Here is a 55,175-nt window from a genome sequence, read left to right on the forward strand (position 1 = left end):
GTCCCGGCGATTTACCCTGGGGCGGGCGGGGGGGGGTTGGGGGGGGGGTGAGGGGCAGGGCGGTCCCTTCCTCGATATCGGCGGCCAGTCCCTGCCCCTGCCGCAGCCGCTGGCCACCGCGCTGAAGGGCCATGCGGGCCGCGAAGTCATTGCCGGCATACGCGCCGAGGCTGTGGGCCTGATGTCCGAAGGCGTGCCGGCCGCCTCCGGCCAGGGCCTGGCCGAGGCCCGCGTCGAACTGCTGGAGCCCACCGGATCGGACACGCTGGCCCTGCTGAAGCTCGGTGGCCATGCGTTCACCGCGCGGCTGCCGCCCGATGCGCCGTTGCGCGCCGGGGACAGGGCACGCCTGCTGATCGACCTGTCTCGGCTGGTCTGCTTCGATGCCGCCACCCAGGCGCTGATCGCATGACCGCCATGGCGCACAACGGGCTGGACTGCGATGTGCTCATCATCGGCTCGGGCGTGGGCGGCTCGGCCGTGGCCCTGCAACTGGCGGACAGCGGTGCGAGCGTATGGGTGCTGGAGCGCGGCCCGGTGCTGCCGCGCGAGGCGCAGAACTGGGACATCGAGGCCGTCTTCGCCGAAAGGCGCTACCAGACCGACGAGGTCTGGTACGCCAGCGAGCGGGCGTTTCGGCCCGGCATGTTCTATTTCGTGGGCGGGCACACCAAGTTCTACGGCACGGCCATGCTGCGCTTTCGGCAGCGCGATTTCGAGGCGGTGGAGCATGAGGAGGGTATCTCGCCCGCCTGGCCGCTGCGCTATGCCGATCTCGAACCCTGGTATGCCCTGGCCGAGCAGCTGTTCGGCGTGCGCGGCCAGGGCGGCGCCGACCCCACGGAGCCGCCGCGCAGCACGGCCTATGCCCATCCCCCGGTGCCGCACGAGCCGCTGCTTTCGCGCATCGAGCAGCGCTTGCGTGCCCAGGGCCTGCGGCCGTTTCCCATGCCCTGCGCCATCGACCTGGGACCGGGCGGGCACTGCCGGCGCTGCGCCAATTGCGACGCCGTGCCCTGCATGGTGGGGGCCAAGGGCGATGCCGAAACCTGCCTGCTGCGGCCTGCGCTGGCGTACCGCAATGTGCGGCTGCACACCGGCGTGCACGTTCAGCGCCTGCTCACCGATGCGGGCGGGCGGCGCGTCGTCGCGGCGGAGGTGGTGGACCGCGGCGTGGCGCGCCGCATCACTGCGGGGCTGTTCGTGCTCAGTGCCGGCGCCATCAACTCGGCGGCCCTGCTGCTGCGCTCGGCCAATGCGCGGCATCCGCGTGGCCTGGCCAATGGCAGCGACGTGGTGGGCCGCCACTACATGACGCACAACACCACGGCCCTGATGGCATGGCACCCGTTCAGGCGCAACCGCACGCGCTTTCCCAAGACGCTGGCGCTGCACGACTTCTATTTTGGCGACGGCGCGGGCGGCCCGCCGCTGGGCAGCCTGCAACTGCTGGGAAAGATCCGCGAGCCCATGCTGCGTGCCGCCCTGCCGGGCACCCCGAGGTGGCTACGCAGCGCGCTGGCCGAGCGCAGTGTGGACTGGTACGCGCAAAGCGAGGACCTGCCCCACCCCAGCAGCCGCGTCACGCTGCGCGCGGACGGAGCCATCGACCTGCACTGGCACCGCACCAACCTGCGCGCCCACCAGCGTTGGGTGGCGCGCTGCGCCCAGATACTGCGCGGCACCGGCTACCCGCTGGTGCTGTCGCGCGGCTTCGGCACCGAGGTGGTGTCGCACCAGTGCGGAACGGTGCGCCTTGGGAGTGATCCGGCCACCTCGGCGCTGGACCCGCAGTGCAAGGCCTGGGAGCTGGACAACCTGTATGTGGTCGATGCGGGATTCTTCCCGTCCTCGGCCGCAGTCAACCCCGCGCTGACCGTGGCGGCCCAGGCCCTGCGCGTGGGCAGTCACCTGCGTCACCACCTTCAGGAGCTGCTGCCATGAATCCGCAATCGACGGCACGGCGCCCCGTGGCCCTGGTCACCGGCGGCAGCCAGGGCATAGGCGCCGCCATGGCGCTGCAACTGGCGCACGACGGCTTTGACGTGGCCATCACCACGCTGCAGGACGACGGCGCCAGTGACGGCGCCAGCGTCGCGCAGATCCAGGCCTGCGGCGCGCGTGCGCTGCGTGTGCGCGGCGACCTGGCCGACGTGCACGACCACGCTCGTGTGCTCGATGCGGTCTGCGCCTGGGGCGGTGTGCCGTCCTGCCTGGTCAACAACGCAGGCATGGGCTCGCCGCGCCGCGGCGATCTGCTGGACATCCGCGCCGAGGACTTCGACCGGGTGATGGCCACCAACCTGCGCGGCAGCTTCTTTTTCACGCAGGCCGTGGCGCAGCGCATGTTGGCTGCACCTTCGGGCGCTGCGCGGTCCATCGTCACCGTGTCCTCGGTCAGCGGCGAGATGGCGTCGGTGGAGCGCGGCGAGTATTGCCTGTCCAAGGCCGGCCTGGGCATGCTGACGCGCCTGTTCGCGCTGCGCCTGGCGGCGCACGGCATTGGCGTGTTCGAGCTGCGCCCCGGCATCGTCCGCACGGCCATGACGGCGGGTGCTGCCGATCGGTACGACGGCCTGATCGCTGCGGGCCTTGTGCCCATGGGCCGCTGGGGCCGGCCCGAGGACGTGGCGCAGGCCGCCAGCGCGCTGGCAAGCGGCAGGCTGGCGTTTGCGACGGGGTCGGTGCTGCATGTGGATGGCGCGCTCTCCATCGCGCGGCTGTGAGGAGGATGACCATGGACAGCTATGACTACATCATCACGGGCGCGGGCTCGGCGGGCTGCGTGCTGGCCAACCGGCTGAGCGCCGACCCCTCGGTGCGCGTGCTGCTGCTGGAGGCCGGGGGCTGGGACTCGCATCTTCTGTACCACTGGCCTGCGGGCTTTGCGCGCATGACCCGGGGCCGGGGCTCCTGGGGATGGCAGACCGTGCCGCAGCGGCATCTGAACCAGCGCGTGCTGCGCTACACGCAGGCCAAGGTCATCGGTGGCGGCTCGACCATCAACGCCCAGCTGTACACGCGCGGCGTGCCGGCAGACTATGACGACTGGGAGCGCCTGGGCGGCGCCACGGGCTGGTCCTGGCGCGACGTGCTGCCGTACTTCAAGCGGTCGGAGAACAACCAGCGCTTCGCCAACGAGTACCACGGCTACGGCGGCCCGCTGGGCGTGTCCTGCCCCGTCAGCCCGCTGCCCATCTGCGAGGCCTTCTTCCAGGCCGGCCAGGAAATGGGCATGCCCTTCAACCCCGACTTCAACGGCGCCGCGCAGCAGGGCCTGGGCTACTACCAGCTCACGCAGTGGAATGCGCGCCGTGCGTCGGCGGCCACCGGCTTCATCGATCCGGTGCGCATGCGCCGCCCCAATCTGACCATCCAGCTGCAGACCCAGGCGCTGCGCGTGCTGGTGCAGGGCCGGCGCGCGGTTGGCGTGGAGGCGGTCTCGGGCACCAGCCGCACGCCTTTCAGCGTGCACGCCAGCCGCGAAGTCATCGTCTGCTCGGGCGCCATAGGCTCGCCCAGGCTGCTGATGCACTCCGGCATAGGCCCTGCCGACCATCTGCGCAGCGTGGGGCTGGCGCCTGTGCATGACCTCCCTGGTGTCGGCTCCAACCTGCAGGACCACCTGGACCTGTTCGTGATCGCCGAATGCACGGGCGACCACACCTACGACAAATACCAGCGCCCCTGGCACGCGGCCTGGGCGGGCCTGCAGTACCTGCTGCTCAAGAAAGGGCCGGCCGCCTCCAGCCTCTTCGAGACCGGGGGCTTCTGGTATGCCGACCCCGATGCGCTCGCGCGCTCGCCCGACATCCAGTTCCATCTGGGGCTGGGCTCGGGCATAGAAGCCGGAATGACCGGGCTGGAGAACGCGGGCGTGACGCTGAACACGGCCTACCTGCGCCCCCGCTCGCGTGGCACGGTCCGGCTCGCGGATGCAGACCCGGCGTCGGCGCCCTTGATCGATCCCAACTACTGGGCAGACCCGCATGACCGGGCCATGTCCATCAAGGGCCTGCGCCTCGCGCGCAAGCTGCTGGGCCAGCCAGCGCTGCAGCGCTACGTGCACGGCGAGGTATTGCCGGGCGGACATCGGGGCAGCGATGCCGAGCTGTCTGACTACGCCTGCGCCCATGCCAAGACCGACCACCATCCCGTGGGCACCTGCCGCATGGGCCCCGAGCACGACCCGTACAGCGTGGTGACGCCGCAACTGCAGCTCATCGGCATGGAGGGGCTGCGGGTGGCCGATGCGTCCGTGATGCCCTTCATCCCCTCGTGCAACACCAACGCTCCCACCATCATGGTGGCCGAGAAGGCTGCCGACCACATCCTCGGCCGACTGGCTTGAGGCAGGAGACCCCATGCAGATCCTCCTTCCCCGAAGCGACGGCCGTCTCGTGCCACTGGCCATGAAGGCCAATCCCATCGCTCCCGCGGGCCCGGCCCCTGCCTTCAACCGCAGCGTCTACGCAGCGGCCCATGTGGTGATCGACCCGTTGGCCGCCACGCATCCCTGGGATGGCCCGCCTGCCATCGATTGGGAGGCGACGCTGGCCTTCCGCGAGCATCTGTACCGCCTGGGCTTCAAGGTCGCCGAAGCCATGGACACGGCCCAGCGCGGCATGGGCCTGGACTGGCCATCGGCACGCGAACTCATCCAGCGCAGCGCGCGCCATGCGCGGGCAGTGGGCGGCCAGCTGGCCTGCGGCGCGGGCACCGACCAGCTGGCGGCGCAACCCGGGGTCACGCTGGCACAGGTCGAGGGGGCCTACCGCGAGCAGATGGACGTGGTGCAGGCCGAAGGCTGCCCCGTGGTCCTCATGGCCAGCCGCGCCCTGGTCCAGGCCGCGCGCGGCCCGCAGGACTATCTGCAACTCTATGACCGGCTGCTGGACGCTGCCGACCAGCCCGTGGTGCTGCACTGGCTGGGCGAGATGTTCGACCCTGCGCTGCGCGGCTACTGGGGCAGTACGGACCTGGCGCAGGCCCTTGATACCGTCGCCGCGCTGATCGCAGCGAAGGCGCCCAAGGTCGAAGGCATCAAGGTATCGCTGCTCGATGCGCAATGGGAGAGGGCGCTGCGCCGCAGGCTGCCTGCGGGCGTGAAGATGTACACGGGTGACGATTTCCACTACGCCGAACTCATGGCCGGCGATGGGACGGCAGCCGGTGAGGGCGGCCACTCCCACGGCCTGCTGGGCATCTTCGACCCCATCGCCCCGGTGGCGGCCGTGGCGCTGGCCGAACTGGCCCAGGGCCGCAGCGGACGCTTCCGGGAACTGCTGGATCCCACGGTGGCGCTGTCGCGCGAGATTTTTTGCACGCCCACGCGGCATTACAAGGCAGGCATCGTGTTCCTGGCCTGGCTCAATGGCCACCAGAAGCACTTCTCCATGGCCGGCGGAATGCAGTCTGCACGCGGGGCCGTGCACTTTGCCAAGGTGTTCGAGCTGGCCGATGCCTGCGGTGCGCTGGCCGACCCGGAGCGGGCCAGCGCGCGCATGAAAAGCTATCTGTCGGTGGCCTGTGGCGTCGAGGCTTGAAGCAGGATTGCCCGGATCTTGCCCGTCGTCCCCAGGCCGGCAGCTCACACCGCACTCACTCCACGCTCACACCAGGCTCACACCACGCTCAGGGATTCATCGCATCCTGGCTGCAGCATCGGCTGCAGCCCGAGCATCAGATCAAGGTTCTGCACCGCCGCGCCGGCGGCGCCCTTGCCCAGGTTGTCGAACACGGCGGTCAGCAGCACCTGCTGCTCCTGCGGCTGTCCGAACACCGCGAGCCGCATCCGGTTGCTGCCATTGAGCGCGCGCGGGTCGAGCCGCTGCGCATCGGCGTCCTCCTCCAGGGGGTGCAGCTCGATGCAGGGCTGGCCCTGGTACCGCGCCTGCAGCGCAGCGTGCAGGCTGCGGGCGGTCACACCGGCGGGCAGCAGCCGCAGATGCAGGGCGATGGTCAGCACGATGCCTTGCCGGTAGTGGCCATAGGCCGGCACGAACACCGGCGCATGGGCCAGGCCGGCATGCTGCTGGATCTCGGGCACGTGCTTGTGGTGCAGCCCCAGGCCGTAGACCTGCAGGGGCACGGCAGTGGCGGCGGCAGCGCCCTCATGGTCCAGCAGTCCTGCGCGGCCCCGTCCCGAGTAGCCCGATACCGCGTGAATGGCCAGCGGGTAGTCGGGGGGCAGCAGGCCCGCGTCGATCAAGGGCCTGAGCAGTGCCAGCGCACCTGTCGGATAGCAGCCGGGATTGCTGACGCGCCGGGCATGGGCGATGCGTTCAGTCTGGCCTGCCTCCAGTTCCGGCAGGCCATAGACCCAGCCCGGCGCGGTGCGATGCGCAGAACTCGCATCGATCACGCGCACGCCGGGCCGGCGCACCAGCGCCACGGCCTCGCGCGCAGCCTCGTCCGGCAGGCACAGCAAGGCGATGTCGCAGTCATTGAGCGCCTCGGCACGGTGCGCCGTGCTTTTGCGCTGGTCGGCTGGCAGCTGCAGCAGGCGCAGGTCGGTCCGATCCGCCAGCCATTCGCGCACCTGCAGGCCGGTGGTGCCTTGGTCGCCATCGATGAAAACAAGAGAGGTCATGGGTTGCTCCGATTGGGTGTGGAGCGCATGGTGCAGCGCCTGCCGCATGCAGGCCAGTTGAATCTGACAAACTACGGATTCATGATTCCTGAATTGCTGGCAACCTGGGACACCGCACCATGCGCGAAATCAATCTGGACCGTCTGCGCACCCTGCTGACGGTGGCCGACCTGGGCTCGTTCGCTGCCGCCGCGAACGTGCTGCACCTGGCGCCGCCCACGGTGACGCTGCATGTGGCGCAGCTCGAAGAGCGTCTGGGCACACGTCTATTGCACCGCGCACCGGCCGGCGTCACCGCCACATCGGCGGGCAGCCTGCTGATAGACAAGGCGCGCCAGCTCCTGGCCGAGGCCGACGATCTCCTGCAGACCGTACAGCGCCAGATCGCCACGCGCGGGGGCCGCGTGCGCCTGGGCGCCTCCACCGGCGCACTCGCGCACCTCTTGCCCCAGGCGCTGGAAACCCTGGCCGCCCGGCATCCCGAGATCGATGTGCAAGTGGCGGTGATGACCAGCGAGGAAGCCCTGGCGCGCCTGGCTGCCGGCAGCCTGGACATCGGCATCGTCGCTCTGCCGCAGCCCGTGCTGCGCGGGCTGCAGGTGCAGGCCTGGCGCCAGGACCCCGTGCTGGCCTTCATCCCGGCCGCCTGGAAGCCTCCGCGACACATCACGCCCGCCTGGCTTGCGGCCCGCCCCCTGATCGCCAACGACCGTGGCACCCGGCTGTCGCGCCAGACCGCCGAATGGTTTGCCGCAGGCGGCGCCCGGCCGCAGGCACGCATCGAGTTGAACTACAACGACGCAATGAAGAGCCTGGTGGCAGCGGGCTACGGCGCCGCGCTGCTGCCCCATGAGGCCGGCGCACCGCAGCCTGACCCCCGCATCACCACGCGACCCCTGCGGCCAGCACTGTCAAGGGCGTTGGGCATCGCGCATCGCAAACGGCCGGATGACGACGCGACGACGGTGACGATTGAGGTTTTGATGGGGATGCGGGGGCGTTGAAGGGGGAGGGGCGCCGTGCGTTCGGGGCCATGGCTGATGTTGCTTGCGCCGCATCAAGCGCGGCCTGGTCGCCCGACTTTGCCCAGGAGCTCGCTCGGGTTGAGTACGTACTCCGGGCTGTCCACCAGACGTTGAACGGCCAAATCGATGAATGCACGGGCTCGTACTGGCTGGGACGACCTGCTTCCGAAGTAGACGAAGTAGCTGGCGTAGTCCGGCATGTGGTCCACGAGGATCGGGATCAGCTTGCCGGAGCGGATAAACGGTGCCGCGGTGACGCCCGCGAGCTGGGCCAGCACCTTGCCGGCCAGGACGGCTTGCAGCTCAAACAGCTCGTCGTTGCTGCAGATCGTCGGGGCGACTGGCTGGTCGGCGGCCTGGCCGTCGATCTTCACCCGCCACGGCAGCACTTTCCCCGTGCTCGGATGCCGATAGGCGCTGCAGCGGTGTGTGGCCAGGTCAGCCAACGACTCGGGCACACCGTGCTTCGCGAAGTAAGAAGGTGCGCCGCAGATGGGCAACTGAACCGGGAACAGTCGCCGTGCAATCACGCCCTCATGGGGCGACGGGCCGAGGCGAAAGCCCACGTCCACGCGATCCTCCACCCAGTTGCCGATACGGTCGTCCAGCAGGACGTCGGGCTGGATCCCTGGATGCAAATCGCAAAACTCGTCGACCAGGCGCCAGAGAATCGGCTGGAACGTGGTGCGAGGTCCCGTGATGCGCAGCGGGCCCGCAAATTCATCCCGTGCCGACTTGGCGGACTGCAGCGCTCTGTGCATTCCCGTCACGGCCGGCCGCACGTCTTCGAACAGCCGCTGTCCTGCATCGGTCAGCGACATCACACGCGTTGTCCGATGGAACAGGCGCACGTCCAGATGGGCTTCCAGCTGGGCCAATGCCTTGCTTGCCGCCTGGGGGCTGATGCCAAGGTCTGCTGCAGCTTTGCGCAGGCTGCCAAGTTCCGCTGCCTTGATAAAGGTCGTGATGGATCGAAGCTCGTTGATCGCCATGAATGGCCTCCTCGCGGCTTTCATTGTCATTGAATTGATGCTAATTCAACAACTCAAATGGATCTATTCAGATGCCAGTCCCTTGCCTAAAGTTCGTGCCATCGAACTTCTACAAGGCAAAGCTCATGCAACACGTCGTTCTGAACAACGGTCTTCACATGCCCATGGTCGGGTATGGCGTCTTCCAGATCGCCGATGCCAATGAGTGCCAGCGCAGCGTCGTCGATGCCATCGAAACCGGCTACCGGCTGATCGACACCGCAGCCTCCTACATGAACGAAGAAGCGGTCGGCAAGGGATTGCGCTCCAGTGGCGTGCCGCGTGACCAGCTCTTCGTCACCAGCAAGCTCTGGGTGCAGGAGGCCGGCTACGAGCGTACGCAGCAAGCCATCGACAAGTCCCTGCGTCGGCTGCAGCTCAGCTACCTCGACCTGTACCTGATTCACCAGCCCTTCGGCGACGTCCACGGTTCGTGGCGCGCGATGGAGGACGCCTACCGCGCGGGCAAGCTGCGCGCCATCGGCGTCAGCAACTTCCAACCGGACCGCCTGATGGACATCAAGGCGTTCAACGAGATCGCACCGGCGGTCAACCAAGTCGAAGTGAATCCCTTCCAGCAGCAGTTGGAAGCCGTGCCGTTCATGAGAGAGATGGGTGTGCAGGCCGAGGCCTGGGCTCCGTTTGCCGAAGGCCGCAACGGCCTCTTCCAGAACGAAGTGCTGCTCGGCATCGCCCGGCACTACGGCAAGTCGGTCGGCCAGGTGGTGCTGCGCTGGCTGGTACAGCGCGGGATCGTCGCGCTCGCCAAGTCCGTCCGCAAGGAGCGCATGGCAGAGAACATCGCCATCTTCGACTTCGCACTCAGCGACGCCCACATGGCAAGCATCGCCACGCTCGACACCAACACGAGCAGCTTCTTCTCTCACCGCGACCCGGCCATCGTCAAGTGGATGTCCGAGCGCAGGCTGGACATCTGAGTGACCGCGATGAACGCCGCGCAATCCTGCCCCATCCGCAACGAGAACAAGGTCCTGGCCATCATCGTTGCCAGCTACCTGATGATCGTCGTGGACATCTCCATCGTCATCACGGGTCTGCCCCGCATCCAGGCAAGCCTGGGCTTCACTTCGGCGCAACTGTCCTGGGTGACCAATGCCTACACGCTGGCTTTCGGTGGCTTGCTGCTCCTGGGTGCCCGCGCTGGCGACATCCTGGGCCGCCGGCGGATGTTCATCCTGGGGCTGGCGCTGTTCACACTCGCCTCCGTCTCCATCGGCCTGGCGCCTTGCGCAAGCTGGTTGCTGGTCTCCCGCGCAATTCAAGGTGTAGGCGCCGCCGTCCTTGCGCCGTCCACGCTCGCACTGCTGTCCACGCATTTCGCGGAGGGGCCAGGCCGCACCCGGGCGCTCTCGCTGGACGCGGCCGCTGCCGGTGTCGGCGCAACCCTGGGCCTGGTCCTGGGCGGCCTGTTCGCTGATTTGGTGTCCTGGCGCGCAGGCTTTTTCATCAACCTGCCGATAGGGTTGCTGTTGATCGTCGCTGCGCGTGGCCACATTGCCGAGACCCAGAAGCAGGAAGGCCAGTTCGACGTGGGCGGCGCCATCAGCTCGACCATAGGGATGACGGCGCTGGTCTACGGCCTGGTTCGAGCAGCCGAAGCTGGCTGGCACGATGGCCTCGCACAGGGGGCCCTGGTCGGCGGCATGCTGATGATCCTGCTCTTCATCGGCATTGAGCGCCGGGTCCGGCAACCCATCCTGCCGATGCGCCTGTTCACCAGCCCGCAGCGAGCTGGTGCGTACATCACTCGCATGCTCTTCCTGGGCGGCGCCGTCGGCTTCTGGTTCTTCTGTACGCAGTTCCTGCAGGGCGTGCTGCATCTGCGGCCCATGCAAGCCGGCATTGCCTTCCTGCCCGTGACGCTGCCCAACTTTGCCTCGGCCATGGCCGTGCCCGGGCTGGCTCGCCGCTTCGGCAACGAGACGCTGCTTCTCGCCGGCCTGCTGCTCGGGGTGGTGGGCCTCGCCTGGTTGGGTCAAGCGCATGCGCTATCGAGCTATTGGACCGGCATCGCCCCGCCCATGGTCCTGATCGGACTGGGCCAGGGCTTGTTGCTGGCACCGCTGACCGCGGCCGGTGTGGCGGGAGTGGCGCGTGAGGACGCCGGTGCTGCCTCCGGCCTGGTCAACGTGGCTCACCAGTTGGGGGGAGCACTGGGGCTTGGGCTGCTGGTTCTTGTCTTCGCCAGCGCTGGTTCGTCCATCGAGCAACAAGACAGTGCTGCCCTCGCGCATCGCATTGCTGCCGTCATGGACGTGGCCGCTGTGTTGCTCGGCCTGGCGCTGATCGTCTCGTGGTTCTTTATCGTCAAGCCGCACCGCCGCCAGCAGGCGAAACAACAGGAGGCGCTCTCGTGAAATCGCTGCTTTCAATGGCCCTGAGCGGTGCGGTGACCGCCGCTGCGGCGCAGTCTGCCGGTCCTGGCGCAATGCCGCCCGTCGTCGAAGTTCGCCCCGCGTCTGCGCAGCAGGTCACCGTTGGATCGGCCCAGACGTTCACCGGCGACGTCCGCATCAGCTCACCCTTTCAGGCGCTGCTCCCCGCAACGGCCGGTGGAGCGACCGTCACGTTCACGGCCCGTGCGCGGACGGCCTGGCATACCCATCCGCTCGGTCAGACGCTGATCGTCACCGAGGGACAGGGCCTTGTGCAACAACAAGGCCAGCCGGCGCTCATTATTCGCCCAGGCGACGTCGTGACCATCCCGCCCAACGTGCGCCACTGGCATGGCGCCGGGCCTTCAGGCTCCATGACCCACATCGCCATTGCCGAGAAAGAAAACGGCAGCTCCGTGGCCTGGCAGGACAAACTCTGCGAGCAGGACTACCAGGCCGCCGTGGTGAGCGCAGGCCTTTCCGCGATGGCCGGCCAGAGGGCACAGCAGCCGCAGAAGCCACAGAAGCCACAGCAGGTCGTGCAGCCTGCGTCCGATTCGCTGAGCCCCAGGCAACGCGCCATTGCGCTCATGGCCGCCTTCACGGCAATCAGTGACATGCCCCGGCTGGGCATGGCACTGAACCAGGGGCTGGACGCGGGCATGACAGTCAGCGAGGCCAAGGAGGTCCTGGTGCAGCTCTATGCCTACGCGGGCTTCCCCAGAAGTCTCAATGCGCTCGGCGAACTGCTCAAGGTCGTCGAGCTGCGCAAGCAGCGCGGCCTGCAGGACGCTCCGGGTCACGACCCCAGCCGAGCCGTGTCCACCGGCCGTGAGTTGGTGCTGGCCGGCCAGGCCAATCAGGCCAAGATTTCAGGTGGACCGGTCCAGGGCCCGGTGTTCGAGTTCGCGCCGATCATCAATCAGTTTCTGCAGGCGCACCTGTTTGGCGACATTTTCGAGCGCGACAACCTCGATTGGCGCAGCCGCGAGCTGGCCACGGTCGGAGCGCTGGCTGCGACACCGGGCGCAGAGAACCAGCTGCGGTCCCACATGCAAGCCAGCCTGCGCGTGGGTCTGACCGCATCGCAACTGCGGCAGCTGAGCCAAGCGCTGGCGCAAGAGGTCGGCCCCGAGGTGGCAGCCCGCGCCAATGACGCACTCGTGCAGGCCCTCGACGCTGCATCCAAAGGCTGATGATGAGCATCACCCGCATCTTCCGCGCAGGAGCACTTGTCTTGGCTGTATCGCTGGCAGGCTGCGCCTCTCGTTCGGACAGTTCGCCGAGGCCCCTGGTCATTCAGCGCCAGGGCAGCTTCGCGGTCGGTGGCGTTGTGAAGACGGTGCCCGGCGTCTACGACAACGACAAGCCGACAAGCGCAGGGCAAAGCTTCCACGGCGATCACCTCTACGCCTTCTATCAGGTCCCGCAGAATCCGAGGCCTTTGCCCATCGTGATGCTGCACGGCGCCTTCCAGTCGGCTCGGAGCTGGGAAACGACGTCGGATGGCCGCGAGGGCTTCCAGAACCTGTTCCTGCGCCGCGGCTTCCCGGTCTACCTTGTCGATCAGCCGCGCCGAGGCAGGGCCGGCAACAGCACCGTCGCCACGACGACCGAGCCGACGCCCTACGACCAACTGTTCTTCGACCAGTTCCGTTTTGGCAAGTGGCCGAGCTATTTCGACAACGTGCAGTTCGACCGCCAGCCGGAGACACTGAACCAGTTCCTGCGCTCGGTGACGCCGAACACCGGCGCCTATGACGCCAACGTGATCGCCGAGGCGATGGCTGCGCTCTTCACCAAGACAGGCCCGGCCATCCTCTTCACGCACTCGCAGGGCGGCGGACCTGGCTGGCTGACAGCCATCAAGAGCGCCAACGTCAAGGGCGTCGTGGCGTTCGAGCCGGGCAGCGGCTTCATCTTCCCGCCGGGGGAGCTGCCGGCCGCCATGCCCAGCGCTGCGGGAACCCTGGCGCCGGAGGCTGTATCGGCACAAGACTTCCAAAAGCTCACCCGCATCCCCATCGTCATTTACTACGGCGACAACTTCCCCACTGAGCCCACCACCGAGCGCGGCCAGGACAACTGGCGCGTCCGGCTCGCCATGGCTCGCCTTTGGGTGGACGCCGTCAACAGGCACGGCGGAGATGCGCAGCTCGTGCATCTGCCTGAGGTGGGCATACGCGGGAACACCCACTTCATCATGTCCGACCTGAACAACGTCCAGATCGCGGACCTGGTGTCTTCCTTCCTCACCAGGAAAAGGCTCGATGGACCCTTTCGCCTGGTTCGCAAGAACCGCACAGATGTCTCAGTAGATCGGACGACCCATGACCCACGTATCCATTGACACGAAGCGCCGCGAGTTCCTGGGCACTTCGGCCATCGCAATTTCTGCAGCAGCCCTCGGAGTTACAGCCATGGCCCTTCCCTCGCCGTCAACAGCGGCCGATTACAAGAAGAACCCCTTCACGCTCGTCTATGGCGACGCCATCACGCAGAACCTGCCTGGCAAGGTGAACATCCACCCGGTGAAGTACAAACTCGGCGGCTTGGACATCGTGGCCAATGTCTATACGCCGGCGAACTTCGACCCGGCAAGGAAGTACCCCGCTGTCGTCGTTGCACACCCCAACGGTGGTGTGAAAGAGCAGACCGCCGGTCTGTATGCCCAACGCTTGGCCGAGCACGGCTACGTGGCGATCACGGCCGATGCAGCCTATCAAGGCGGCAGCGGTGGCCTGCCCCGTTCAGTGGACACGCCGATGAACCGCATCGAGGACATTCATGGCATGGCGGACTTCATCACCACCTACGCGGGCGTCGACGCGGATCGTCTCGGCCTCCTCGGCATCTGCGGTGGCGGCGGCTATTCGCTGGCAGCGGCGAAGACGGACAAGCGCTTCAAGTCCGTCGCAACGCTGAGCATGTTCAACTCCGGCAGGGTCCGCCGCAACGGTTTCGCAGACTCGCAACTATCCACGATCCAGCAGCGCCTGAAGCAGGCCTCGGATGCCCGTGCTCAGCAGGTGGCCGGTGGCAAGATCCTCTACTCGGGCGACGCGGACATGACGGACGAGCAGATCGCAGCGCTGCCGTTCGAGATGTACCGACAGGGCTATGAGTACTACTGGCGCACGCATGCCCATCCCGGCTCGACCTTCAAGTACACGACGAGCAGCCTGCTGGACCTGATGCGCTGGGACGCCACTGACCAGATCGAACTGATCGAGCAACCCTTGTTGATGATTGCCGGCAGCAAGGCGGACAGCCTCTACATGACCGAGGAGGCGTTCGCCAAGGCCAGCGGTGCCAAGGACAAGGAGCTGTTCAAGATCCAGGGCGCAACCCACATTGAAACCTATTGGGTCCCTGAATACGTTGAGGCCGTGGTGGCCAAGCTGGTCCCGTTCTACGGGAAGAACATTTGACAGGGCGGGGTGAAACACTCCGAGGCAACACGGGCGTGTGAAGGCGGCTGAGTCCAATGACAGTGAACGCCAATGCAGCCTGGCGACTGCTGGAGGTCCGCTATCGCGGCTCATGCACAGGCGCCCGAACCGGACCTTCACCAGGTGCACCAAAGCAGGTCGCAGTGTCCAGGCCCCAGGCTCCCCGGCAGGATGGAGATGCCTGGGTTTTGCAGACAGCCAGCGAGCCGGCGGGTTTGTCTTTGACCTGGTATCAGGGATCTGTAGTTTGCCGCTTGACCTTCAACTCAAGTTGAAGCTTAAGCTCCATATCCTCTCATCACACAAGATGCTGCAAGGATCGATATGCAAACCATTTTGGGCGCCAATGGCCAGATCGCTGTGGAGCTGGCGCGCGAGCTCCAGCGCAACTACACGCAGAACCTGCGCCTGGTCAGCCGCAAGCCGCGCAAGGTGAACGATACGGACGAGCTGGTGTCTGCCGACCTGATGAATTCCGCGCAAACCCTGGAGGCCGTGCGTGGCAGCGAGGTCGTGTACTTCACCGCTGGCCTGCCACCAGACACCGAGTTATGGGAGCGGCAATTTCCTGCCATGCTGCGCAACGCACTTGATGCCACGCGGGCAGCGGGGGCCAAATTTGTCTACTTCGACAACACCTACATGTACCCGCAAAGCGCGCAGCGGCAGACCGAGGAAACCGCCTTTGCCCCGGTGGGCCGCAAGGGGCGCGTGCGCGCCTTGATGGCCGAGATGGTGCTGGCCGAGATGCAGCGTGGCGGTATCCCCGTCGCCATTGCCCGCGCGCCAGAGTTCTACGGCCCCGGCAAAACCCAAAGCATCACCAACACCCTGGTGATCGGCCCGCTCAAGGCGGGCCAGAAGGCCAAAGTGCCGGTCCGTGACGACAAGCTGCGCACCCTGATCTGGACGCCCGATGCAAGCCGCGCCATGGCAGCCATTGGCAATGCGCAAGATGCGTATGGCCAGACCTGGCATCTGCCCTGCTGGGATGAGCGGCTGACCTATCAGGCCTTTGTGAACCTGGCGGCTGCAACCTTTGGGGTTGAGCCGCGCTACAAGGTACTGAGCCACCTGGCCATGGTGGTTGCTGGCTGGGTCTCCAAGCCCGTGCGCGAACTGCGTGAACTGCTGCCACGCTACGCACACGACAATGTGTTTGATTCGTCCAAGTTCAAGCGCCGTTTTCCCGACTTTGCTGTCACCAGCTACGCACAGGGCCTCAAGCAAATCGCGCAGGAGTCTTCATGAGTACGCCACGTGTCTTGCATGTCGTCACCAATGTCGCCCATTACGACGACCCTGCGCACGCCACAGGGCTGTGGCTGTCGGAGCTGACCCATGCATGGGATGTGTTTGCTGCGCAAGGGTACCCGCAGCAACTGGTGAGCCCGCTGGGTGGCGCCGTACCGCTGGAGCCGCGCGCACTCCAATGGCCGCTCTTCGATGCTTCGGCCAAAGCCTGGCTCGATGATCCCGCGCGCATGGCCGTGCTGGCGAACACTGCGGCACCTGCCGATATCGATGCGAACGATTTCGATGCCATCTACTTCACGGGAGGGCATGCGGTGATGTGGGATTTTCCCGATAGTGCGGGGCTGCAGCGCATCACACGCAGCATCTGGGAGCGAAGTGGCATCGTTGCATCGGTTTGCCACGGCTACTGCGGCCTGCTCAATACGCAGCTCAGCGACGGCTCTTTGCTGGTCGCAGGCAAACGGGTCACGGGTTTTTCATGGACGGAAGAAATCCTGGCCGGAGTGGCCCGGTCCATGCCCTACAACGCGGAGCAGGAAATGAAGATGCGCGGTGCGCGCTATCAAAAAGCCTTGCTGCCTTTTATCTCGTATGTGGTGGCCGATGGCCGCCTCATCACCGGGCAAAACCCGGGGTCGGCCAAAGCGACTGCAAAACAGGTGGTGCAGGCTCTGGCAAGGCGCTAGGGCCGCGTGCCAAACTGGCGCAGGCCTATGCCGCGCTTGCCCGCTTCTTGTGTCCTGTGCGCATGAGCTTGCCCATTTTTTCTTCGGCCGCTGCTTCAGAGGCCAGGGATTCGGATTGCTGGGCCAGTACATGTGAGAGCACGCGGCGTGCGTTGTCGTGGCAATCCATGTTGTCTGGCCGCGCTTCAATATCGGTCAACAAAGCCTGCAACTGCTTTTTGCTGGTTTGCAGCTTTTTCTCCATGGCCTTGATATCGGCAATTTTTTGGCGCAGCGCGCCCACGACGGCCTCATGGTCCCAGCCTTGCAGGCCGGGCGGCAAGAGTGCACGAATTTCATCCAGGCTGAAGCCCACGCCCTGCGCCATCGCAATCAGCTCCAGCATCTGCACCATCTCAGGCGGATAGCTGCGGTAGCCATTCAAGCCACGCTCAGCCGCTTGCAGCAGGCCGCTTTGCTCATAAAAACGAATGCGTGATGTGGACAGGCCTGTGCGTTTGCTCAGTTCACCAATGTTCATGCGCAACCTTCGGCAAGGGGTCCTTGACCTTCAACAAGACTTGAAGCTTATCGTACTCGCAAGCCCTTCGCTCCAGCGGCAATTTGCGGCGAGCGCGACGTGCCCTTGTCGAAGAATGCGTGCTGGCGGCCATTCAAGGGCCAAGACACCTACCTCGCATCGCCTGGCTTCCTTGTTCCACTGCGTCGCATGCAGACGTACGGCAGCACGAAGAGGTACAGACCGCTCAACAGCAAGAGAAAGAGCGGGGGCAGCGGTGAGTAGCTGACCCAGGAGGGAGGTTCCCCCTGCGCCCGGACAATGAAGTTGGCGAGGACGGTGACCGTGAAGGCGACGGACAGCCAGCGGTGGATCTGCCGGATCCGGTGGTTCCAGTTCAAGGCGGCCTCCCTTAGCGGCGCGCCTGGATCATCTTCCACCCGTTCCCCGACGGATCGCGGAAGCCTGCGTCCACGGTGCCGTACCGTGCCACGGGTTCCTGCGTGAATTCCACCCCGCTTGCGAGCATTCGGTCGTAGGCCGCGCGGCAGTCATCCACGGTCAGTACGAGGGGCGGCATGGCGCCTTTGGCCACAATCGCGCGCACTGCCTGCGCCGTTGCTGCGTCGAGCACGGGCGGGCCGGGTGTGAACAGGCCGAGCTGGAACGACGGCTGTTCCGGGTGCTGCACCGTGAGCCAGCGATAGTCGCCGTTTGCCACGTCCGTGTGGACGCGGAACCCGAGTTTGTCGACATAGAACGCGAGTCCTTCGTCTTGATCGCGCACATACAAACCAACCACTTCAACGCCTTGAATCATGGGATCTCCTGTTGTTCGGGTTCGTTTGTATCGCTTGTTGCCCGGCGTCGCTTCTCCGAAACTGCGGTCGTGAGGTCGGGGCGGTGCGCGGCGCTGACGATGCAGGCGGGCACGCGGCCCAGCTCGCGCATCGTCGCCCGGGCGCGCACCCGGACTGCGCTGGGACTGTCGCCTGTGATATCGCGGAAGGTGCGCCCGAAGGTGCCCAGGCTTGCCCAGCCTGTATCAAAGGCGATGTCGGTAATGGCCAGATCGGTTTCGCGCAGCAGCGTCATTGCCCGCTCGATGCGCCGCGTGAGCAAGTACCGGTGCGGCGGACTGCCGAAGGCCTGCTTGAACGACCGGGCGAAGTGCGCTTCGGACACGCCACTGACCTGCGCCAGTCGCCAGACAGGCCAGGCCTCGTGCGATGCGGCGTCAATGCTGTCCTTCGCGCGCAGCAGCCGGCGCAACAGTTCAGGATCCTGGTGTGCAAGGTCGTTGTTCATGCCGTCTCCGGTGCCATCGGGAAGCATTTTCGTCTCTTGGGAGTCCACGGTTTGGGAATAGACCCCTGCGCGCGAACTGTATGGATGGACAGTAGAATTTCGGGCTCGATAGTTTCCACAAGGGAAGGGTCTGGACATGTCCGCAGAACTCGAACAAGAAGTCGTCTCAATCTTCGAAGACCGCCTTTGGCATCACAACGGCTGGGAGGCCCGCGTCATCAAGAATGAAGACGACGATGGCTGGGCCGTTGCCATGACCCAGGACGGCCAGGTGGAGCCAAGCCTGGTCGGCCCGTGGACCATGGGCCGCGACAAGAAAAATCCCAAGCCGCTGGACGTTTCCGCCTTCAACACGCTGGTGAAGACGGCGCACGAGGTGATGCGCCGGCATGAGCAGCATCTGGCAGCGCAGTTGCACAAGGATGTGCAGATCGTGGTGGGCGGGTCACGCGTGACCGTCTCTCTGGATATCGAGCCCGATGAGGACAATCCCAGCGCCACGCTCACCGCCACTGCCGCCGACGGCAGCGAGCTGGCCAAGGTGGGAGTCAGGCCGGACCATCAGCTCACCCGGACGTCTGCGCAAGCCTGGGCAGAGGCAGGCTACCCCCGTCCCAGCGAAGACTGAGCCGCGGGCAAGGCCGGGGAATCAGGGGGCTGTTTCACAGCTGCCTTCCAAGGCGGATATGCGGCTTTGCGGCTTTGCCACACGCTCTAGATGTGCAGCATGGCCAGCCCGCCCACGCCAAGGCCTAGCGCTGCCACGCCGAGCATGGCGTATTCCAGCCATTTCTTCTTGGTCAGCAGCGCGATGGCTGCAAGGGCAATGGCGACCTGCAGCGCGGTGGTGGCCTGCGCCCAGCGGTGATGCAGGTGCATCTGCATCTCTGACTTCTCGTCCCATTGCCGGGCCTCGGCTTCCAGGCGGTCGGCATCGCGCTTGATGTCGTCCTTTTCCTTTTCGTAGCGCTCCACCTTGGCCTGGTAGGCGGCCCGCCTGTCCTCCGTGGTCGCCAGATCACGCGCGAACTCGGACAGCGATTGCTTGGTGCTCTTGGCCTGGAAGAAGGCCCACTGGTTGGCCGCTTCGGTCTTCTTGATGGCTGCGTCGTTCTTGTACAGCCCGGCATTGGCCTGGGTGGCGCCGCCCATGTACGCGAAGATGGCGCCCACCGTGGCGATGACTGCCGTGCACATGGCGATCTGGTTGGTCAGGCTGCCGCCGCCGATGCCGTGGTGGGCGGTTTGGCCATGCTCGCCCTGGGCAGCATGTTCGAGTTCGTGATCGTGTGGGCCGTGGACGTGAAAGCCGCCGGAAGACATAGGTGCCAATTCCTTGATGCAATGGGGTGGCGCATTATGGGGCCGGCCTGGCGGCAATCCAGGGCTCCAGGATGTGCGGGGCGCATGGCCCGCTTGGAGGTCAGCGCCTTGGCTGACGGCCTGCAGATGGGGGAGTGGGATCAGGCGGCAGTCGCGCGGTGCGGCAGCGCTGCGAGCAGTATTTGACCTCGTCCCAATCACGTGCCCATTTTTTGCGCCATGTGAACGCAAGACCGCAGCACGCACACAGCTTGGAGGGCAGGTGGGGCTTCTTGTGCATGGTGCGGGCGTTCCTGTGGTTCAGCGCGTCAGCGTGGCCAGGGCGCGTCGGGCCAGCGCCCGTCCGCTGAGCCAAGCGCCTTCGACGCCTGCGCCGCACATCCAGTCGCCACACAGGCCCAGGCCCGCAGGCGCGTCCCACCAGCAGCGGTTGACCAGGTGCGGCGCCGGCAGCGCATAGCGCCAACGGTGGGCAGTGACGTGCAGGCCGCCTGGCAAAGGGTGGGACAGAGAGCCGGCCAGTGGGCCGGTCAGGGCCTCGAATGCCTGCAGCAGTTGCCGGGCCACGGATTCGGCGTCCGACTCGATGTGATCCTGGCTCCACCGTGCACTGGCATGCAGCACCCAGGTCTGAGGTCCTTGCAGCACTTGCGGCCCCTGTCGTCCTGGCTTGGCGCTGTCGCGTGCCACCCAGCACAGCGGGCCATCCGTGATTTCTGCCGCATCCCAGTCCAGCGGCAGGGGGGCGTCGGTGCGCAGCATGGCCACCCAGCAAGGCTGCATGCGCGCGCTGGCAGCCAGTGCCGCCGCATAGGGCGAGACCGGCTCCAGCAAGGCTGCCGCCTGCGGTGCAGGCACTGCCAAAACCAGGGCGCAGTATTCCGATCCGATCTGCCCGTGTTCGGCACAGTGCACAGTCCAGCAGGCAGATTCGTACTGCAACTGCTGAACCGTGGCTTGCAGGTGCAGCCGTGCGCCATGCCCCTGTTGTGCAAGCCGCTGGACAAGAAACGCTGCGGGAGAGGTCATGCGCGGCACGCCCACCCAGCGGTCGGGGCCTGCATCTGCTGGCACCACGTCTTTGCCCTGCAGGCGCACTTCGCGCGGACGCCAGGCGGCGACAACGCCGTGCTGCTCCCACTGGCGCACCTCCTGCACAAACTCCGGGTCCTGGGCCGCAAACGATGGAGCGCCGTGATCGCACTGCCACGCACCCTGCGGATCCTGCGCGCGCCGCGTGCTCATGCGCCCGGATGGGCCTCGGCTTTTCTCGAAGATATCCACGCGGCAGCCAGCATCGGCCAGCAGCTGTGCACATGCCAAACCTGCCATTCCCGCGCCGATCACCGCGACGGGGGGCGCACCGTTCACAAGGCCTCCTGGCTGTGCGCTTCCTGGTGCCGCTCATGGCTGACCCAGATCAGCGCGCCGGTATCGACGCCCAGTTCCGCGGCCTTGGCGACGATGGATTGCAGCGTCTGCGGGGGCAGTTTCGGCTCTCTGGCCAGTATCCAGCAGTACTGCGTGTCCGGCCCGAGGACCAGCGCCCAGCGGTAGTCAGGGTCCAGGGCGGCCACATGGTAGCCGCCGTAGAACGGGCCGAAGAAGGAGACCTTGAGCGAAGCCGTGTCCGGCTTGCCCGTGAACAAGGCCTTGCCGACGGCGCGCTGCCACTGGCCCCGGGGCACGGAAAACCCCCGGTTCACCACCTTCACGCTGCCGTCTGCCTGCGGCGTGTACTCGGCGGTCACATCGGTCATGCCCCGCTCGAAACCATGGTCCAGCCGTGCCAGTTCGTACCACAGGCCCTGGTAGCGCTGCAGGTCGAACGGTGAGACGGGCGTGACCGAGCCTGGCGGGCGCATGCTGGCGCAACCGCTGGCCAGCAGGCCGGCGCCAAGGGCCGCTGCCAGCAGGGTGCGCCGCCTGGCGGTGAAGACAGGGCGGGGGGCGGGAAAGTTCATGCGTATGCCCTTGGTGTTCTTGTCGTCTGCCGCCATCGGGCGACCAGCGGTTGCAGATCCGTGAGATGGCGCACCGGCGTCATGCCCGCGACCGGGCTGGAATAAAGCGCCGGGCATGCTCCACCGGCCCACAACTCGATGGCCGGCGGCAAGTGGCTGCGCAGCTCGCCCAGGCAAGCCTGCGCCATCGCTCCGTTGTGTGCGCTGCTGAAGCTCAGCCCCACGATGTCGGCGCGATGCGCCCGCGCGGCCTGTGCCACGTCGCCGATGGGCGTCTGGGTGCCCAGCGATACGCAGTTGCAGCCTTCCAGGGCCAGCAGGGCTTCGACCATGAGCAGCCCAAGTCCATGCATCTCCTGCGGCAGCGTGGTCAGCAACACCTTGGGCGCGGGCGGCGGGGAAGGGGGGGGGAAGGAGGCGATTGCCTGCCTCAAGACGCCGGTGAGCACCTCGGTGTACAGGTGCTCTTCGAACACTTCAAAACGCCCCTGTGCCCAGAAATCGCCGACCGCCGTGGTCAGCGGGGCCACGAGCGTGGTCACGAAACCGGCCAGGCCCATGCGCGACTGGGCCAGGCTCAGGCAATGCCTGAGCTGGGCGGGATCATGGGCGGCAATGGCGTTGAGCATGGGGGCGAAGCGGTCAGAGTCCGCTGCATTCTCTGAATTTGTCCTGGACAAATCCTTGCCCGGCGAGGTGTCGGCGCGGGCCAGCAGCGTCTGCAGGCCGTCCAGATCCACGCCCATCAGCTTGCTGGGGCGCAGCCCCGTATCCATGAGCCGCCGGATCAGGGTCAGTTGTCGAACCTGGTCTGCCGGGTAGCGGCGATCGCCTGCCGAATCCCGTTCAGGCCTTGGAAAGCCGTAGCGTCTTTCCCAGACACGCAGGGTGTCCTTGGCAAGTCCGGTCTCGCGTTCGACGGCCGAGATGGGCAGCCCGGGGCCAGGCGCCAAAGGCAGGGGGTCAGAAAGTGGCGTCATTGATCTGAAGGGGACAAAACGTCCAGTCATGGCCGGGATGTTTTGAGGGATTTTGCGAATTGTCTAGGACAAAAATATGTTTTGTCCAATATATTACATAGAGAAACAAAGCGCAGGCCCGCTGGCCGCCACCCGGCAGCCGCTGGCGCAAGTGCTTTGTAGATCCCGGTCAGGAGATGACGGCTCCAGGCGCAGGCGAGGCTTCACACCATGATCGCCGCGCCCTTGTGCAGTCTTTCCGGCCACGCAGTTCGTACCGATGATCATCATGAATTTGTCCAACTGGCCACTGGCCCGCCGTCTCGCAGCTGCCTTCGCATGCGTCATCGCCATTTTTCTTCTTGTCATCGCGCTGGCCGTGAGCAGCCAGTCCCGGCTCAAGGAGGCCCAGCAATGGAACGAGCACACCTTCAAGGTGATGTCCCAGGGACAGCGCATGCTCACGGGCATGGTCAACATGGAGACGGCCTCGCGGGGCTATCTCCTGTCGGGTGACTCCCGTTTTCTTGCTCCATGGGATGAAGGACTCAAGGAGTTCGAGGCCTCCTGGCAGGAGGCCGTACGCCTGACCGAGGACAACCCCGCCCAGCAGCGCCGGCTCGACGGAATCCGGCTGCGCCACCGTGAATTCGTGCAGGCGGTGCAGCCGCTGCAGGCGCTGCGGCGGCAAGTTCAGGACGGCACGGCGACGGTCGAGGATCTGGTTCGCGAGTTCTCCCTGGGGCGCGAGAAGGCGGCCATGGATGGGCTGCGCGCACTGCAGGCGGACCTGGTGCGTGAGGAGGAGCAGCTCATGGCCGAGCGCTTGACGCGCACCGAGTCGCTGGCGGCAATGACGCTGGCGTTCGAGCTGGGGGGCGCGCTGGTGGCCGTCGTGCTGGCCGCCTTGCTGGGGACCTGGGTCACGCGCTCCATCACGGGCCCCATCGGCCGGGCTATCGAGGTGGCACGCGCGGTGGCATGCGGGGATCTGACGCAGCGGGTGGAGGCCACCACCCACGATGAAGTGGGGACCCTGCTGCGCAGCCTCGGCGAGATGAGTGATGCGCTATCGCAGGTCGTGGCCGTCGTGCGCAGCGGCAGCGAATCCGTGGCAAGTGCAAGCACGCAGATTGCCCAGGGCAACACCGACCTGTCCTCGCGAACCGAGAGCCAGGCCAGCGCGCTTGAACAGACGGCGGCCTCCATGGAACAGCTCGGAGCCACCGTGACCCAGAACGCGGATGGCGCGGGCAAGGCCAACGCGCTCGCGCAGCAGGCCAGCGGCGTGGCCGGGCAGGCGGGCGAGGTGGTCACCCAGGTCGTGGACACGATGAAGGGCATCAGTGAAAGTTCGCGCCGCATCGCCGACATCATCAACGTCATCGACGGCATCGCGTTCCAGACCAACATCCTGGCGCTGAACGCTGCGGTGGAGGCTGCGCGTGCCGGAGAACAGGGCCGCGGCTTCGCTGTAGTGGCCTCCGAGGTCCGCAGCCTGGCCGGCCGCAGCGCGGCGGCGGCCAAGGAGATCAAGGCCCTGATCTCCGACAGCGTCGAGCGGGTCGAACAGGGCTCTGTGCTGGCCGACCGCGCGGGGGGCACCATGGCTGAAGTGGTGACGAGCATACGCAGCGTCACCAGCCTCATGGGCGAGATCAGCGCGGCTTCCGCCGAACAACGCAGCGGCGTGGCACAAGTGGGCGATGCGGTCATGCAGATGGACCAGGCGACGCAGCAAAACGCGGCCCTGGTGGAGGAAATGGCGGCGGCAGCCACGAGCCTGCGCCAGCAGGCGCATGACCTTGTGCAGTCCGTGAGCGTTTTTCGCCTGGGGCCTCAGGCGCAGGGTTGAGGCAGGGTTGATGCACCGGGTGAAGACACGGTGCGGGACCCTGGGAGAGCGGGCCCCTCTACAGGCGCCGGAGCATCAGCCGCTGCTGCCGTTCTGCCCGGGCACCGGCCGGCGTTCAAACAGTTGCGCCATAGCTTTGGCGGCTGCCTCGGCCGCTTCGGCGCGGCGCATCTCGGCCGCGTCTTCAAACCCGCAGCCCATGGCCTGGGCCTCGGTGCCGGCGTAGTCGGCCAGCGTCTCGGCGCTGTCGCGGATGCTTTGCAGGGCGCGGGCCACCACATCCATGTGGCGATGGCCCTTGGGCGTCTCCAGCCATGCCAGGGCGAGCTGGGCGATGGAGGAGATCTCTGCACAGCCTTGCTGCACAAGATGGTCCACCTGGGTGAGGGCATTGGACAGCTGCCGCGTGGTGTGGCTGTCCTTGGCGGTGGTGGGTTGGGTGGTGGGGTTCATGCCTTGGCCCTCCGTGTGGAAGGGGCGGCGCCAAGAGAGGGCGCGCAGGCGAGTGCGAGAGAAACGGCGTTCATGGTTCCGTACTCCTGTGTGAGATTTGAAACCGCCAATCCCGCGTTTTGAAGCACGGAAAAGGTGGACGGGATGTTCAAAACACGCACACAGACGTGCGGGCAGCCTTGCGGACAGCCCCATCCCGCCCGTAACCGTTTGGACGAGCGGGCGGGAGCCCACTTGCCAGGTGTTCAGACGTGACGAGGCCTTCTTTCGGGAAGGCTCAGCCGCTGTGTGGTGAAGGTGTTTTGAAGCACCGGCCCCGTGACAGGGGGCCGGTGCGGATGATAGCGCGGGCGGGGAGGGGAGTGCCCCGTTTTCGGGGCGGAGATTTGCAGCGATGGCGTGGGCTGCTGCGGATGGTGGATGCAGCTATTGGCTGAGTTTTGACTGTCGCTGTTCGACCCACAGGAGACCTTCATTGGTCCGCCGTTAAGCAGTCATTGTGAAGGCATAGAAAGAGCGCCGACTAGACTTGTATGGCGTTAGGGGCCAGTGCAATGTATTATTCTTCATCTTTTACTACTAAAATCACCTCTGCATGTTTAATCTTGATAAATTGAAAAAAGAAAAAGGAACAAATGCATGGTTTTCGCAAACAGAAGATGGGACAGAGTTATTTCTTTATGGTACCGATGAGGCGCCCAGTATCGCGGCTCTTGAAGACGCGAAGATAATAATTTCTGAATATTTTTTAATAAAGAAAAAATCGATTGCACTACTGGAGTCTTTTATGAAAGACAGTGGAGAATGGTTTCTCAACTCGATAGTTGTTGGTCCATTTCAATCCGAGAAAGACGCTGACTTTCGCGTGGAACTTGGTTTTGAGGCAGACAGCAATAAAAACGAATATAGTTACACAGGGTTTACTGTCTACTTTACGCTTAATAAGAAGGGTCGGTATCTTGGATTGACATCGCACCCTTTCAAATTCTCAGTTGAATTCTCGTAATAATCCCAACTGTTTATTGAGTCAACGTAGATGACTGGACTGCTAATTCAAATGGTTAACGACTGATTTCCCTTAGCCTGATTGGCTGCTACTGGCCGATTTGCGTCGTTGGTCGCCACAAATTGGCCGAGACCAGTCCCTGCTCCTCAATCCACCAAACCCACAACCTAGCCACACCATCCAAGCCCCGATTCGCATACCGCTACCCGCCCGCCGCAAATTCCGAATCCTGCGTTCCCTGCGCCAACGAGATCAAGGCGCCCTCGTCGGAGTACTGGCTGTGCCATGACAGCGATGGGCCGCATTGCTGGCATATCAAGCCATCCATATCACGCTGGGTCGGTTGGCGATTCGATCGGCAAGCGCGCTTGTCCCGGAATCAAGGGCGTCCCGTGGCGACGGTGCTCGTCAGGTCCACGGCCCAGCGCCACCCCAAAAAAAAGAAGTGTGGACAGGGTGCACAGGCAGGTCGGAGGCGGCATGCCCAGTCATCCGGTTTTCCGAACGATGCAGGCGTTCCATCGTTCGGATTTCCGTGCCACCTTATGCATAAAAGTAAGGTCGATATAGGCGAATCAAGCAGTTAGCGCGGGGTGCAGGGGCCGGATGCGGCTGGCACGGTCTGTGCACTGTCAGGCGCAGGCCACGTGCATCGTGGTTGTGTATGCAGGGAGACAAGCCCGTCTTCGCTGTGGCATCCGGCCCGTGGCCGGCAGCCGTGGTGGCCGGGCTCGCTTGCAAGACCGAAATACGTCCAACGAAAAAATCCGCATGAAATTCAACCGCTTGACCACCATGGTGCTCGTGGCCATGGTCCTCGGCGTGCTGGTGGGCTATGCCTGCAACAGCTACGCACCCACGCCCGAGGCCGCCAAGGAAATCGCCAGCTACTTCGGCATCCTCACCGATGTCTTCCTGCGCATGATCAAGATGATCATCGCGCCCCTGGTGTTCGCCACCCTGGTGTCGGGCCTGGCCAACATGGGCGACGCCAAGGCCGTGGGCCGCATCGGCGGCCGCGCGCTGGGCTGGTTCATCGTGGCTTCGTTCTGCTCGCTGGCCATCGGCCTGATCTATGCGAACGTGCTGCAGCCCGGCCATGGCCTGAGCGTGGCCCTGCCGTCGTCGGCCGAGGGCCTGAACCTCAAGACCTCGGCGCTGAACCTCAAGGACTTCATCGCCCACGTGTTCCCCAAGAACATCTTCGAGGCCATGGCGACCAACGAGGTGCTGCAGATCCTGGTGTTCGCGCTGTTCTTCGGCATTGCGCTGGGCAACCTGCACAACCAGGCCGCGCGCTCCATGGTGGGCCTGATGGACGAAGTGGTCCACATCATGCTCAAGGTCACCGACTACGTGATGCGCTTCGCCCCCGTGGGCGTGTTCGGTGCCGTGGCTGGCACCATCACCATCCATGGCCTGGGCATGCTGTCGGTGTTCGGCAAGTTCATGCTGTGCTTCTACCTGGCCCTGGCCACGCTGTGGGTGCTGCTGATCGTGGCCGGCTACTGCGTGCTGGGCCGTGACATCTTCCGCCTGCTGAACCTGATCCGCGGCCCGCTGCTGGTGGGCTTTTCCACGGCCAGCAGCGAATCGACCTATCCCAAGCTGATGGAGCAGCTGGAGAAGTTCGGCATCAAGCCGCGCATCATCGGCTTCGTGCTGCCGCTGGGCTACTCGTTCAACCTGGACGGCTCGATGGTCTACACCACCTTCCTGGCCATCTTCATCGCCCAGGCCTACGGCATCGACATGACGCTGACGGCCCAGATCACCATGCTGCTGGTGCTGATGGTCTCCAGCAAGGGCATTGCCGGCGTGCCGCGCGCATCGCTGGTGGTGGTGGCCGCCGTGCTGCCCATGTTCGGCCTGCCCGAGGCGGGCATCCTGCTGATCCTGGGCATCGACCACTTCCTGGACATGGGCCGCACCCTGACCAATGTGCTGGGCAATGCGATCGCCACGGCCGTGGTGGCCAAGTGGGAAGGCGCCGTCGATCCGACCGCGGCCACGGATGACGACGAGTCCCTGCTGCCCACGGACCATTCCGAGCAAGGGCGGCCCGCTGTCTCGGCCTGAGGCCCAGGCGGCGCGGGGGGGCACTGATAACATCGGTGCCTTCACCATGCCCGCCCGCCGCCCCCTGCGCCAGCTCATCCTGCTTTTGCTGTGGCTTGCCCTGAGCGGGCTGAGCGGCTGGGGTGCGTACCTGCTGGCGCAGCGGCTGGGCATCGCCGATCTGCGTGCCACGGGCATGCACCGGCTGGAGCTGTACGGCGCCAGCCTGCAGCGCGAGATCGGCAAATATGCCTTCCTGCCCGACGTGCTGGCACTGGAAGGCAATGTGCAAAGGCTGCTGGCCGAGCCCGGCGACGAGCAGCTCACCAACCGCGTCAACGCCTACCTGGAGCAGCTCAACGACCGCGCGGGCACGCTGACCGCCTACCTGGTCGATGCGCGCGGCCACGTCGTGGCCTCCAGCAACTGGCGGCGCACCGACAGCTACATGGGCGAGGACCTGAGCTTTCGCCCCTACTACCGCACGGCCATGGCCACGGGCAGCGCGCGCTTCTTCGGCATAGGCACCACGCGCGGCGAGCCCGGCTACTACCTGGCCTCCACCCTGGGCGACGACACCCACACCCTGGGCGTGGCCGTGGTCAAGGTCAGCCTGGACCAGCTGGAGCAATCGTGGTCCACGGTGGAGGCACCCGTGCTGGTGGGCGACGAGAACGGCGTCGTCATCCTGGGCACGGTCTCCGACTGGAAATTCACCACTCTGCGCACGCTGGACGAGGGCACGCGCGCCGCCTTCGACCACACGCGCCAGTACAACCGCCGCGCGCTGGAGCCGCTGGGCCTGCAGGTGCTGCGCGACCTGGGCCAGGGCGCGCGCCTGGTGCGCATTGCCCGTCATGGCGAGGAATCGCCAGGCTCGGTCTACCCGGTCAGCGGCCGCTTCCTGGCCCAGTCGCGCCAGCTGCCTGGCACGCCCTGGACGATCACCGTGCTCTCGCACCTGGAGCAGGTCGACCAGCTGGCCCAGAGCCGCGCGCTGGCCGCGGCCGTGGGCGCGGCCTTTGTGTTGCTGCTGGCCATGATGGTCAACGAGCGCCGCCGCCACCTGCGCGACCGGCTGGCCGCGCGCGAGGCGCTGCAGGCCGCGCACGACGAGCTCGAGCGCAAGGTGGAGCAGCGCACGGCCGACCTGTCGGCCGCCAACGAGGCGCTGCAGGCCGAGGTAGCCGAGCGCACCCACGCCGAGGCCACGCTGCGCGCCGCCCAGGACGAACTGGTGCAGGCCGGCAAGCTGGCCGTGATAGGCCAGCTGTCCACGGGCGTGGCCCATGAACTCAATCAGCCGCTGACGGCGCTGCGCACCCTGGCCGGCAACAGCCAGCGCTTTCTGGAGCGCGGCGATACCGAAACCACGCGCGTGAACCTGGAGCGCATGGCGCAGCTGGCCGACCGCATGGGCCGCATCACCGGCCAGCTGCGCAACTTTGCGCGCAAGTCCAGCGGCGCCAGCCAGGCCGTGCCGCTGGCGCATGCGCTGGACAATGCGCTGGCCGTGATGGAGTCGCGCGTGGCCGAGACCGGCGCCCGCATCCTGCGCGATGACGGCGTGCCCGAGGCCGTGGCCTGGTGCGACCGCAACCGCATCGAGCAGGTGCTGATCAACCTGATCAACAACTCCCTGGACGCCATGCGCGGCCAGCCCGCGCCCTGCCTGGAGCTGGCCTGCGCCGTGGCCGATGGCCGCGCCCAGGTCACCGTGCGCGACCACGGCCCGGGCCTGAGCGAAGCTGCGCAGGCCCATCTGTTCCAGCCGTTTTTCACCACCAAGGAAGAGGGCGTGGGCCTGGGCCTGGGGCTGGCGCTGTCGGCCGGCATCGTGCGTGAATGCGGCGGCACGCTGACGGGCAGCAACCATCCGGGCGGCGGCGCCGTCTTCACGCTGAGCCTGGCCCTGGCTCCCTCCACACCTTCTGCCGACACACCATGACCGACGCCCTCAAAGTCCTGATCATCGAGGATGACCCAGACATCGTGCTCGGCTGCGAGCAGGCTCTGCAGCTCGAAGGCATCGCCTGCGAAAGCGTGGGCAGCGCCGAGCAGGCGCGCCGGCGCCTGTCGCGCGACTTCGCGGGCATCGTGGTCAGCGACATCCGCCTGCCGCGCATGGACGGCATGGCCTTCCTGCGCGAACTGGTGGCCATGGACCCGGAACTGCCCGTGGTGCTGATCACCGGCCACGGCGACATCTCCATGGCCGTGCAGGCCATGAAGGACGGCGCCCAGGACTTCATCCAGAAACCCTTCGCCCCCGAAACCCTGGTCGGCGCCGTGCGTCGCGCCCTGGAGCGCCGCCGCCTGGTGCTGGAGGTGCGGGCGCTGCGTCAGCAGCTGGACCAGCGCGACAGCCTGGAGCACCGGCTGATAGGCCGCGCGCCCAACATGCGCCAGCTGCGCCAGATGCTCACGGGGCTGGCGCAGAGCGCGGCCGATGTGCTGATCCAGGGCGAGACCGGCACGGGCAAGGAACTGGTGGCGCGCTGCCTGCACGAAGCCAGCGCACGGCGCGATGGCAACTTCGTGGCCGTCAACTGCGGCGGCCTGCCCGACACGCTGTTCGACAGCGAAATGTTCGGCAGCGAGGCCGGCGCTTATACCGGCGCGGGCAAGAAGCGCATCGGCAAGCTGGAGCACGCCAGCGGCGGCACGCTGTTCCTCGACGAGATCGAGAGCATGCCCCTGCCCATGCAGATCAAGCTGCTGCGCGTGCTGCAGGAGCGCGTTCTGGAGCGCCTGGGCTCCAACACCCTGATCCCCATCGACTGCCGCGTGATCGCGGCCACCAAGGTGGATCTGCTCGAACTCAGCAGGCAGGGCCTGTTCCGCGCCGACCTCTACTACCGCCTGAACGTGGCCACCGTCTCGCTGCCGCCGCTGCGCGAGCGGCGCGAGGACGTGCCGCTGCTGTTCGAGCACTTCGCGCTGCAGGGCGCCGCGCGCCACCAGAGGCCCGTGCCCGAGCTGACCACCGCGCGCGTGCAGCAACTGCTGGGCTATGACTGGCCCGGCAACGTGCGCGAGCTGCGCAACGTGGCCGAGCGCACGGTGCTGGGCATCGAGACCGGCTCGCCCCCCTTCGGCCAGCCGGCCGGCACCCCCGCGCAGGACGCCGCGCCCCGGCCGCTGTCCGCCGCTGTCGAGGCCTTCGAGCGCGCCCTCATCGCCGACGCCCTGCGGCGCCACGCCGGCAGCCTGGCGCGCACGGCCGAAGCCCTGTCCATGCCCAAGACCACCCTGCACGACAAGATCCGCAAGTACGGGCTGGATGGGTAGGGGCTGGTTGCCCGCCCCAGTCCGGATTTTCGGGAAACGGCCTGGCCTACCTGGATTCGTAGGACGGGCGCAGTGCCGCAATCGCCTTTTGAATCGCAGCACGCACGGTGGGCCGGTCGATCACCTCGCCACAGTGCAGCACGGGCAATGGCTTGCCCTGTCCGGGACGGGTTTCGTCGCGCATGATGGCCACATCGCCGTTGGCGCCCTTGGCGTTCTCTTGCTGCACCTGCTCGGCAATGCCCGCCAGCACTTCGATATTCCCGTGCATGCGCTGCACGATGACGGATGCCCAGGCATCTCCTTGGTCCTTGAGATAGGGCTCGGCCTGCTGGGTCAGGCAGCTTGCGATGGCATAGCTTTCAACGTCGCGCTGCACTTGCGTGCGAGCGCCACCTGCGGGATTCGTGTCGGGGGTGCATCCGGCGATGGCTGGAACCAAAAGAAGCAAGGCCACGCGCATCAAGTCAGCTCCCAAATTTCGTCTGTTGAGGTTGTGAGGGTCGACTGGCCCGGCCCGGCTCGGCTCGGCATGCGCAGCCGCTGTCTTGGTCTGGCTGTCCACAGTCCACTCCATTTAGCCAATCAATATATGTGAAAGGCCTGAGGTACCGGGTGTACCCAGGCCCTCAGCCGTTCGCAGCTGCCCTCAACCCCGCTCCCCGAACTCCACGCTTTCGCGCGTCCAGCGCCGCGCCTGCTCGCTCAGGCTCAGTCCCAGGCCGGGGCGCGTGGGCACGAGCATGCGGCCATCGGCGATGTCCAGGCGTTCGTTGAAGAGCGGCTCCAGCCAGTCGAAGTGTTCCACCCAGGGCTCGTTGGCGCAGGTGGCGGCCAGGTGCACGTGCAGCTCCATGGCGAAGTGGGGCGCCAGGCTCAGGTGGGCCAGTTCGGCCTGGGCGGCGATCTGCAGGAAGGGCGTGATGCCGCCCACGCGCGGCGCGTCTGGCATGAGGAAGTCGGCGCTGCGGTGGCGTATGAGATCGCCGTGCTCGGCGGCGCTGGTCAGCATCTCGCCGGTGGCGATCGGCGTGTCGAAGCGCGCGGCCAGTGCGGCATGGCCTTCGTGGTCGTAGGCGTCCAGCGGCTCCTCGATCCAGACCAGGTTGAATTCCTCGAACACACGGCACATGCGCTGGGCCGTGGGGCGGTCCCATTGCTGGTTGGCATCGACCATGATGGGCGCGGCATCGCCCAGGTGGGCGCGCATGGCCTCCACGCGCCGTATGTCCAGCGCGCAGTCGGGCTGGCCCACCTTGAGCTTGATGCCGCCAATGCCGCGCTCTAGCGAGGCGCTGGCGTTGCGCTTGAGCTCATCGAGCGGCGTGTGCAGAAAGCCGCCCGAGGTGTTGTAGCAGCGCACGGACTCGCGCTGCGAGCCCAGCAGCTTGGACAGCGACAGGCCCGCGCGGCGCGCCTTGATGTCGTACAGCGCCACGTCGAAGGCCGCGATGGCCTGCACGGCCAGCCCGCTGCGGCCCACGGAGGCGCCGGCCCAGCACATGCGTGTCCACAGCCGTGCGATGTCGCTGGGGTCCTCGCCCAGCAGGGTGGGCGCGATTTCGCTGGCATGGGCGAACTGGCCGGGGCCGCCTGCGCGCTTGGCGTAGCTCAGGCCCAGGCCCCGGTGGCCGTCGCGGGTCTGGATCTCGGCGAACAGCATGGCGACCTCGGTCATGGGCTTTTGGCGGCCCGTGAGCACCTTGGCATCGCTGATGGGCCGGGCCAGGGGGAGGTAGCAGGACGACAGGCGTATCCACTGGATGCGGTCCTGGCTGGTGGTTTCGGAGAGCGCGGAAGAAGTCATGGCTGCGGGAGTGCGGTGGTTGGAAAAATGTCAGGGGCAGGCATCAGTCGATGCTGATCTTTCCGGACTCGATGACCGTCTTCCAGCGCGCGTATTCCTGGCGCTGGAACTCGGCGAACTGTTGGGGGGTGCCGGCCACCATCTCGTAGCCGATGGAGACGAACTGCTCGCGCACCCGGGGATCGTTGAGCGCCTCGACAAAGGCCGCATGGGCCTTGTCGCGCAGCGCAGGCGGCAGGCCCTTGGGCGCGACGATGGCCTGCCAGGAGGCGACCTCCACGTTCTTCACCCCGGCCTCGGCCAGCGTGGGCAGGTCCGGCAGCACGGGCGAGCGGCGCGGGCTGGTCACGGCCAGGGCGCGCATCTTGCCGGCCCGGATGTGCTGTATCACGGCATTGATGTTCTGGAACGAGGCATCGACCTGGCCTCCGATCAGGTCGGCATGGGCGGGCGCGCCGCCCTTGTAGGGGATGTGCACGCCCTGGGTGCCCGTTTGCTGCCAGAACAGTTCGGCCGTCAGGTGGTCGCTGGAGCCGTGACCGGCCGAGGCAAAGCTCATCTTGCCCGGATGGGCCTTGAGGTGGGCGACCACGTCGGCCACGCTCCTGTGCGGCGAGGCGGCAGGCACGACCAGCACGTTGGGCGACTGCACGGCCACGGTGATCAGGTCGAAGTCCTTGAGGGCGTCGTAGGGCAGGTTCTTGATCAGGTGGGGCACGATGACCAGCGGGCCCAGCGAGGTGACGAGAAAGGTCTGCCCGTCCGCCGCCGCGCGCTGCACGAAGGCTGCGCCGATGGTGCCCGTGGCGCCGGCCTTGTTCTCCACCACGAAGGACTGCCTGAGCTTTTCGCCCAGCCTGGGCGCCACGGCGCGCGCGACCTGGTCGGTGGAGCCGCCGGCGGGGAAGGGCACGACCAGGGTGACGGGCCTGTCTGGCCAGGCCTGGGCCGAGGCAGAAAAGGCAGCGAGCGCGGCCAGGGCCAGCGCCATGGCACGAAGAATGTGATTCATCTTGTCTCCTGATTTGTGAATGACATCGTTGTCATTTCCGGGGAAATGAAAAAGCGCCGATGCCAATTTGTAGATGCAAGGGTTTGCGCTTTCAGCAAAATGATATCGTTGTCATTTTGGCTGTCAATCACGATTTCTGCGATGCAGGGCAGGCCTGGCACCCGTGCGTGGAGGGCGGTCTGCTATCTTCAGGCCCGTCCCCGATACCAGCCCGCGATCGCGCTTGCCCATGAACACACCCACACCACCCAGGCCCGCCACGCTGCACGACGTGGCCGAGGCGGCCGGCGTCTCGCTGATCACCGCCTCGCGCGCACTGGGCAATCCTTCCATCGTTTCGGAGAAGACGCGCGAGCGCGTGCGCCAGGCCGTGGAGGCCACGGGCTATATCCCCAATCTGCTGGCGGGGGGGCTCAAGTCCAGGCGCAGCCGCATGGTGGCCGGCGTGGTGCCTGCGCTGTCGGTGTCGCAATTCCTGCCCACGGTGCAGTCATTGACGGCCACGCTGGCGCAGGAGGGCTATCAACTGCTGCTGGGCCAGACCTTCTACGACGAGCAGCGCGAGGAAGAGGTGCTCAACGCCATGATCGGGCGCCAGCCCGACGGCATTGTGATGATGGGCCTGGTGCAGTCCGACAAGGCGCGCGAGCGGCTGCGCAGGACCGGCATTCCCGTGGTGGAAACCTGGGACTTCAGCGACCGGCCGCTGGACATGGTGGTGGGCTTTTCCCACCTCAAGGTGGGCAGCGCGCTGGCCGGCTATTTCCTCTCGCGCGGCCTGCAGCGCGTGGGCATGGCCACGGGCAGCGACCACCGGGCCCAGCAGCGGCGCGAGGGCTTTCTCGCAGCCTGGGGCCGCGAGGTGCCCACGGTCACCGTGTCCGCGCCCGGCAGCCTGGAGCTGGGCCGGCAGGCGCTGGGCCAGTTGCTGGCGCAGCAGCCCGATCTGCAGGCCGTGGTCTGCAGCTCGGACATGCTGGCCCACGGCATTTTGGTGGAAGCCCAGGCGCGCGGCCTGCGCGTGCCCGTGGACCTGGCCGTCTCGGGCTTCGGCAATGCCGATTTCGCGGCCCACCTGCTGCCGTCGCTGACCACCGTGCATGTGGACGGACCGGGCATAGGCCGCCTGGCCGCCGAACTCGTGCTGGCACGCTGCAAGGGCCACAGTGCCGGGCGCTCGGCGTTCGACCTAGGGTTCGAGCTGATCGAGCGGGATTCGACCCGCCGAGCTTAGAGGGTCAGCACACGGCAGCCGCCTGGCGCTCGGTCGCCAGCCCGAACAGGCTGCCCAGCACGTGCTGGATTTCATCAGGGGCCAGCTGCCTGGTCTCGGTGCCGCTGGCCGTGACGGTCTTGAGCGCGTCGCCCACCAGGATCATGCGGCCGGCCGGCTGGTGCAGCACCACCACCCGCTTTTGCACGAAGATGGCATCCGGGTGCGTGGAGTTCAGGTAGTTGGCAGGGGCGAAATCCACCCACTCCTGGGGCGACAGGTTGAAGGCGTACTGGTTGGCCCATTCGCCGTCCACGCGGGCCTGCAGCAGGTACTCGCCCTGGTCGTCCAGGCTCAGGCGGAAGGTGTCGCCGTCCTGGCGGACCTCGGTGTCCAGCTCGTCCAGGGCCATGGGGGCGCGTATGCCGTAGCTGCCAAAGCCCAGGTCGCACAGCCAGCGCCGTCCCTCGACCTCGGCCACCAGGGCCATGTGGGTGCGGGGGCGGCGGGCAGGGTAGAACATGGGCCGCGCCGCCACAAAGCGGTAGGCAATGCCCAGGGCCTGCAGCGCCATGGCGAACAGGCCGTTCACCTCGTAGCAGTAGCCGCCCCGGGCGCCGCCGAGGATCTTGCCCGCAATGTCTTCGGGCACCAGAGAGACGATCTTGCCGGCCTGCACGTCGAGGTTCTCGAAAGGCACGGAAAACAGCTGCTGGCGCATCAACGCATGCAGGGTGGCGGCATTCGCCTGGGCGGAGTCCCCGGCACTGAAGCCGATGCGGCGGAAGTAGGCCTGGAGATCGAAATTGCTGGCTTGCATGGGTTTCCTCGGGTTGTTTGATGGCTGCAACGATAAATCCGGGCAGCCAATGCCTGTATAAGCAGAATTCAGGAAAACTGACCTGTACAGATTGGCATGCCCACCACCAACGAACCCTTGCCCCAGTACCGCCGCATTGCCCAGGCCCTGCGCCAGACGCTGGCCTGCGGCGCACTGCGCCCCGGCGACAGGCTGATCTCCGCCCGCAGCCTGGCCGAGCGCGAACAGGTCAGCCTGCCCACCGCACTGGAGGCGCTGCGCTGCCTGGAGGCCGAGGGCCTGATCGTGGCGCGCCCGCGCTCGGGCTACTTTGTGCGGCAGGCAACCGGCGGCGCGGCGCTGCAGGCGTCCCGCCCGTCGTCACGCCCCGTGCCTGTGACCCTGTCGGCCCTGGCGCGCTCGCTGTTCAGCAGCCCCGACACGCGCCTGATCCCGCTGGGTGCGGCATTGCCCGATCCGGCCTGGCTGCCCACGGCCCGGCTGCAGCGCGCGCTGCAGACCGCCGGGCGCCGCCTGGACGCGCACGGGCAGACCTACAGCATGCCGCCGGGCCGTGCCGACCTGCGGGGCCAGATCGCAGCCCGGGCCGCGCAATGGGGTGCGCGCTTCGGCCCCGATGACCTTGTTCTGACGGCTGGCGCCACCCAGGCCGTGCGGCTGGCGCTGCGCGCCGTGTGCAAGCCCGGCGATGTCGTGGCCGTAGAGCGGCCCGCCTATTTCGGCAGCCTGCTGCTGCTGGAGGACCTGGGCCTGAAGGCGCTGGAGATCGCCACCGATCCCCGCGAAGGCCTGCTGCTGGAGCCGCTGGCCGAGGCCATTGCCCGCCACCGGCCGGCTGCCGTGCTGGCATCGCCCACCGTGCAGAACCCGCTGGGCGCCAGCATGCCGGTGGAGCGCAAGCAGGCCCTGGTGGCGCTGCTGGAGCGGGCGGGCATTCCCTTGATCGAAGACGATGTCTATGGCGACCTTGCAGGCGACGGCCAGCGCCCGCCGGCCTGCAAGGCCTTCGACGCCAGCGGCAACGTGCTGTACTGCGGCTCGGTTTCCAAGACCCTGGCGCCGGGCTGGCGCGTGGGCTGGATTGCGGCGGGCCGCTTCCATGCCCAGGTGCTGCAGGTGCGCCTGGCGGGCGACTGGGCCGGTGCGCCGCTGCTGGAGGCTGCCGTGAGCGAGGTGCTGGCCAGCGGCGACTACGACCGGCACCTGCGCCGTCTCAAGTCCCGCGTGCAGGCCGGGGTGCAGGCCGTCACGGCCAGGGTCGAGGCCAGCTTTCCGCCCGGCACCCGCGTCTCGGCCCCGCGCGCGGGCTTTCTGCTATGGGTGGAACTGCCGCGCCAGGTGAATGCACTGGAGGTGCACCGCCGCGCGCTGGAGCTGGGCATTGGCGTCAGCCCCGGCCCGCTGTTCTCATCGCGCTCGGATCTGCCCAACCACCTGCGCCTGAACTGCGCCAACGAGCCCACGCCGCGCCTGCTGGGGGCCGTGGGGCAGGTGGGGGAGATATGCCGGGGTTTGGTCGAGGGTGCTGCGGCGCGCCAGGGGGCGCAGGTCGGCCAGCCTACTTCTTCTCGCGCGGCACGCGCCCCATGAGGAAGAACTCGGGATTGGGCTGCATGCCGGCAAAGCTGGCCATGCGGTTGGACAGGCCGAAGAAGGCCGTGATGGCGGCGATGTCCCAGATGTCCTCGTCGTCGAAGCCATGCGGGTACAGCGCCTCGAAGTCGGCCTCGCAGATTTCATGGCTGCGTTCGCAGACCTTCATGGCGAAGTCCAGCATGGCGCGCTGGCGGGCGCTGATGTCGGCCTTGCGGTAGTTGACGGCCACCTGGTCGGCCACGTAGGGCTGCTTTTCGTAGATGCGCAGGATGGCGCCGTGGGCCACCACGCAGTACAGGCACTGGTTGGCCGCGCTGGTGGTGGTGACGATCATCTCGCGCTCGCCCTTGGTCAGGCTGCCTTCTTCCTTGAGCATGAGGGCATCGTGGTAGGCGAAGAAGGCGCGCCATTCGGCAGGGCGGCGCGCAAAGGCCAGGAAGACGTTGGGGATGAAGCCTGCCTTTTCCTGCACTTCAAGGATGCGGGTGCGGATGTCCTCGGGCAGGCTGGACAGTTCGGGCTGGGGGTAGCGGGCAGTGGCCATGTGTCTTGTCTCCTGGGTGTGGTGGTTGTCGTTGCGAGCCATGTTCGCATGGCCTGCGCTGCGCGGGGTGAACGCGCATGACAGCCTGTCTGCCGCCGAGGTTGCAGATTGCGCCCGGGCTCAGGCGGGCGCCATGTCCGGCTCAGGCCGTTGTGCAAACCAGTTGCCCAGAAAGCCGGTGAGCGCGCGGATTCTGGCCGACATCTCGCTGCGCGTTGCGTGCACCAGGTAGATGTCGGCCGCAGGCAACTGCCATTGAGGCAGGACCTCGCGCAGCGCGCCTGCGGCCAGCGGCGCGGCCACATCCCAGAGCGAGCGCTGCAGGATGCCGTGGCCGTCCAGCGCCCAGGCCAGGGCCGCTGCGCCGTCGTTGGTGCTCATCACGCCGTTGACCTTGATGTTGTGCTCGCTCAGGCCCTGGCGCGTGCGCCGGCTCAGGCGCCAGCTGCCATAGGTTTCGTCGCTCTCGCGGATCACGATGCAGCGGTGGGCCTGCAGGTCGGCGGGCTGGCGCGGCTCGCCGTGGGCATCCAGGTAGGAGGGCGCGGCGCACAGCACGCGGCGGTTGGGCAGCAGCAGGCGGGCGGTGAGGGCGGAGTCGGGCAGGGCGCCAAAGCGCACCACGGCGTCAAAGCCCTGCTCGACCAGGTTGACGGGCCTGTCCGTCAGTTGCAGCTGCACCTGCACTTCGGGATAGGCGCGCGCAAAGGCCGACAGCGCGGGCGCCAGCCGCTGGCGGCCAAAGCCCAGCGTGCAGGCAATGGACAGCGGGCCGCGCGCCGTGGCGCGCGTGCCCGAGATGCTGCGCTCCAGCGTCTCCAGGTCGGCCAGGATGCGCGCGCCGTCCAGCAGGTAGGCTTCGCCCTCGGGCGTCAGGTGGATGCGCCGTGTCGTGCGCTGCAGCAGGCGCACGCCCAGGCGCCGCTCCAGCAGGGACAGGCGGCGGCTGACGGCGGGCGGCGTCACGCCCATCTGCTGGGCCGCGGCGGCCAGGCTGCCTTCGCGGATCAGCAGCGAGAAGAAACGCAGGTCGGAAAAGCCGTCCATGGTGGATGCGGTGGATGGTTGATTCGTAAATTGAACTGATGGATCAATGCAGTATTTTGCTATTTATGCAGCCTGGTTTACTGATTAGCATGGCAGGCTGACAGTCATGAACAACGTAGAAGGAATCTCCGGGATGCACACAGATCCATGGATGCCGGGCCTGCGCCAGCAGCGCGTCACGGTCGACGACGGGGTGGAGATCAACGCCTGGGTGGGCGGCCAGGGGCCGGCCCTGCTGCTGGTGCACGGCCACCCGCAGACCAGCGCCATCTGGCACCGCGTCGCGCCCCGGCTGGCGCAGCAGTTCACCGTGGTGCTGGCCGACCTGCGCGGCTATGGCGACTCCTCGCGCCCGGCCGGCGACCCCGAGCATGTCAACTACAGCAAGCGCACCATGGCCCGCGACCTGCTGCGGCTGATGGCCCGGCTGGGCCATGAGCATTTCAGCGTGCTGGCGCATGACCGGGGCGCGCGCGTGGCGCACCGGCTGGCCATGGACTATCCCGCCAGCGTGCAGCGTCTGGTGCTGCTGGACATTGCGCCCACGCTGGCCATGTACGAGCAGACCGGCGAGGCCTTTGCGCGCGCCTACTGGCACTGGTTCTTCCTCATCCAGCCCGCGCCGCTGCCCGAGCGCCTGATCGAGGCCGATCCCGCCGCCTATGTGCGCGAGATCATGGGCCGGCGCAGCGCCGGCCTGGCGCCCTTCGATCCCCGGGCGCTGGCCGAGTACCAGCGTTGCCTGGCGCTGCCGGGCAGCGCGCACGGCATGTGCGAGGACTACCGCGCCTCGGCCGGCATCGACCTCGACCATGACCGCGAAGACCGCCAGCTCGGGCGCAGGCTGCCCATGCCGCTGCTGGTGCTCTGGGGCGAGGAGGGCGTGGTGCACCGCTGCTTCGATCCGCTGCGCGAGTGGCAGCTCGTGGCCGACGATGTGCGGGGCCGGCCGCTGGCCTGCGGGCACTACATCGCCGAAGAGGCGCCCGATGCGCTGCTGGACGCGGCCCTGCCATTTCTGCTGCAGGCCGGGTGAGTGCCGTCATTGGAGGCACTCGATACGGCATTCGGTCAAGCCGGCAAAGAGGGGAAAGGTGCATTCACGCCATATCCGTGACGCCATATGCATGACGCCATGGTGTTTTCCTCCGAATTCAATTGGCATGCCAATCATGTGCGGCAATGGTAAGCAATTGAAAAATCCGGGTGCCCGTCTTGCGCGGGCAATGCCGGGGGCGCAGATCCTGAAAACCGCTGCAGGCAAGGCCCGGCAAGCCCTGGGCAAGGGCCTGCGTCCATGCGTGCCTGCGACAGGAGGCATGGCTGCGTCAATGCGCAGCCCATTGCCGATCTGTGGTGAAACGCCGAACTGATACAGTCGCGCGGCCCGCCCGAGGGGGAGGGTCTTATTCATCACGGGATATTCACAATGAGCAACAAGAAAACCGTAGTGGCCGCTGCCGTGGCATTGGCCGTCGTGGGCTATGGAGGAACCACCTGGTATACCGGCCAGCGGGCCGAGGCCGGCTACAAGGAGGCCGTGGCCGAATTGCGCAAGGTGCTGGGCGAGAAAGTCGTCGTGACCGACGAGTACCACAAGGGATTCCTCTCCTCCCAGGCCAAGCTGGTGCTGCAGTGGCCTGCGGCGGAAGCTCAGGCCGCCGAGGTGGCTGAAACGGCTGACGCGGCAAAAGCAGCCGACACAGCTGAAGCGCCCGCCGCAGCAGAGCCGGTCGCTGCGTCCAAGCCCGTGCGCCTGGTGGTGGACACCACGGTGCGCCACGGCCCGCTGGCCGGTGGCCGACTGGCGGCAGCGGTTTCCGAGACGCGCTTTGCGCTCGACGGCCTGGACGAAAAGAGCACGCAGATGCTGGCCAAGGCCGCAGCCCCCACCCTGACCAGCGTGCACCACTTCACGGGCGGCCAGGATGTGCGCCTGCTGCTGCCCGCCGGCGAGCTGGGCGACCAAGAAGTCACCATGCGCTGGCAGGAAATGGTGCTGGACACGGCCCTGGGCGGTGGCAGCGTCAAGGGCACCTGGCGCTGGCCCGAGGTGGCCCTGCTGGGCCTGCCCAGCCGCGACAAGTCCATGGGCGTGGAAGAGGAAGAGGGCGAGGAGGAGGAATCCGACAACGACGAGGCCCTCCCCACCCAGCCGGCCACAGTGCCCGTGGAGCGCACCAGCATCATGCTCACGGGCCTGGAGAGCAGCTTCGAGAACAAGGTCATCGACGGCCTGTGGGGCCTGGGCCCCGGCAAGGCCAGCGTGCGCATCGCCCGCTTCGGCATGAGCAGCACGCCCGCCGAAGGCGGCGAGGCCAAGACGCTGCTGGACCTCAAGAACGTGGACGGCAGCTCGGTCATCGAGTCCGACAAGACCACGCTGGGCATGACCACCCAGGTCAAGGGCACGGGCCGCATCGGCCCCATCGATTTCGAGTCCGTGGGCTACGAGGAAAAGATCCAGCGCCTGGACATCGAGGCGCTGCGCGGCTTCCAGCGCGTCATGGTCGAGGGCTACCGCAAGGAGGGCCTGGCCAAGGCGCTGGAATCGCTGGAAGAGCAGGGCATGGGCGTGCTGATGCAGAACGCCCCGCGCCTGGTGGCGGCCCTGCCGGCCTACTCCATGAAGCTGCAGGCCACCTACCAGGGCCAGACCGGCCACCTGGAGTACGGCGCCGAAGTGCAAAGCGCGCCCACGCAGGAGCAGGTCGCCCAGGCCGGCTGGATGCCGGCGCTGCTCAAGACCTCGGCACTGCAGGCCAATGCCAGCCTGCCCAAGGCCTGGCTGGAGCCGCTGCTCAAGGCATCGGGCAAGCCCGATGTCTCGGCCGAAGATGTGGAAGGCATGCTGGGCATGGCCCAGGCCACGGGCTATGCCCGCCTGGAAGGCGACAAGCTGGTCAGCGCGCTCAAGATGCAGGCCGGCCAGGTCACGCTCAACGGCAAGCCCATCGCCCTGCCCATGGGCGCGCTGCAGTAAGCGGCCATCCAACTTCCGGGCGTCGCCCCGGAAGGTGGTCTCAGGGGTGCCACTGGCTGGCGCGCACCACAGGGGCCTGTGTGCTGGCGCTGCCCGCCAGCGCATAGGACAGCTGGTTGGCCGCCGCCACCACGGTCTGCGCCATGGCTTCCAGCCGGGACTCGGGCAGGCGCGATGCCGGCCCGGAGATGCACACCGATCCCATCAGCCGCCAGTGCATGCCGAACACCGGCGCCGACACCGTGGCCACGCCCTGTTCGCGCTCGCCGATGGACCAGTGGTAGCCGCGCTGGCGGATCTGCTCGTACACCGGCCCCGGCTCGCCTGAAAAGGCCAGGATCACGCGCCCCGGCGAGCCCTGGTCCAGCGGCAGCCCCTCGCCCATGCGCGCATGGTGGCGCAGGGCCTGCGGCCCTTCCACGCGCACGAGGCAGGTGCGCACATTGCCTTCGCGCACATAGAAGGCCGCGCTCTCGCCGCTGGCCTGCGTGAGCGCGCGCAGCGCGGGCTCCAGCACGTTCTGCACATCGAAGCCCGCCTGGTAGCGCGCACCCAGCCAGCCTGCGGCCGGGCCCAGGCGCCAGTCGCCATCGTCCCTTTGCACCATGAAGCCCGACTGCGCCAGCGTGCGCGCCAGCCGCAGCACCGTGGTCTTGTGCAGCGCGCAGCGCCGGCTCAGTTCCGCCAGGGACAGGTGCGACTCCCCGAGGGCGAAGGCGCCAAGCAACTGCAAGGCACGCGTGACGGCAATCACGCCGCCGTCCTTGGCCGGGCTGGCCTTGTCATCGGAGGTCTGCGCCGGGGAAGGGGTGCTGGGGGGCTTGTTCATGGTGCAAGGTATGCAATTGGTTGCGCTGTATGAAACGGCATTGTATGGGTTGAAACGTTTTCATAAAGTTCGTCCCACGCACCGCAGCCATGCGGGCGTTGGACACAACAAACGGAGACAAACCGCCATGCCGATTCCCTCGCTTTCGCGTTGCCTCAACGCACGCCTTCTTGCCGCCCTGGTCGGCGTTGCCGCCATCGTGCCCATGGGCGCTGCCCAGGCCCAGGACGCCTATCCTCGCAAGCCGATCCGCCTGGTCGTGCCGTTTCCGCCCGGTGGCGGCACGGACATGATCGCGCGCACCGTGGCCCAGCGGCTGGCGGACCACAACAAGTGGACCGTGGTGGTGGACAACCGGCCCGGCGCCGGCGGCAACCTGGGCGTGGATGCCGTGGCCAAGGCCGCGCCGGACGGCCATACCCTGGTCATGGGCCAGACCAGCAACCTGGCCATCAACCCCTCGCTGTACGCCAGGCTGCCCTATGACCCGCTGAAGGACCTGGTGCCCGTGGCGCTGGTGTCCTCGGCGCCCATCGTGATGGCCGCGCCGGCCAACTCGCCCTACAAGACCTTTGACGACCTGGTCAAGGCCGCCAAGGCCAAGCCCGACGGCCTCACGCTGGGCTACTCGGGCAACGGCACGGTGGCGCACCTGGCCGGCGAACTGGCCGAGAACGCGGCCGGCATCAAGCTGCGCCATGTGCCCTACAAGGGCGCGGCCCAGGCCATGACCGACCTGGTGGGCGGGCAGATCGATTTCTACATGTCCGCCGTGCCCACGCTGCTGGGTCAGGTGCGCAACGGCAAGCTGCGCGCGGTGATGGTCACCTCGCTCAAGCGCTCCGACCAGCTGCCGCAGACGCCCACGCTGGCCGAGTCGGGCTACAAGGACTTCGAGGCCGTCACCTGGTTCGGCGTGCTGGCCCCGGCCGGGACGCCCCAGGCCATCGTGCAGCAGCTGAACAAGGCCATCAACGACGCGCTGCTGGTGCCCGAGGTGGCCGAGAAACTGCGCTCCGAAGGCGGCGAGGTGCTGGGCGGCTCGTCCGAGAAGTTCGCCGCGCTGCTGCGCGCCGAGGTGCCGCGCTGGGCACGCATCGTCAAGGACTCGGGCGCCAGCCTGGACTGAGCCCGGGGGCAGGGGCGCCAGCCCTTTCGCTTCCTCCGCGCTTCCTCCTCCCTTCCTTTTCCTTCCTCCATCGAGATCTCGCCATGGACTGCGACAGCCTTGCCGTGCCCGTCCGTTTGGCCTTTGCCTCGGGCGGCAGCGGAACCATCTTGCAGATGCAGGGCGAGCTGCTGCAAAGGCAGGGCGGCGTGCGCTTCATCCACGTGCCCTACGAGGGCGACACGCCCGCGCTGGCCGTGACCTCGGCGGCGCGCCTGAAGGCCCTGCCTGACGTGCCCACCATGGCCGAGGCCGGCATGGTCGGCGGCACGCCGCGGCAATTGGGCGAGCTGCAGAAATCCGACTCCGCCAAGTGGGCCCAACTCATCCGCGAGGCCGGCATCAAGGCCGACTGACGCGCGCACATCTTCCTGATCTTCCTGTTTTTCTTCCCCCCATCTCACCGAACCATCATGAGCCAACTCCCAGAAATCATCCGTGACATAGAGCGCGTGGACGCCCAGGTCGTGCAACGCGCAGCCGGCTTTCAGGCCGCCATCCTGGCCGACGTGGCGGGCCGCCGCGGCACCATGCATGCGCGCGTGGCGCCCGTGCACCAGGGCATGAAGGTGGCCGGCCCGGCCTTCACCGTCGAGGTCCGTCCCGGCGACAACCTCATGATCCACGCCGCCATTGCGCTGGCCCGGCCCGGCGATGTGCTGGTCATCGACGGCAAGGGCGACCAGACGGCGGCGCTCATGGGCACGCTGATGCTCAGCGCCTGCAAGAAGCTGGGTCTGGCCGGCGTCATCGTGGACGGCGCCATCCGCGACCGGCTGGAGCTGCTGGAGCTGGACTTCCCCGTGTTCAGCGCAGGCTTCAATCCCGCAGGCCCGACCAAGTTCGTGCCGGGCCGCATCAACCACGCCATCTCGGCTGGTGGCACGACGGTTCACCCGGGCGACCTGGTGGTGGGCGATGCCGATGGCGTGGTCGTCATCGAGCGCGACAAGGCACCCGCCATGCTGGAGCTGGCCGTGAAGAAGGTGGCCGACGAGGCCGCCCGCATCGAGGCCATTGCGCGCGGCGACACGGCATCGAAATGGCTGCCCGCGGCCCTGCGCGCGGCCGGCGTGCTCAAGGAAGGGGAATCGCTGTGAGCACCATCATCGTCACCGGCGCCGATCTGGCGCCACAGGCGCTGGAGCTGCTGGCCCGGCACGAGATCGTCTATGCGGGCAAGACGCCCACCGAAGAGGACCTGGTCGCGCTGTGCCGCGCCCATGATCCTGTGGCCATCATCGTGCGCTACGGCAAGGTGGGCGCGGCCGTGATGGACGCGGCGCCCTCGCTGCGCGTGATCTCCAAGCACGGCAGCGGCACGGACACCATCGACAAGGCGGCTGCCGCCGAACGCGGCATTGCCGTGGTGGCCGCCGCTGGCGCCAATGCGGCTGCCGTGGCCGAGCAGGCACTGGCCCTGCTGCTGGCCTGCGCCAAGTCGGTGGTGGCGCTGGACGCCCGCATGCACGCAGGCCACTGGGACAAGGCCACGCACAAGAGCCTGGAGCTGGGCGGGCGCACCGTGGGCCTGGTGGGGCTGGGCGCCATCGGCCTGCGCTTTGCGCGCATGGCCGATGCGCTGGGCATGCGCGTGATCGGCTTCGATCCCTTCGCAAAGAACCTGCCCGCCTACGTGCAGCCCGTGGACCTGGAGACCATCTGGCGCGAGTCCGACGCGATTTCGCTGCACTGCCCGCTGACCGAGGAAAACCGGGGCATGCTCGGCGCCGCCACGCTGGCGGCCTGCAAGCGCGGCGTGATCGTGGTCAACACCGCACGCGGCGGCCTGATCGACGAGGCCGCGCTGCTGGCCGCCGTGCGCTCGGGCCAGGTGGCAGCCGCTGGGCTGGACAGCTTTGCGGTGGAGCCCATGGTGGCCGACCACCCGTTCCAGAGCGAGAAGAACTTCGTGCTCAGCCCCCATATCGGCGGCGTGACCGGCGATGCCTACGTGAACATGGGCGTGGGCGCGGCCCGCAATGTGCTGGAGGTGCTGGCCCGCGTGCCTGCGGCGGCCGGCGCCTGAGCCAGGGCAGGGGCGTCCTATGCGCAGATCGCCCGCGAACTGAACCTGAAGGCGGATTGATTCGGCCGCCGCCCCCTCTAAAAAATCTGGAGACAAGCCATGAAATTCCTTGCCAGAACCCTGATCGCGGCCTGCGCCCTGGCCGCCGCCGTGGCCCAGGCCGCCTTTCCCGAGCGTCCCATCACCCTGGTCGTGCCCTATGCGCCCGGCGGCGGCGCCGACGCGGCCGCGCGCCTGCTGGCCACGCGCATGGGCGCGCGGCTGGGCACCAGCATCATCGTGGACAACCGGCCCGGCGCCAGCGGCACCATTGGCGCCAGCCAGGTGGCCAAGGCGCGCGCCGACGGCTACACGGTGCTCTACGACGCCACGCCGTTTTCCATCAACCCGCATCTGTTTGCCAGGCTGCCCTATGCGCGCAGCGCGCTGCAGCCGCTGTCGCTGGTGCTGCTCATGCCCAATGTGGTCGTGGTCAAGGCCGACTCGCCCGTGCGCAGCGTGGCGGACCTGGCGGCCAGGGCCAAGGCGCAGCCGGGCAAGATCAACTTCGCCTCGGGCGGCAGCGGCACGGTGCAGCGCCTGGCGGCCGAGCTGTTCCGCCAGCGGCTGGAGCTGGACATGGTCCATGTGCCCTACAAGAGCGGCGGGCCGGCCATTGCCGATGTGATGGGCGGGCAGGTGGACTTCATGTTCGGCACCATGGCGGCCACCTATCCGCTGGTCACGGGCGGCAAGCTGCGCGCCCTGGCCGTGGCGGCGCCCCAGCGCTCGGCCCGCCTGCCCGATGTGCCCACCGTGTCCGAGACCGTGATTCCCGGCTACGAGGCCTATGAGTGGAACGGGATCTTCCTGCCCACGGGCACGCCCGAGCCCGTGGCCGCGCGCCTGCACCAGGCGCTGTCCGAGGTGCTGCAGGAAGCCGAGGTGCGCCAGCGCCTGAGCGACCTGGGCGCCCAGCCCATGGGAACGACGCCGGCCGAGTTCGCGGCCTTCCTCCAGAAGGAAGACGCCAAGTGGGGCGAGGTGGTGCGCAAGGGCGCCATCGTGCTGGACTGAGCGCATGGGCATGAACGCATCGACCATCGCCGTTGCGCATTCGGCCGGCACGAACCGGCCTTTCCGCACGCTGCCGCCGCTGGCCTGCGACAGCCACATGCACATCTTCGATGCGCGCTTTGCACCGTCGCCGCACTGGCCGCGCACGCCGCCGCATGCCGACGTGGCCATATACCGTCAACTGCAGCAGCGCCTGGGCACCTCGCGCGCCGTGGTGGTCACGCCCTCGACCTATGGCACGGACAACGCCTGCACGCTCGATGCGCTGGAGCGCCTGGGCGATGATGCGCGCGGCGTGGCCGTGGTCGCCCACGACGTGGCCGATGCCGAGCTGGACCGGCTGGCCGCGCACCGCGTCTGCGGGGTGCGCGTGAACTTTGTCTCGCCGCAGTCCTGGGGCGAGACCACGGCCCACATGCTGGTCACGCTGGCGCACCGGGTTGCACGGTTGGGCTGGCATGTGCAGGTCTTTGTGCAACCTGAGCAACTGGTGGCGCTGGCGCCCGTGCTGGGCGCGCTGCCCGTGCCCCTGGTCGTGGACCACCTGGGCCGCATCGACCCGGCCGAGGGCGTTGAGGGCGTGGCTGGCGTGGAGGGCGCGGCCCATGCCGCGCTGCGCCGGCTGCTCGACGGCGGCAACACCTGGGTCAAGCTCTCCGGCGCCTATATGCGTTCATCGGTAGGCGGCCCTTCCTATGCCGACATGCTGCCGCTGGGCCGCGACCTGGTGCGCGCCGCACCCGAGCGCCTGGTCTGGGGCAGCGACTGGCCGCACACCACCGAGGCGCCGGGCTCCGTCAACGATGCCGACCTGGTCGATCTGCTGCAGGCCTGGGCCGGCACGGACGAGGCCATGGACCGCATCCTGGTGGACAACCCCGCAAGGCTGTATGGCTTCGACGGCGCGGCCTGACACTCCAAGAAAGACAGACACCATGTTCCTGCTGCAAGCCCCCCAGGTCTGCGAACTCGAATCGTTCACCGCCATGTCTGACGCCCTGCGCCGCCCCGAGCGCAGCGACTGGGCCTATGCCAACCGGGGCGGCGCCGTGACCGACTCCTTCCTCGAGGGGCCGGTGTTCGACGGCGCCGGCAACCTGTACGTGGCCGACATTCCCTGGGGCCGCGTCTTCCGCATCGATCCGCAAGGCGCCTGGACCCTGGTGGCCGAGTACGACGGCGAGCCCAACGGCATGAAGTTCCTTGACGAGCGCACGCTGCTGATCACCGACTACAAGAACGGCCTGATGCGCCTGGAGGTGGCCACGGGGCGCATCAGCCCCTATCTGCAGCGGCGCAACAGCGAGCGCTTCAAGGGCGTGAACGACCTGGTCTTCGATGCCGAGGGCAACCTCTACTTCACCGACCAGGGCCAGAGCGGCCTGCACGATCCCAGCGGCCGCCTGTACCGCCTGCGGCCGGACGGCCGGCTGGACCTGCTGCTGGCCAACGTGCCCAGCCCCAACGGGGTGGCGCTGTCGCCCGACGGCCGCGTTCTCTACCTGGCCGTGACGCGCGGCAACTGCGTCTGGCGCGTGCCTCTTCTGCCCGATGGCAGCGTGGCCAAGGTGGGACAGTTCTTCACCTCCTACGGCCCCAGCGGCCCCGACGGCTTGGCCGTGGATGACCAGGGCCGGCTGCTGGTGGCCAACCCGGGCCTGGGCCTGGTGTGGGTGCTCAACCACCGCGCCGAGCCCGTGCAGGTACTGCGCGGCGTGCCGGGAAGCTCGCTCACCAACCTGGCCTTTGGCGGCGTGGACCGCCGCACGCTGTATGTGACGGACTCCACGCACGGGCGCATTCTGCGTGCCCGGCTGGAGGCGCCGGGGCTGGTGCTGCACGGCTTGAACAAGGGTTGAGGCGGCCGTCTCGACCTTCTCAGCCGTCTCAGTCGTCGCAACCGTTCCTCAGGGCCTGGCCGGCATGTCCAGGATCTCCCGGGCTTCCTGCAGCAGGCCTATCCACAGCTGCTCCTGCTGTATGCCGGCCTTGAGCACCAGGTGCTGCAGCCGCCGCTCGCGCGTGGGCGGCTTGTCCAGGAAGTCGCGCTGCTCCAGCCGCTGGTAGACATCCAGCTGCGCCTGGTGCAGTGCCAGCAGCCGCTGCACTTCGTCCTGCAGTCCGCAGGGTCCCACCACCGCCTCGGCCCGCAGGCGGACCATCCATTCCTCGCGCAGCGGCTTGGGGTCTTCCTGCTCGGCCACCCAGCGCTTGAGCTCCTTGCGGCCGGTGGGCAGGATGCGGTACTGGCGCTTGCGGCCCCGGCCGGATTCGGCGGGCAGGGCCTCGATCCATTGCGCCTCTTCCAGCCGGGCGAGTTCGCGGTAGATCTGCTGGTGCGTGGCGTTCCAGAAATAGCCGATGGAGCGGTCGAAGCGCTCGGCAAGTTCCGAGCCCGAGCAGGGGTGCTCGACCAAGGCGGTGAGAAGGGCGTGTGGCAGGGACATCGGCAACAAAGGGACTGGCGCTGGGCGCCATCTTACGGGCCTGCATGGAGGTGCGGCCAAGCGCTGCAGTCATTTCTGCAATTTTTTGCGCAACCAGTTGCATAAATAAAGGAGGCTGACTACATTCATGCAATCAGTTGCATAAAAGCGAGACAGGCATGACCCACTACCCCCACCTGAATGCCGAACTGGACCTGGGCTTCACCACGCTCAGAAACCGCGTGCTCATGGGCTCCATGCACGTGGGCCTGGAGGAGGCGCCCAACGGCTTCGAGCGCATGGCCGCCTTCTACGCCGAGCGCGCGCGCGGCGAGGTGGGCTTGATCGTCACGGGCGGCATCGCACCCAATGAGCGCGGCAGGCCCATGAAGGGCGGCGCCATGATGGTCAACGAACACGAGGCGGACCAGCACCGCATCGTCACGCAGGCCGTCCATGCCGAGGGCGGCAAGATCGCCATGCAGATCCTGCACTTCGGCCGCTATGCCTACCAGCCCGGGCTGGTGGCGCCCAGCGCGCTGCAGGCGCCCATCAACCCCTTCGTGCCGCATGCGCTGACGGGCGACGAGGTGGAGCAGACCATCGAGGACTTCGTGCGCTGCGCAGCCCTGGCCCGGCATGCGGGCTACGACGGCGTGGAGATCATGGGCTCCGAGGGCTATCTGATCAACGAGTTCATCGCCGCACGCACCAACCACCGCGATGACGAATGGGGCGGCAGCTACGCGGGCCGCATGCGCTTTGCGGTGGAGATCGTGCGGCGCACGCGCCAGCGCGTGGGGCGGGACTTCATCATCATCTACCGGCTGTCCATGCTGGACCTGGTGGAGGGCGGCTCCACGCTGGAGGAAGTGATCGCGCTGGCCCAGGCCATCGAGGCCGCGGGCGCCACGCTGCTGAACACGGGCATAGGCTGGCACGAGGCGCGCATTCCCACCATCGCCACCAAGGTGCCGCGCGCCGCCTATGCCTGGGTCACGCAGCGCGTGATGGGGCAGGTGGGCATCCCGCTGATCACCTCCAACCGCATCAACACGCCCGAAGTGGCCGAGCGCCTGCTGGCCGAGGGCTATGCCGACATGGTCTCCATGGCACGGCCGCTGCTGGCCGATGGCGACTTCGTGCGCAAGGCGCGCCAGGGCCGTGCCGACGAGATCAACACCTGCATTGCCTGCAACCAGGCCTGCCTGGACCATACCTTTGGCGGCAAGATCACCTCCTGCCTGGTCAACCCGCGCGCCTGCCATGAGACCGAGCTGGTGATTGCGCCCGCGCCCGCCGCCAAGCGCATCGCCGTGGTGGGCGCCGGCCCGGCAGGCCTGAGCTTCGCCGTCACCGCCGCGCAGCGCGGCCATGCGGTGACGCTGTTCGATGCGGCCAGCGAGATCGGCGGGCAGTTCAACATTGCCAAGAAGGTGCCCGGCAAGGAGGAGTTCCACGAGACGCTGCGCTACTTCCGCCGCCAGCTGGAGCTGGGCGGCGTGGCGCTGCAACTGGGCCACCGCGTGGAGGCCGCCCAGCTCATCGAGGGCGGCTATGACGAGATCGTGCTGGCCACGGGCATACGGCCGCGCGTTCCCGCCATCGAGGGCGTCAACCATCCCAAGGTGCTCGGCTACCTGGACGTGCTGCAGGGCAACAGGCCCGTGGGCGAGCGCGTGGCCATCATCGGCGCGGGCGGCATAGGTTTCGATGTGGCCGAGTACCTGACCCATGCCGGCGACAGCGGCGCCGTGGCGCCCCGCAAGTTCTATGCGGAGTGGGGCATAGACACGGACTACGCCCAGGCCGGCGGCCTGGCGCAGCCGCAGGCCGAGCCCTCGCCGCGCCGCGTGCACCTGCTGCAGCGCAAGTCCACCAAGGTGGGCGACCAGCTGGGCAAGACCACGGGCTGGATACACCGCACCTCGCTGAAGGCGCGCAGTGTGGCCATGGGCTCGGGCGTGGCCTATGAGCGCATCGACGACGCCGGGCTGCACATCACCGTGGACGGCCAGCCGCAACTGCTGGAGGTGGACAACGTTGTGCTCTGCGCGGGCCAGGAGCCGCAGCGCGAGCTGCATGCGGCCCTGAGCGCGGCGGGCTGCAGCGTGCACCTGATCGGCGGCGCCGACGTGGCGGCCGAACTCGACGCCAAGCGCGCCATCGTGCAAGGCACCACGCTGGCGGCCAGCCTTTGAGGGCGCCGCCCGATTCCGTTTTCCACCTCAACCACCAGGAGACAAGCATGTCCCAGCCCCCGAAGAACGCCCATCCCGCAGTCGCCCGCTCCCTGGAGCTGTGGCATCGCATGGTTGCCGCCAGCGACCTGGGAGAGCTGCACACCATCGTCCATCCCGATGCGGTGTTCCGCTCGCCCATGGCGAACACGCCCTATGCCTCGGCACCCGCGCTGATGCTGGCGCTGTCCACCGTGGTTCAGGTGTTCGAGAACTTCACCTACCACCGCCAGATGGCCAGCGATGACGGCCTGGACGTGGTGCTGGAGTTCAGCGCCAGCGTGGGCGGCAAGAACCTCAAGGGCATCGACTTCATCCGCTTCGACGAGCAGGGGCTGATCCGGGAATTCGAGGTCATGGTGCGCCCCATGAGCGGCCTGCAGGCCCTGGGCACGGAGATGGGCAAGCGGCTGGGCGACAAGCTTCCCGCCTTCAAGGCCGTGGCCTGAGGGCAGGGCGCGCCATGAAAAACGCCCCCGAAGTTTCGGGGGCGTTTTGCCGTGGGCGTCAGCCGGTCAGAGCGTGCCGGCCTTCTGGCGGGCGATGGCATCGGCCACGCCCTTGCCGTAGGCCGGGTCGGCCTGGGTGCAGTGCGCTATGTGCTTTTGCACGATGTGCTCGGACACACCGGCGATGTTGCGCGCCGTGTTCTCGAACAGGCGCTGCTGCGCATCGGGCGTGAGCAGGCGGAACAGGTCGCCGGGCTGGGTGAAGTAGTCGGCATCGTCCTCACGGTAGTTCCAGCGGTCGGCCGCACCGTGCAGGGCCAGAGGCGGCTCGGCGAAGGCGGGCTGCTCCTGCCACTCGCCCTTGGTGTTGGGCTCGTAGGCGATGGTGCCGCCGTAGTTGCCGTCCACGCGCATGGCGCCATCGCGGTGGTAGGCGTGGTAGGGGCAGCGCGGCGCGTTCACGGGGATCTGGTGGTGGTTCACACCCAGGCGGTAGCGCGCGGCATCGCCGTACGAGAACAGGCGCGACTGCAGCATGCGGTCGGGCGAGGGGCCGATGCCCGGCACCAGGTTGGCCGGCGTGAACGAGGCCTGCTCCACATCGGCGTGGTAGTTGCGCGGGTTGCGGTTGAGCTCCATCACGCCCACTTCGATCAGCGGGTAGTCCTTCTTGCTCCAGACCTTGGTCAGGTCGAAGGGGTGGAAGCGGTAGGTCTCGGCTTCATGCTCGGGCATGATCTGCACGCACAGCTTCCAGCGCGGGAACTCGCCGCGCTCGATGGCTTCGAGCAGGTCGCGCTGGCTGCTTTCACGGTCGGAGGCGACCACGGCGGCGGCCTCGGCATCGCCGAAGTTCTCGATGCCCTGCTGGCAGACCCAGTGGAACTTGACCCAGTGGCGCTCGTTGCTGGCGTTGATGAAGCTGTAGGTGTGCGAGCCGAAGCCGTGCATGTGGCGGTAGCCGCGCGGAATGCCCCGGTCGCTCATGACGATGGTGATCTGGTGCAGCGCCTCGGGCAGGCCGGTCCAGAAGTCCCAGTTGTTCTCGGGCGAGCGCAGGTTGGTGTAGGGATCGCGCTTGACGGCCTTGTTCAGGTCGGGGAACTTGAGCGGGTCGCGGAAGAAGAACACCGGCGTGTTGTTGCCCACCAGGTCCCAGTTGCCTTCCTCGGTATAGAGCTTGACGGCGAAGCCGCGGATATCGCGCTCTGCGTCGGCCGCGCCGCGTTCGCCGGCCACGGTGGAAAAGCGCGCGAACACTTCGGTCTGCTTGCCGATGTCGGAGAACACCTTGGCGCGGGTGTAGCGCGTGATGTCACCCGTCACGGTGAAGGTGCCGAAGGCGCCCGAACCCTTGGCGTGCATGCGGCGCTCGGGAATCACTTCGCGGTTGAAGTGGGCCATTTTTTCCAGATGCCACAGGTCCTGCAGCAGCATCGGGCCACGCGGGCCGGCCGTGAGCGAGTCCTGGTTGTTGGCAACCGGGGCGCCTGCGGCGGTGGTGAGCTTGTGGGTCATGGTCTCTCCTTGATCGAGGGGTGGTAGCGGCGCCGGCTTGCACGCAGGCAGCGCGGCGCTTGGAAAATCAATAGCTGCGTGCTATCGAATTGCTTTTATTGTTGTTTCGTTCTATGGATGCGGCAAGGCTTTGGCGATTGGCAAATCTCAACTGCGCCATAGCCAAAAAATTTCACCGCCTCCCGCATGCGTCGTGCCGGGCATGCTTTTTGCCAAGGCATTGTGTTGCGTGGGCGGATACGGCCCGTGTAGGCCGTCGCCCTGTCAGCCCGAGACCAGCTTGTGGACCAGATCGGCGGCCGTGGAGGCGCCGTACTTGCGCATCAGCCGTGCGCGGTAGATCTCCACCGTGCGGTGGCTGATGGCCAGGGCGCGGCCGATTTCCTTGGAGGTAAGCCCTTCCAGCAGGCGGGCGGCCACCTCGCGCTCGCGCCCCGTGAGCTCGGCCTTGACGGGACGGTGGGCGCTGAGGTCCTCGAAGCTCCAGATGCCCGATGCATGCGGGTCGCTGCGATCCAGCGTGCGGCCCGTGACATGGCACCAGAACGTTTCGCCGTTGGCGCGCTTCATGATGCGGTTGTCCGAGTAGAACCCCCGGGCGTTGAGAATGGGCGCGATGCGCGCGCCCAGCCGCTCGTACTCGTCGGCGCTGGGGTAGAGGATCTGGAAGGTCTGGCCGATCAGCACCTCGCGCGAGGCCTCGAACATCTCGCAGACCTGGCGGTTGCAGTCGATCATGGTGCGATTGCGCGAGATCACGAGGCCGACGGGGGCGGCTTCGAACGCCAGCCGGTAATCTATATCCATGGGCAAATCTTTACGAAAAACTACCTATGCAAGTACGTAGTATCGTAGCGCATCCAATCTGAAGGAGACATGTGTGAAAAAGCTCTACCCCTCCGCGGAGCAGGCGCTCCAGGGCGTCGTGGCCGACGGGCAATTGCTGGCTGTGGGAGGCTTCGGCCTGTGCGGCATTCCCGAGGCCCTGATCGACGCGCTGCGTGACAGCGGCGCCAAGGGCCTGACGGTGATTTCCAACAACGCGGGCGTGGACGGCTTTGGCCTCGGCAAGCTGCTGGAGACGCGCCAGATCAAGAAGATGATCTCGTCGTATGTGGGCGAGAACAAGGAGTTCGAGCGCCAGTACCTGGCCGGCGAGCTGGAGCTGGAATTCACCCCCCAGGGCACGCTGGCCGAGAAGCTGCGCGCAGGCGGCGCCGGCATTCCCGCCTTCTTCACCAAGACCGGCGTGGGCACCATGGTGGCCGAGGGCAAGGAGCTGC

General features: G+C 67.1%; 54 protein-coding genes and 1 pseudogene (1 of these 55 running past the window's edge). 33 read left to right on the forward strand and 22 right to left on the reverse strand.

Annotated elements, in window-relative coordinates:
* From IAE24_RS13305 to IAE24_RS13325, 5 genes are all read left to right on the forward strand, one after another.
* On the forward strand, nt 1-412 hold a 412-nt coding region (locus IAE24_RS13305), incomplete at its 5' end, for a TOBE domain-containing protein (RefSeq protein ID WP_200016374.1).
* Nucleotides 409-1,944 carry a GMC family oxidoreductase gene (locus IAE24_RS13310; protein ID WP_199960991.1) on the forward strand — a complete coding sequence of 512 codons (1,536 nt, stop codon included), beginning with the start codon at nt 409-411 and terminating at the stop codon, nt 1,942-1,944. The genes IAE24_RS13305 and IAE24_RS13310, both read left to right, overlap by 4 nt.
* Complete coding sequence (locus IAE24_RS13315; protein WP_199960992.1) at nt 1,941-2,726, forward strand: 3-ketoacyl-ACP reductase; 786 nt, start codon at nt 1,941-1,943, stop codon at nt 2,724-2,726. The genes IAE24_RS13310 and IAE24_RS13315 overlap by 4 nt, the downstream gene beginning before the upstream one ends.
* An 11-nt stretch (nt 2,727-2,737) precedes the next feature.
* Nucleotides 2,738-4,351 carry a GMC family oxidoreductase gene (locus IAE24_RS13320; protein WP_199960993.1) on the forward strand — a complete coding sequence of 538 codons (1,614 nt, stop codon included), beginning with the start codon at nt 2,738-2,740 and terminating at the stop codon, nt 4,349-4,351.
* Between the two features lie 13 nt (nt 4,352-4,364).
* A complete protein-coding gene (locus IAE24_RS13325; protein ID WP_199960994.1) occupies nt 4,365-5,546 on the forward strand; it encodes a dihydrodipicolinate synthase family protein in 1,182 nt (393 codons plus the stop codon).
* 77 nt (nt 5,547-5,623) lie between these two features.
* Here the strand turns inward: IAE24_RS13325 and argC are convergent, their stop codons facing one another.
* Nucleotides 5,624-6,592, reverse strand: coding sequence for an N-acetyl-gamma-glutamyl-phosphate reductase (gene argC, locus IAE24_RS13330; RefSeq protein WP_199960995.1), 969 nt, complete (start codon nt 6,590-6,592; stop codon nt 5,624-5,626).
* A 119-nt stretch (nt 6,593-6,711) separates the two neighbouring features.
* On the opposite strand from argC, the gene IAE24_RS13335 reads away from it, so the two are divergent.
* The gene (locus tag IAE24_RS13335) at nt 6,712-7,596 is read left to right on the forward strand and encodes a LysR family transcriptional regulator (RefSeq protein ID WP_199960996.1); all 885 of its coding nucleotides are present in this window, start codon (nt 6,712-6,714) and stop codon (nt 7,594-7,596) included.
* A 53-nt stretch (nt 7,597-7,649) separates the two neighbouring features.
* Here the strand turns inward: IAE24_RS13335 and IAE24_RS13340 are convergent, their stop codons facing one another.
* A complete protein-coding gene (locus IAE24_RS13340; RefSeq protein WP_199960997.1) occupies nt 7,650-8,609 on the reverse strand; it encodes a LysR family transcriptional regulator in 960 nt (319 codons plus the stop codon).
* Between the two features lie 125 nt (nt 8,610-8,734).
* Between IAE24_RS13340 and IAE24_RS13345 the strand changes: the two genes are divergently transcribed.
* The 7 genes from IAE24_RS13345 (at nt 8,735) to IAE24_RS13375 (ending at nt 16,439) form a co-directional block, all read left to right on the forward strand.
* Nucleotides 8,735-9,586: an aldo/keto reductase gene (locus tag IAE24_RS13345; RefSeq protein ID WP_099733383.1), complete on the forward strand. Its 852-nt coding sequence runs from the start codon at nt 8,735-8,737 to the stop codon at nt 9,584-9,586.
* Between the two features lie 9 nt (nt 9,587-9,595).
* Nucleotides 9,596-11,026, forward strand: coding sequence for an MFS transporter (locus IAE24_RS13350; RefSeq protein WP_199960998.1), 1,431 nt, complete (start codon nt 9,596-9,598; stop codon nt 11,024-11,026).
* Entirely contained in the window at nt 11,023-12,240 is a 1,218-nt protein-coding gene (locus IAE24_RS13355) for a (R)-mandelonitrile lyase (protein ID WP_199960999.1), read from the forward strand. Before IAE24_RS13350 ends, IAE24_RS13355 begins: the two co-directional genes overlap by 4 nt.
* Nucleotides 12,241-12,242: 2 nt before the next feature.
* On the forward strand, nt 12,243-13,394 hold the full coding sequence (locus IAE24_RS13360) for an alpha/beta hydrolase (protein ID WP_233626234.1): 1,152 nt from the start codon (nt 12,243-12,245) through the stop codon (nt 13,392-13,394).
* Complete coding sequence (locus IAE24_RS13365) at nt 13,375-14,475, forward strand: alpha/beta hydrolase (RefSeq protein WP_199961000.1); 1,101 nt, start codon at nt 13,375-13,377, stop codon at nt 14,473-14,475. The genes IAE24_RS13360 and IAE24_RS13365 overlap by 20 nt, the downstream gene beginning before the upstream one ends.
* 345 nt (nt 14,476-14,820) lie before the next feature.
* Nucleotides 14,821-15,747 (forward strand): NAD-dependent epimerase/dehydratase family protein, encoded by a 927-nt coding sequence (locus IAE24_RS13370; RefSeq protein WP_199961001.1) that lies wholly within the window; start codon nt 14,821-14,823, stop codon nt 15,745-15,747.
* On the forward strand, nt 15,744-16,439 hold the full coding sequence (locus tag IAE24_RS13375; RefSeq protein WP_199961002.1) for a type 1 glutamine amidotransferase domain-containing protein: 696 nt from the start codon (nt 15,744-15,746) through the stop codon (nt 16,437-16,439). Before IAE24_RS13370 ends, IAE24_RS13375 begins: the two co-directional genes overlap by 4 nt.
* 25 nt (nt 16,440-16,464) lie before the next feature.
* Here the strand turns inward: IAE24_RS13375 and IAE24_RS13380 are convergent, their stop codons facing one another.
* From IAE24_RS13380 to IAE24_RS13395, 4 genes are all read right to left on the reverse strand, one after another.
* Nucleotides 16,465-16,959 (reverse strand): MerR family transcriptional regulator, encoded by a 495-nt coding sequence (locus IAE24_RS13380; RefSeq protein WP_063325578.1) that lies wholly within the window; start codon nt 16,957-16,959, stop codon nt 16,465-16,467.
* A 149-nt stretch (nt 16,960-17,108) separates the two neighbouring features.
* Complete coding sequence (locus tag IAE24_RS13385) at nt 17,109-17,339, reverse strand: hypothetical protein (protein WP_088164439.1); 231 nt, start codon at nt 17,337-17,339, stop codon at nt 17,109-17,111.
* Between the two features lie 11 nt (nt 17,340-17,350).
* Nucleotides 17,351-17,758 (reverse strand): VOC family protein, encoded by a 408-nt coding sequence (locus tag IAE24_RS13390; protein ID WP_199961003.1) that lies wholly within the window; start codon nt 17,756-17,758, stop codon nt 17,351-17,353.
* On the reverse strand, nt 17,755-18,246 hold the full coding sequence (locus IAE24_RS13395) for a helix-turn-helix domain-containing protein (RefSeq protein WP_199961004.1): 492 nt from the start codon (nt 18,244-18,246) through the stop codon (nt 17,755-17,757). Before IAE24_RS13395 ends, IAE24_RS13390 begins: the two co-directional genes overlap by 4 nt.
* 136 nt (nt 18,247-18,382) lie before the next feature.
* Between IAE24_RS13395 and IAE24_RS13400 the strand changes: the two genes are divergently transcribed.
* On the forward strand, nt 18,383-18,874 hold the full coding sequence (locus tag IAE24_RS13400; protein ID WP_012206106.1) for a hypothetical protein: 492 nt from the start codon (nt 18,383-18,385) through the stop codon (nt 18,872-18,874).
* 86 nt (nt 18,875-18,960) lie between these two features.
* Here IAE24_RS13400 and IAE24_RS13405 read toward each other — a convergent pair whose 3' ends face one another.
* From IAE24_RS13405 to IAE24_RS13425, 5 genes are all read right to left on the reverse strand, one after another.
* A complete protein-coding gene (locus IAE24_RS13405) occupies nt 18,961-19,569 on the reverse strand; it encodes a DUF4337 domain-containing protein (protein WP_012206105.1) in 609 nt (202 codons plus the stop codon).
* A gap of 100 nt (nt 19,570-19,669) precedes the next feature.
* Nucleotides 19,670-19,849, reverse strand: coding sequence for a DUF2256 domain-containing protein (locus tag IAE24_RS13410; RefSeq protein ID WP_013801983.1), 180 nt, complete (start codon nt 19,847-19,849; stop codon nt 19,670-19,672).
* 20 nt (nt 19,850-19,869) lie between these two features.
* The gene (locus tag IAE24_RS13415; protein WP_199961005.1) at nt 19,870-20,940 is read right to left on the reverse strand and encodes an NAD(P)/FAD-dependent oxidoreductase; all 1,071 of its coding nucleotides are present in this window, start codon (nt 20,938-20,940) and stop codon (nt 19,870-19,872) included.
* Nucleotides 20,937-21,569, reverse strand: coding sequence for a lipocalin family protein (locus tag IAE24_RS13420; protein ID WP_199961006.1), 633 nt, complete (start codon nt 21,567-21,569; stop codon nt 20,937-20,939). The genes IAE24_RS13415 and IAE24_RS13420 overlap by 4 nt, the downstream gene beginning before the upstream one ends.
* A complete protein-coding gene (locus tag IAE24_RS13425; protein WP_233626235.1) occupies nt 21,530-22,513 on the reverse strand; it encodes a MerR family transcriptional regulator in 984 nt (327 codons plus the stop codon). Before IAE24_RS13425 ends, IAE24_RS13420 begins: the two co-directional genes overlap by 40 nt.
* A gap of 259 nt (nt 22,514-22,772) precedes the next feature.
* On the opposite strand from IAE24_RS13425, the gene IAE24_RS13430 reads away from it, so the two are divergent.
* Nucleotides 22,773-24,347 carry a methyl-accepting chemotaxis protein gene (locus IAE24_RS13430; RefSeq protein WP_199961008.1) on the forward strand — a complete coding sequence of 525 codons (1,575 nt, stop codon included), beginning with the start codon at nt 22,773-22,775 and terminating at the stop codon, nt 24,345-24,347.
* 75 nt (nt 24,348-24,422) lie between these two features.
* Here IAE24_RS13430 and IAE24_RS13435 read toward each other — a convergent pair whose 3' ends face one another.
* On the reverse strand, nt 24,423-24,800 hold the full coding sequence (locus IAE24_RS13435; protein WP_199961009.1) for a hypothetical protein: 378 nt from the start codon (nt 24,798-24,800) through the stop codon (nt 24,423-24,425).
* Nucleotides 24,801-25,395: 595 nt separating this feature from the next.
* Here IAE24_RS13435 and IAE24_RS13440 point away from each other — a divergent pair.
* The 4 genes from IAE24_RS13440 (at nt 25,396) to IAE24_RS13455 (ending at nt 31,155) form a co-directional block, all read left to right on the forward strand.
* Nucleotides 25,396-25,806 (forward strand): hypothetical protein, encoded by a 411-nt coding sequence (locus IAE24_RS13440; protein WP_199961010.1) that lies wholly within the window; start codon nt 25,396-25,398, stop codon nt 25,804-25,806.
* A gap of 771 nt (nt 25,807-26,577) precedes the next feature.
* Nucleotides 26,578-27,885 (forward strand): dicarboxylate/amino acid:cation symporter, encoded by a 1,308-nt coding sequence (locus tag IAE24_RS13445; RefSeq protein ID WP_043821572.1) that lies wholly within the window; start codon nt 26,578-26,580, stop codon nt 27,883-27,885.
* A 46-nt stretch (nt 27,886-27,931) separates the two neighbouring features.
* Nucleotides 27,932-29,812 (forward strand): sensor histidine kinase, encoded by a 1,881-nt coding sequence (locus tag IAE24_RS13450; RefSeq protein WP_199961011.1) that lies wholly within the window; start codon nt 27,932-27,934, stop codon nt 29,810-29,812.
* Entirely contained in the window at nt 29,809-31,155 is a 1,347-nt protein-coding gene (locus IAE24_RS13455; RefSeq protein ID WP_199961012.1) for a sigma-54-dependent transcriptional regulator, read from the forward strand. The genes IAE24_RS13450 and IAE24_RS13455 overlap by 4 nt, the downstream gene beginning before the upstream one ends.
* A gap of 46 nt (nt 31,156-31,201) precedes the next feature.
* Here IAE24_RS13455 and IAE24_RS13460 read toward each other — a convergent pair whose 3' ends face one another.
* From IAE24_RS13460 to IAE24_RS13470, 3 genes are all read right to left on the reverse strand, one after another.
* Complete coding sequence (locus tag IAE24_RS13460; RefSeq protein ID WP_325100531.1) at nt 31,202-31,720, reverse strand: hypothetical protein; 519 nt, start codon at nt 31,718-31,720, stop codon at nt 31,202-31,204.
* A gap of 84 nt (nt 31,721-31,804) precedes the next feature.
* The gene (locus IAE24_RS13465; protein WP_065346646.1) at nt 31,805-32,962 is read right to left on the reverse strand and encodes an L-talarate/galactarate dehydratase; all 1,158 of its coding nucleotides are present in this window, start codon (nt 32,960-32,962) and stop codon (nt 31,805-31,807) included.
* A gap of 43 nt (nt 32,963-33,005) precedes the next feature.
* Entirely contained in the window at nt 33,006-33,974 is a 969-nt protein-coding gene (locus IAE24_RS13470) for a Bug family tripartite tricarboxylate transporter substrate binding protein (RefSeq protein WP_199961013.1), read from the reverse strand.
* A gap of 229 nt (nt 33,975-34,203) precedes the next feature.
* Here IAE24_RS13470 and IAE24_RS13475 point away from each other — a divergent pair, with 229 nt between their 5' ends.
* Nucleotides 34,204-35,208: a LacI family DNA-binding transcriptional regulator gene (locus IAE24_RS13475; RefSeq protein ID WP_012206091.1), complete on the forward strand. Its 1,005-nt coding sequence runs from the start codon at nt 34,204-34,206 to the stop codon at nt 35,206-35,208.
* Nucleotides 35,209-35,212: 4 nt separating this feature from the next.
* On the opposite strand, the gene IAE24_RS13480 is transcribed toward IAE24_RS13475, so the two are convergent.
* The gene (locus IAE24_RS13480) at nt 35,213-36,007 is read right to left on the reverse strand and encodes an arylamine N-acetyltransferase family protein (protein ID WP_199961014.1); all 795 of its coding nucleotides are present in this window, start codon (nt 36,005-36,007) and stop codon (nt 35,213-35,215) included.
* A 96-nt stretch (nt 36,008-36,103) separates the two neighbouring features.
* On the opposite strand from IAE24_RS13480, the gene IAE24_RS13485 reads away from it, so the two are divergent.
* On the forward strand, nt 36,104-37,597 hold the full coding sequence (locus tag IAE24_RS13485) for an aminotransferase-like domain-containing protein (protein ID WP_197943646.1): 1,494 nt from the start codon (nt 36,104-36,106) through the stop codon (nt 37,595-37,597).
* Here IAE24_RS13485 and IAE24_RS13490 read toward each other — a convergent pair.
* Nucleotides 37,566-38,147 (reverse strand): peroxidase-related enzyme, encoded by a 582-nt coding sequence (locus IAE24_RS13490; RefSeq protein ID WP_013801997.1) that lies wholly within the window; start codon nt 38,145-38,147, stop codon nt 37,566-37,568. The two genes, IAE24_RS13485 and IAE24_RS13490, sit on opposite strands and share 32 nt — an antisense overlap.
* A 120-nt stretch (nt 38,148-38,267) precedes the next feature.
* On the reverse strand, nt 38,268-39,194 hold the full coding sequence (locus tag IAE24_RS13495; protein ID WP_199961015.1) for a LysR family transcriptional regulator: 927 nt from the start codon (nt 39,192-39,194) through the stop codon (nt 38,268-38,270).
* Between the two features lie 133 nt (nt 39,195-39,327).
* Between IAE24_RS13495 and IAE24_RS13500 the strand changes: the two genes are divergently transcribed.
* Entirely contained in the window at nt 39,328-40,230 is a 903-nt protein-coding gene (locus IAE24_RS13500; RefSeq protein WP_199961016.1) for an alpha/beta fold hydrolase, read from the forward strand.
* Nucleotides 40,231-40,623: 393 nt separating this feature from the next.
* Nucleotides 40,624-42,177: a YdgA family protein gene (locus tag IAE24_RS13505; RefSeq protein ID WP_199961017.1), complete on the forward strand. Its 1,554-nt coding sequence runs from the start codon at nt 40,624-40,626 to the stop codon at nt 42,175-42,177.
* Nucleotides 42,178-42,217: 40 nt separating this feature from the next.
* On the opposite strand, the gene IAE24_RS13510 is transcribed toward IAE24_RS13505, so the two are convergent.
* Nucleotides 42,218-43,006, reverse strand: coding sequence for an IclR family transcriptional regulator (locus IAE24_RS13510; RefSeq protein ID WP_034394749.1), 789 nt, complete (start codon nt 43,004-43,006; stop codon nt 42,218-42,220).
* A 127-nt stretch (nt 43,007-43,133) separates the two neighbouring features.
* Here IAE24_RS13510 and IAE24_RS13515 point away from each other — a divergent pair, with 127 nt between their 5' ends.
* From IAE24_RS13515 to IAE24_RS13545, 7 genes and pseudogenes are all read left to right on the forward strand, one after another.
* On the forward strand, nt 43,134-44,135 hold the full coding sequence (locus IAE24_RS13515) for a Bug family tripartite tricarboxylate transporter substrate binding protein (RefSeq protein WP_199961018.1): 1,002 nt from the start codon (nt 43,134-43,136) through the stop codon (nt 44,133-44,135).
* Between the two features lie 101 nt (nt 44,136-44,236).
* A pseudogene (locus tag IAE24_RS13520) lies at nt 44,237-44,530 on the forward strand (tripartite tricarboxylate transporter substrate-binding protein); the annotation flags it as partial.
* A gap of 57 nt (nt 44,531-44,587) precedes the next feature.
* Nucleotides 44,588-45,274 (forward strand): RraA family protein, encoded by a 687-nt coding sequence (locus tag IAE24_RS13525; RefSeq protein ID WP_199961019.1) that lies wholly within the window; start codon nt 44,588-44,590, stop codon nt 45,272-45,274.
* Nucleotides 45,271-46,203, forward strand: coding sequence for an NAD(P)-dependent oxidoreductase (locus tag IAE24_RS13530; RefSeq protein ID WP_199961020.1), 933 nt, complete (start codon nt 45,271-45,273; stop codon nt 46,201-46,203). The genes IAE24_RS13525 and IAE24_RS13530 overlap by 4 nt, the downstream gene beginning before the upstream one ends.
* A gap of 99 nt (nt 46,204-46,302) precedes the next feature.
* Nucleotides 46,303-47,259: a tripartite tricarboxylate transporter substrate binding protein gene (locus IAE24_RS13535; RefSeq protein ID WP_199961021.1), complete on the forward strand. Its 957-nt coding sequence runs from the start codon at nt 46,303-46,305 to the stop codon at nt 47,257-47,259.
* A gap of 4 nt (nt 47,260-47,263) precedes the next feature.
* Nucleotides 47,264-48,172, forward strand: a complete 909-nt coding sequence (locus tag IAE24_RS13540; RefSeq protein WP_199961022.1) for an amidohydrolase family protein — start codon at nt 47,264-47,266, stop codon at nt 48,170-48,172.
* A gap of 22 nt (nt 48,173-48,194) precedes the next feature.
* On the forward strand, nt 48,195-49,118 hold the full coding sequence (locus IAE24_RS13545; RefSeq protein ID WP_199961023.1) for an SMP-30/gluconolactonase/LRE family protein: 924 nt from the start codon (nt 48,195-48,197) through the stop codon (nt 49,116-49,118).
* A gap of 48 nt (nt 49,119-49,166) precedes the next feature.
* On the opposite strand, the gene IAE24_RS13550 is transcribed toward IAE24_RS13545, so the two are convergent.
* Complete coding sequence (locus IAE24_RS13550) at nt 49,167-49,706, reverse strand: PadR family transcriptional regulator (protein WP_016446262.1); 540 nt, start codon at nt 49,704-49,706, stop codon at nt 49,167-49,169.
* 158 nt (nt 49,707-49,864) lie between these two features.
* Here IAE24_RS13550 and IAE24_RS13555 point away from each other — a divergent pair, with 158 nt between their 5' ends.
* Both IAE24_RS13555 and IAE24_RS13560 read left to right on the forward strand, forming a co-directional pair.
* On the forward strand, nt 49,865-51,886 hold the full coding sequence (locus IAE24_RS13555; RefSeq protein ID WP_199961024.1) for an NADPH-dependent 2,4-dienoyl-CoA reductase: 2,022 nt from the start codon (nt 49,865-49,867) through the stop codon (nt 51,884-51,886).
* A gap of 47 nt (nt 51,887-51,933) precedes the next feature.
* Entirely contained in the window at nt 51,934-52,374 is a 441-nt protein-coding gene (locus IAE24_RS13560; RefSeq protein ID WP_063325552.1) for a nuclear transport factor 2 family protein, read from the forward strand.
* 66 nt (nt 52,375-52,440) lie between these two features.
* Here the strand turns inward: IAE24_RS13560 and IAE24_RS13565 are convergent, their stop codons facing one another.
* Nucleotides 52,441-53,892 carry a catalase gene (locus IAE24_RS13565; RefSeq protein ID WP_013802010.1) on the reverse strand — a complete coding sequence of 484 codons (1,452 nt, stop codon included), beginning with the start codon at nt 53,890-53,892 and terminating at the stop codon, nt 52,441-52,443.
* 264 nt (nt 53,893-54,156) lie between these two features.
* Complete coding sequence (locus tag IAE24_RS13570; protein ID WP_012206070.1) at nt 54,157-54,699, reverse strand: PAS and helix-turn-helix domain-containing protein; 543 nt, start codon at nt 54,697-54,699, stop codon at nt 54,157-54,159.
* Between the two features lie 73 nt (nt 54,700-54,772).
* Between IAE24_RS13570 and IAE24_RS13575 the strand changes: the two genes are divergently transcribed.
* Nucleotides 54,773-55,175 carry the 5' portion of a CoA transferase subunit A gene (locus IAE24_RS13575; protein ID WP_013802011.1) on the forward strand. Its footprint extends 305 nt past the window's final position, so 403 of the gene's 708 nt are visible here — the first part of the coding sequence; the start codon lies at nt 54,773-54,775; its stop codon lies beyond the right edge, outside the window.

The sequence above is a fragment of the Delftia sp. S65 genome, from assembly GCF_016516495.1.
In the GTDB taxonomy this organism is placed as follows: Bacteria; Pseudomonadota; Gammaproteobacteria; order Burkholderiales; family Burkholderiaceae_C; genus Comamonas; species Comamonas acidovorans.

Coding starts and splice junctions, on each gene's coding strand:
- IAE24_RS13525 (WP_199961019.1), top strand. CDS start 44,588: ATGAGCCAACTCCCAGAAATCATCCGTGACATAGAGCGCGTGGACGCC.
- IAE24_RS13375 (WP_199961002.1), top strand. CDS start 15,744: ATGAGTACGCCACGTGTCTTGCATGTCGTCACCAATGTCGCCCATTAC.
- IAE24_RS13565 (WP_013802010.1), bottom strand. CDS start 53,892: ATGACCCACAAGCTCACCACCGCCGCAGGCGCCCCGGTTGCCAACAAC.
- IAE24_RS13555 (WP_199961024.1), top strand. CDS start 49,865: ATGACCCACTACCCCCACCTGAATGCCGAACTGGACCTGGGCTTCACC.
- IAE24_RS13445 (WP_043821572.1), top strand. CDS start 26,578: ATGAAATTCAACCGCTTGACCACCATGGTGCTCGTGGCCATGGTCCTC.
- IAE24_RS13425 (WP_233626235.1), bottom strand. CDS start 22,513: ATGACGCCACTTTCTGACCCCCTGCCTTTGGCGCCTGGCCCCGGGCTG.
- IAE24_RS13335 (WP_199960996.1), top strand. CDS start 6,712: ATGCGCGAAATCAATCTGGACCGTCTGCGCACCCTGCTGACGGTGGCC.
- IAE24_RS13345 (WP_099733383.1), top strand. CDS start 8,735: ATGCAACACGTCGTTCTGAACAACGGTCTTCACATGCCCATGGTCGGG.
- IAE24_RS13390 (WP_199961003.1), bottom strand. CDS start 17,758: ATGATTCAAGGCGTTGAAGTGGTTGGTTTGTATGTGCGCGATCAAGAC.
- IAE24_RS13510 (WP_034394749.1), bottom strand. CDS start 43,006: ATGAACAAGCCCCCCAGCACCCCTTCCCCGGCGCAGACCTCCGATGAC.
- IAE24_RS13465 (WP_065346646.1), bottom strand. CDS start 32,962: ATGACTTCTTCCGCGCTCTCCGAAACCACCAGCCAGGACCGCATCCAG.
- IAE24_RS13545 (WP_199961023.1), top strand. CDS start 48,195: ATGTTCCTGCTGCAAGCCCCCCAGGTCTGCGAACTCGAATCGTTCACC.
- IAE24_RS13540 (WP_199961022.1), top strand. CDS start 47,264: ATGGGCATGAACGCATCGACCATCGCCGTTGCGCATTCGGCCGGCACG.
- IAE24_RS13400 (WP_012206106.1), top strand. CDS start 18,383: ATGTCCGCAGAACTCGAACAAGAAGTCGTCTCAATCTTCGAAGACCGC.
- IAE24_RS13365 (WP_199961000.1), top strand. CDS start 13,375: ATGACCCACGTATCCATTGACACGAAGCGCCGCGAGTTCCTGGGCACT.
- IAE24_RS13490 (WP_013801997.1), bottom strand. CDS start 38,147: ATGGCCACTGCCCGCTACCCCCAGCCCGAACTGTCCAGCCTGCCCGAG.
- IAE24_RS13500 (WP_199961016.1), top strand. CDS start 39,328: ATGCACACAGATCCATGGATGCCGGGCCTGCGCCAGCAGCGCGTCACG.
- IAE24_RS13310 (WP_199960991.1), top strand. CDS start 409: ATGACCGCCATGGCGCACAACGGGCTGGACTGCGATGTGCTCATCATC.
- IAE24_RS13455 (WP_199961012.1), top strand. CDS start 29,809: ATGACCGACGCCCTCAAAGTCCTGATCATCGAGGATGACCCAGACATC.
- IAE24_RS13515 (WP_199961018.1), top strand. CDS start 43,134: ATGCCGATTCCCTCGCTTTCGCGTTGCCTCAACGCACGCCTTCTTGCC.
- IAE24_RS13550 (WP_016446262.1), bottom strand. CDS start 49,706: ATGTCCCTGCCACACGCCCTTCTCACCGCCTTGGTCGAGCACCCCTGC.
- argC (WP_199960995.1), bottom strand. CDS start 6,592: ATGACCTCTCTTGTTTTCATCGATGGCGACCAAGGCACCACCGGCCTG.
- IAE24_RS13370 (WP_199961001.1), top strand. CDS start 14,821: ATGCAAACCATTTTGGGCGCCAATGGCCAGATCGCTGTGGAGCTGGCG.
- IAE24_RS13480 (WP_199961014.1), bottom strand. CDS start 36,007: ATGCAAGCCAGCAATTTCGATCTCCAGGCCTACTTCCGCCGCATCGGC.
- IAE24_RS13315 (WP_199960992.1), top strand. CDS start 1,941: ATGAATCCGCAATCGACGGCACGGCGCCCCGTGGCCCTGGTCACCGGC.
- IAE24_RS13350 (WP_199960998.1), top strand. CDS start 9,596: ATGAACGCCGCGCAATCCTGCCCCATCCGCAACGAGAACAAGGTCCTG.
- IAE24_RS13570 (WP_012206070.1), bottom strand. CDS start 54,699: ATGGATATAGATTACCGGCTGGCGTTCGAAGCCGCCCCCGTCGGCCTC.
- IAE24_RS13420 (WP_199961006.1), bottom strand. CDS start 21,569: ATGGCGGCAGACGACAAGAACACCAAGGGCATACGCATGAACTTTCCC.
- IAE24_RS13475 (WP_012206091.1), top strand. CDS start 34,204: ATGAACACACCCACACCACCCAGGCCCGCCACGCTGCACGACGTGGCC.
- IAE24_RS13470 (WP_199961013.1), bottom strand. CDS start 33,974: ATGAATCACATTCTTCGTGCCATGGCGCTGGCCCTGGCCGCGCTCGCT.
- IAE24_RS13325 (WP_199960994.1), top strand. CDS start 4,365: ATGCAGATCCTCCTTCCCCGAAGCGACGGCCGTCTCGTGCCACTGGCC.
- IAE24_RS13435 (WP_199961009.1), bottom strand. CDS start 24,800: ATGAACCCCACCACCCAACCCACCACCGCCAAGGACAGCCACACCACG.
- IAE24_RS13485 (WP_197943646.1), top strand. CDS start 36,104: ATGCCCACCACCAACGAACCCTTGCCCCAGTACCGCCGCATTGCCCAG.
- IAE24_RS13505 (WP_199961017.1), top strand. CDS start 40,624: ATGAGCAACAAGAAAACCGTAGTGGCCGCTGCCGTGGCATTGGCCGTC.
- IAE24_RS13560 (WP_063325552.1), top strand. CDS start 51,934: ATGTCCCAGCCCCCGAAGAACGCCCATCCCGCAGTCGCCCGCTCCCTG.
- IAE24_RS13535 (WP_199961021.1), top strand. CDS start 46,303: ATGAAATTCCTTGCCAGAACCCTGATCGCGGCCTGCGCCCTGGCCGCC.
- IAE24_RS13430 (WP_199961008.1), top strand. CDS start 22,773: ATGATCATCATGAATTTGTCCAACTGGCCACTGGCCCGCCGTCTCGCA.
- IAE24_RS13450 (WP_199961011.1), top strand. CDS start 27,932: ATGCCCGCCCGCCGCCCCCTGCGCCAGCTCATCCTGCTTTTGCTGTGG.
- IAE24_RS13380 (WP_063325578.1), bottom strand. CDS start 16,959: ATGAACATTGGTGAACTGAGCAAACGCACAGGCCTGTCCACATCACGC.
- IAE24_RS13395 (WP_199961004.1), bottom strand. CDS start 18,246: ATGAACAACGACCTTGCACACCAGGATCCTGAACTGTTGCGCCGGCTG.
- IAE24_RS13360 (WP_233626234.1), top strand. CDS start 12,243: ATGAGCATCACCCGCATCTTCCGCGCAGGAGCACTTGTCTTGGCTGTA.
- IAE24_RS13440 (WP_199961010.1), top strand. CDS start 25,396: ATGTTTAATCTTGATAAATTGAAAAAAGAAAAAGGAACAAATGCATGG.
- IAE24_RS13495 (WP_199961015.1), bottom strand. CDS start 39,194: ATGGACGGCTTTTCCGACCTGCGTTTCTTCTCGCTGCTGATCCGCGAA.
- IAE24_RS13410 (WP_013801983.1), bottom strand. CDS start 19,849: ATGCACAAGAAGCCCCACCTGCCCTCCAAGCTGTGTGCGTGCTGCGGT.
- IAE24_RS13320 (WP_199960993.1), top strand. CDS start 2,738: ATGGACAGCTATGACTACATCATCACGGGCGCGGGCTCGGCGGGCTGC.
- IAE24_RS13405 (WP_012206105.1), bottom strand. CDS start 19,569: ATGTCTTCCGGCGGCTTTCACGTCCACGGCCCACACGATCACGAACTC.
- IAE24_RS13340 (WP_199960997.1), bottom strand. CDS start 8,609: ATGGCGATCAACGAGCTTCGATCCATCACGACCTTTATCAAGGCAGCG.